Origin of the sequence: Thiocystis violacea, assembly GCF_016583565.1 — a bacterium.
Lineage (GTDB): Bacteria > Pseudomonadota > Gammaproteobacteria > Chromatiales > Chromatiaceae > Thiorhodococcus > Thiorhodococcus violaceus_A.
This window is the reverse complement of the sequence record NZ_NRRF01000008.1, coordinates 56,810-114,480: the sequence shown is the minus strand read 5'-3', so window position 1 is coordinate 114,480 and position 57,671 is coordinate 56,810. Positions and strand designations below refer to the sequence as shown.

Sequence of the window (57,671 nt, the reverse complement as noted above, 5' to 3'; positions counted from 1 at the left end):
TCGGGCGTCCCATGATTCGCCGTTTACGCGCCTACAAGATCGGCCAGACGGTGCGCGACGATGGTCCGCAGAGCCATCTGTCCAAATCCGGGACGCCCACCATGGGGGGCGCCCTCATCCTGGTTGCCGTTGGTATCGCGACCCTGCTCTGGTCCGATCTCACCAATCACTATGTCTGGATCGTGCTCCTGACGACGCTCGCCTTTGGCGTGATCGGTCTCGTCGACGATTACAAGAAGCTCGTCCTGCGCGACCCGCGCGGCCTCATCGCCCGTTGGAAGTATTTCTGGCAGACCATCGCCGGCGCCGCCGCCGCCATAGCGCTCTATATGACCGCTGCCTCGCCGGCGGAGACGGCCTTGCTGATCCCCTACAGCAAGAACATCGCAATCCAGCTCGGCCCCTGGTTCATCCTGCTGACCTACTTCGTCATCGTCGGCGCGAGCAATGCCGTCAATCTCACGGACGGACTGGACGGCCTGGCGATCATGCCGACCGTTCTGGTCGCTGGCGCCCTGGCGATCTTCATCTATGCCGCGGGACATGCGCAGATCGCGAACTATCTGCTCATACCCCATATTCCGGCAGTCGGCGAGCTGGTCATCTTCTGTGGTGCGCTCGTGGGTGCCGGACTCGGCTTTCTCTGGTTCAACGCCTATCCGGCCCAAGTCTTCATGGGCGATGTGGGCGCCTTGGCGCTGGGCGCGGCCTTGGGCGTGGTCGCCGTCGCCGCCCGCCAGGAGTTGGTGCTCTTCATCATGGGCGGCGTCTTCGTGATGGAGACCGTCTCCGTGATGCTGCAGGTGCTGTCGTTCAAGCTCACGGGCAAGCGCATCTTTCGCATGGCGCCGCTGCATCATCATTTCGAACTCAAGGGTTGGCCCGAGCCGCGGGTCATCGTCCGCTTCTGGATCGTGACCGTGGTGCTGGTGCTCATCGGTCTGGCGAGTCTGAAGATCAGGTGATCGGCATGATGTCCCAAGCCAGCCCAAGCGCGCCGCTGCCGCCGACCATGCCCCAAGCCAAGACCTTGGTGGTGGGGCTCGGCAAGACGGGGCTGTCGTGCGTGCGCTATCTGAGGTCGCGCGGCGTGCTTGCCGCGGTGACGGATAGCCGCGAGCGTCCGCCTGGTCTGGACGCCTTGCAGGCCGACCTGCCTGAAGTCGCCGTCTTCGTCGGCGGGTTCGAGCCCGAGGTCTTCGAGGCGGCATCAGAGCTGGTGGTGAGCCCAGGCGTGCCCATCGCCGAGCCGCTCATCCAGGCGGCCATGGCGCGCGGCGTTTCCGTCATCGGCGACGTCGAGCTCTTCGTTCGCGCGGCACGCGCCCCGCTATGTGTGATCACCGGCTCGAACGGCAAGAGCACGGTCACGACGCTGGTGGGGATCATGGCGCGGCTGGCGGGCCTAAGGGCGGGCGTCGGGGGCAATCTCGGCGAGCCGGTGCTCGATCTGCTGGATGAGGCGGCAGACCTCTATGTGGTCGAGCTGTCGAGCTTCCAGCTCGAGACCACGCCCGGTCTCTGTGCCGATGTGGCGGTGGTCCTGAACGTCTCGGCGGATCACCTCGACCGTTATCCCGACCTGGCGGCCTATGCGGAGACCAAGGCGCGGATCTATCGCCGGGCGCGCGTGGCCGTCGTCAATCGCGACGACCCGCTGGTGGCGTCCATGCCGCGACTGGCCGAGCGCGAGATCGGCTTCACCCTGGGCGAACCCGCTGAGGGCGACTTCGGGCTGAGATCCATCCAGGAGCAACTCTGGCTCTGTCAGGGCGCCGAGTCCCTGATGCCAGCGGCCGAGGTGCTCATCCCTGGCCGACACAACCTGGCGAACGCCCTCGCCGCGCTGGCGCTTGCCACTGCCAGTGGGATCCCGATGCAAGCGGCGTGCGAGGCACTGCGGCGGTTCTCCGGGTTACCCCATCGTAGTCAGCTGGTCATCGAGCGCGCGGCCGTGCGTTGGTACGACGACTCCAAGGGCACCAATCCGGGGGCCACGGTTGCGGCCCTGGATGGATTGGTCCCCGCGGGCTCCTCGGGCCGAGTGGTCTTGATCGCCGGTGGTGATGGCAAGGGGGCGGATTTCACGCCACTGCGTCCGGTCTTGGCACGCGCGGCGCGGGCCGTCGTGCTCATTGGCAGGGATGCCCCCGTGATCGAGGCGGCGATTGGCGGTCTCGTCCCCGTCTGCCACGCCACGGACATGACCGACGCGGTGATCCAGGCGGCTGCGCTGGCGCAGCCTGGCGACGCGGTCCTCTTGTCACCCGCCTGCGCGAGTTTCGATATGTTCGACAACTATGAGCATCGTGGTCGGGTCTTCGCCGACGCGGTGAGGAGGCTAGGGCCATGACCGCCGCCGTCCGTTCGCGAAATCCTGGTCAGCGTCGGCGCGAGCGCGTCGCCAACCTGGATTATCCGTTGCTCGTTGGCGCGCTCGGGCTGCTGGCGTTCGGGCTGATCATGGTGTCGTCGGCCTCGATGTCGATCGCGGAACGGTGCTGCAACGATCCCTTCTTTTACACCATGCGCCACGGCCTGGCGCTCAGTCTCGCACTCGGCGCGGGCTTCATGGCCTACCAGGTGCCGACCCAGTGGTGGGAGCGTTACGGAACCTGGCTCTTTCTCGTGAGCATCGGCGTGCTGGTGCTGGTCCTGATCCCCGGCATCGGTCGGGAGGTGAATGGTGCGATCCGCTGGATCCCGCTCGGGCCGCTCAACGTGCAGCCGTCGGAATTCCTCAAGCTGTTCGCCGTCATCTACGTGTCTGGCTATCTGGTGCGCCACGCCGACAAGGTCACCGACCAGATCGCGGGTTTCATCCGGCCCATGCTGCTCGTGGGGGTCGCCGCCGCGCTCATCCTCATGCAGCCGGACTTCGGCACCACGGCCGTGATGCTGGCCACGGTGATGGGCCTGCTCTATCTGGGCGGCGTGAGCCTCATGCCCTTTGTCCTCTTGCTCGGGGTCGTCGCCTCGGGTGCGATTGCCCTGGTCGTCTTCTCGCCCTATCGCTGGGAGCGCGTGACGGCCTTTCTCGACCCTTGGAAGGATCCCTACAACTCCGGCTATCAGCTCAGCCAGGCGCTGATCGCCTTCGGCCGTGGGGAGTGGCTCGGCGTGGGGCTCGGCAACGGCATCCAGAAGCAGTTCTTTCTGCCCGAGGCGCACACGGATTTCCTCGCCTCCGTGGTCGGCGAGGAGTTCGGGTTCGTGGGCATGCTGCTCCTGATCGCGGCCTTCGCCTTCATCACCTGGCGCGCCATTTCCATCGGCGTGCGCGCGGAGGCGGTCAAGCGGCCCTTCGAGTCCTACGTGGCGCAGGGTATCGGGATCTGGCTCGGCCTCCAGTCCTTCGTCAATATCGGTGTCAACGTCGGTATCCTGCCGACCAAGGGCCTGACCCTGCCTTTCATGAGCTACGGGAGCAATAGTCTCATCGTCGGATGCATGGCGATCGCCATTCTTTTGCGCATCGATCTCCTCGTGCGTCAGCTAGAGCGCGAGGCGGGGCCTCGGCGGGGGGTACGATGGGTCCGTGCATAGGTGTGATGGCTGGCGGGACTGGCGGGCACGTGTTTCCGGCCCTCGCGGTCGCCGAGGCTCTACGCGAGCAGGGTGCGCAGGTGTTTTGGATCGGCACGCGCCGAGGGATGGAGTCGCGCCTGGTGCCTGAGCACGGCTTCGCGATGGAGTGGGTCTCCATCGAAGGGTTGCGCGGCAAGGGTGTCGGCCAGCTGCTCAAGGCGCCGTTCAAGCTTCTGGGTGCCCTTTGGCAGGCGCGCGGGATCCTGCGTCGGCGTCGCGCCGATCTGGTGCTTGGCATGGGTGGGTTCGTCTCCGGGCCAGGTGGCTTGGCCGCGCGCGCGCTTGGCCTGCCCTTGGTGATCCAGGAGCAGAATTTCGTGCCAGGCATGACCAATCAATGGCTGGCGAGGATCGCGAGCGCGGTCTTCGAGGCCTTTCCAGGAAGCTTTCCTCAGGGCCGTCGCGCGATCGCGAGCGGCAATCCGGTTCGGCAGGCGATCCTGGATCTCCCCGAGCCGTACGCGCGCTTCGCGGGTCGGACTGGTGCGCCTCGCCTCCTTGTCCTGGGGGGCTCCCTGGGTGCGCAGGTGTTGAACGAGACCGTGCCGCGGGCGCTGGCGGCCTTGCCCGCGGGGCTTCGTCCCGAGGTCAGGCACCAAGCCGGAGAGCGGACGCTCGACCTGGCCAAGGATGCCTACCGTGCGGCGGGCGTGGAGGCCGAGGTGCAGCCCTTCATCGGTGACATGGCAGAGGCTTATGCCTGGGCAGATCTGGTCGTGTGTCGCTCCGGGGCCTTGACGGTCTCCGAGCTGGCGGCGGCCGGAGTGGCCTCCATCCTGGTGCCTTACCCCTTCGCGGTGGACGACCATCAGGTTGGAAATGCCCGCTATCTTGCGGACGCTGGCGCCGCGCGTCTGGTGATCCAGCGCGATCTGACCGTCGCGGGTCTGACGACCCTGCTGATCGAGCTGCTTGGCGACCGAGCGGTTCTGCTCGCGATGGCGCAAGCGGCGCGCTCGCGCGCCCAGCCGGACGCCGCCGCGCGGATTGCTGCGGCCTGCCTGGCGCTGACGCGCGGCGGCGACGCGGCACCCGGATCGCTCGATCGCGCGGGTACCGAGGGGAGGCCCAGCGCATGAATGCCCATCGTCAGCACACCGCCGCCAGGATGGGTCGCGTCCGCCGGTTGCACTTCATCGGGATCGGTGGCGCCGGGATGAGCGGCATTGCCGAGTTGATGGCCAATCTGGACTATGAGGTGGCCGGCTCCGACCAGCGCGAGAGCCATGTGACGCGGCGGCTGCAGCGTCTGGGCGTCGAGGTGTTCATCGGGCATCGCGCCGAGCAGGTCAGCGGGGCCGATGCGGTGGTGGTCTCCACGGCCATCGATGAATCGAATCCAGAGATCCAGGCCGCGCGTGCCGCGCGCATCCCCATCGTGCGCCGTGCCGAGATGCTCGCCGAGCTGATGCGCTTCTACTATGGCGTGGCGGTGGCCGGCACCCATGGGAAGACGACCACGACGAGCCTGGTCGCCAGCATCCTCGCGGAGGGCGGGTTGGACCCAACCTTCGTGATCGGTGGTCAGCTCAACAGCGCCGGTGCGAACGCCAAGCTGGGAACGACCAAATATCTGGTGGCGGAAGCGGACGAGAGTGACGCTTCCTTCCTTTATCTGCAGCCGATGATCTCGATCGTCACCAACATCGATGCAGATCACATGCAGACCTACGAGAACGACTTCAATCGGCTGCGCAATTCCTTCATGGAGTTCCTCCATCATCTGCCTTTCTATGGTCTGGCGGTGCTCTGCGTGGATGACGAGGAGATACGGTCGCTTGTCCCCATGGTCCCGCGTCCGGTCCGGACCTATGGGACGCATCCCGAGGCCGATGTCCGTGCCACGGATATTCACCAAGCGGGGATGCGGACCTCCTTCGTGGTCCGGAGCAACGACCTGGATCAGCCGCTGGCCGTGACGGTCAACCTGCCAGGGACGCACAACGTGCTGAACGCCTTGGCGGCGATCTGCGTCGCCTTGGAACTCGGCGTGGAGGAAGAGGCCATCGGCCGAGCCTTGTCCGGCTTTCAGGGTGTCGGGCGGCGCTTCGTCGCCACGGAGATCCAGGACCACCTCGATCGTCGGCTGCTGGTCGTCGATGACTATGGTCATCATCCCCGCGAGCTGGCGGCGACCCTGGCCGCCGCCCGTGCCGGCTGGCCGGGCCGCCGCCTGGTCCTGGTCTTTCAGCCCCATCGCTACACGCGCACGCAGGAGCAGTTCGAGGACTTCGTCGAGGTGCTCTCTACACCGGATGCGCTGGTGCTCTGCGATGTCTATCCGGCGGGAGAGGCGCCCATTGCGGGGGCCGATGGACGCGCATTGAGCCGTGCCATTCGCACCCGTGGCGCGCTCGATCCGGTCTTCGCGCAAGGGCCTGATGCGGTGCCGGGCCTGCTCGCCAATTTGCTGCAGGACGGCGATATCCTGTTGGTTTCGGGTGCTGGCGACATCGGCGGTCTTGCCGCGAGACTGCCGGCCTTGTTGCAGGAGGGCATCGAATGAACCGCCTCCGCGGTCGTCCTGGGGCGAGTCCGTCATTGCCGATCAGCCGTCTTCTGATGGGTTGCGGGGAGCCGCTCGGTGCACTCGTTGGCGCCATGAGCCCGGCTGTGCGCGGCGCATCCGCGGGATCGGCGGTCAGCATGGGTTCGCGTGGCCCCCGCCCCTCGTTCGAGCCTTGTATCCGCGTCCCGAGGCGAGGCTGAAATGCCCGTGCTGAGAGGCGAGCTGCGAATGAACGAGCCGCTTGCCCGCTATACCAGCTGGCGGGTCGGCGGTCCCGCGCGCCGCCTTTATCGGCCGGCGGATGCGGACGACTTGGTGGACTTCCTGCGTCAGTTGGATCCGCGGGAGTCGCTACTCTGGATCGGGCTCGGCAGCAACCTGCTGGTCGGTGACGAGGGCTTCGCGGGGACCGTGATCCTGACCCAGGGCTGCCTCACCGGCATGGAGCTTCGCCCGGAGCATCGCGTTTGGGCCGAGGCGGGGGCAAGCTGTGCTAAATTCGCGCGCTTTGCGTCCCGTCACGACCTGGTTGGCGTCGAGTTCCTCGCCGGTATCCCTGGGACCATGGGGGGGGCGCTGGCGATGAACGCAGGCGCCTGGGGCAGTGAGACGTGGCCGCATGTGCGGCGGGTCTGGACCATCGACCGGTGCGGGTCCGTTCGCGAGCGCGAGGCCGGCGACTACGTGCCTGGATACCGCGAGGTGGCCGGGCCAGAGGGTGAGTGGTTCCTGGCCGTCGAGTTGCAGCTCGTCCCGGGCGACGGCGCGGCGGGGATGGAGCGGATGCGGACCTTGCTCGACCGGCGCGCGCAGACGCAACCGATCGGTTTGCCGAGCTGCGGCTCGGTGTTTCGCAACCCGCCCGGCGATCATGCGGCGCGCCTCATCGAGTCGCAGGGACTGAAGGGACACCGCATTGGTGGTGCGCAGGTGTCTGAGAAGCACGCGAATTTCATTCTCAACACGGGCGACGCGACGGCCTCGGACATCGCGCGCCTGATCAGCCATGTTCAAGATGCAGTGGAGCGCCAGACGGGGATCCGGTTGATCCCGGAAGTCAGGCGCATCGCTGGAGAGTTCTCATGACGATAGAGACGACACAGATGTCCGCCGCCCTCGCCGAGCGCAGTCAGCGGCTCGGTAAGGTTGCGGTGCTGCTCGGTGGTCGCGCCGCCGAACGCGAGGTCTCCCTCAAGAGCGGCGGCGCCGTGCTGGATGCGCTGCGGCGCTGCGGCGTGGATGCCCACCCCTTGGATCCGGACGAGCGCGTTCTGGAAGAGCTGCGCGCCGGGGGATTCGATCGCGCCTTCATCATCCTGCACGGGCGGGGTGGCGAGGATGGCCAGATCCAGGGTGCGCTCGAGACCATTGGGATGCCCTATACGGGGTCGGGCGTCATGGGATCCGCCCTGGGGATGGATAAGTACCGGACCAAGCTGATCTGGACGGCCGCGGGACTGCCCACGGCGGACTCCGTCCTGCTGCGGGATGACGCGGACCTGCCTGCGGCCGAGGCGCTGGGCTTTCCGCTCATGATCAAGCCGGTCCACGAGGGGTCGAGCATCGGGATGGCCCGGGTCGAGAGCGCTGATGCGCTCGAGCGTGCCTGGCGCTCGGCCGCGGAGTTCGATGCCCTGGTGCTCGCCGAGCGGTGGATCCAGGGTGCCGAGCTGACGTGCGCCGTGCTCGGTCAGGAAGCCTTGCCCATGATTCGGCTCGAGACCCCGAACGCCTTCTACGATTACGAGGCCAAGTATCAGGCGACGACGACGCGCTATCACTGTCCGAGCGGTCTCGATCCCGCCGTCGAGGAGCGGCTGCGCCGTTTGGCGCTGGACGCCTTCGAGGTCGTTGGCGCGAGCGGTTGGGGTCGGGTGGACATGATGCTCGATGCCGCCGGACACCCCTATCTGCTGGAGATCAACACGGTCCCTGGAATGACGGACCACAGTCTGGTCCCCATGGCGGCACGGGTCGCGGGAATCGACTTCGATGCCCTGGTCCTGCGCATCCTTGAAACGAGTCTCGATCGTGGCTGAAAAGCAGCGCAAGACCTCGGTCCCGAACAAGGCCTCGGCTCCGAAAGAGCGGGTCTCCATCGCCGTGCGGCTGCGTGCCGTGCTTGGTGTGCTCGCCTTCGTCGCCATGGGCTCCGCGGTCTGGCTGTTCGGCCAGTGGGAGCCCCGTGCCTTGCCGGTCAAAGTGATCGAGGTCGAGGGGGAGCTGCACCACCACTCCTCTCAGCTGCTGCAGGAGCGGTTGAGCGAGCGTCTGAACGGCGGCATCCTGACCGCGGATCTCGCAGACCTCAAGGCCGCGGCGGAAGACCTGCCCTGGGTTGGTCACGCGAGTCTGCGCCGGGTCTGGCCGGACACCCTGCAGGTGCGTGTCGAGGAGCATCGTCCCATTGCGCGCTGGAACGCCGATGGTCTGGTGACGGCCGAGGGTGTCGTCTTCCGGCCGACGGGCGGAACGATCCCGGCGGGTCTTCCCCTGCTCGAGGGCGACGACAAACGGGCGCCGGAAGTGACCGAGCGCTACCTCAAGTGGCGCGATGATCTCATGCTGGTCGGGCACCTCATCCAATCCATGTCGGTGGATCCGCGGGGCGATTGGCGTATCGATCTAGTGATGGGGACCGAGCTGCGGCTTGGGACCGGCGCGGTCGAGGAGCGCTTGGCTCGCTTCATCGCCAGCGCGCCTCAGCTCGAGGCGGCTGGGCAGCCGACGTTGGTCGACTTGCGCTATAGCAATGGTTTCTCTGTGAAATGGGCATCGGGCACGGATACCAAGAACCGTGCCCACAGCGATCGCATCACGCGATCTGGTAATCGAGGATAACTCTGGAATGTCGCGACGTAACGACAAGAACCTGTTGGTCGGTCTGGATATCGGCACATCGAAGATCGCCGCGCTGGTCGGCGAGCTCAAGGATGATGACCAGATCGAGATCATCGGCTTTGGCACTCATCCATCACGGGGGCTGAAGAAGGGGGTCGTCGTCGATATCGAGTCCACCGTGCAGTCCATCCAGCGCGCCGTGGAAGAGGCGGAGCTGATGGCTGGCTGCGAGATCCATTCCGTCCATGCCGGCATCGCGGGCAGCCATGTGCGCAGCCTCAACTCACACGGCATCACGGCCATCAAGGAGGTCGAGGTTTCGCAGGCCGACGTGGACCGCGTCATCGATGCGGCGCGTGCGGTGGCCATCCCCGCCGACCAGAAGATCCTGCACATCCTGCCGCAGGAGTTCATCATCGATGAGCAGGAGGGCATCCGCGAGCCCATCGGCATGTGCGGTGTGCGGCTGGAGGCCCGCGTCCACATGGTGACTGGTGCCGTGAGCGCGGCGCAGAACATCATCAAGTGCATCCGCCGCTGTGGACTCGAGGTGGATGACCTGGTGCTCGCCCAGCTGAGCTCCAGCTACTCGGTCCTCGGCGAGGACGAGAAGGAGCTTGGCGTGTGCGTGGTCGACATCGGTGGCGGGACCACGGATCTGGCGGTCTTCACCGATGGCGCCATTCGTCACACGGCGGTGATTCCGATCGCTGGCGACCAGGTCACCAACGACATCGCCGTTGCCTTGCGCACGCCGACCCAGCACGCCGAACAGATCAAGGTGAAGCATGCCTGCGCCCTGACGCAGCTCGCGGCCAATGGCGAGACCATCGAGGTGCCCAGCATCGGCGACCGTCCGCCGCGGCGCCTGTCGCGCCAGACGCTGGCTGAGGTCGTCGAGCCGAGGTACGAGGAGCTGCTGACGCTGCTGCACAACGAGTTGCGTCGCAGCGGTTTCGAGGATCTCGTTGCGGGCGGCGTCGTCCTGACCGGTGGCAGCGCCAAGATGCAGGGCCTGATCGAGCTCGCCGAGGAGGTCTTCCACATGCCGGTGCGTTTGGGCGTGCCCAACTATGTCATCGGGATGGAGGAGATTGTCAACAATCCGATACACTCGACGGGAGTGGGGTTGTTGATGTATGCGCGCCAACATCGTTTCGCGCGGCGTCCGGAGTTGGCTGAGAACCTGGGCTTGAAGGCGACCCTGGCGCGCTTGAGGGGTTGGTTTCAAGGGAATTTCTAGTCCGTCGAGCGGGCGTGTCTCTCCGCTGGGCGAGGCGGGCGAGCATGGCGTGCGTCGTGGTGACATGGCTGTCGCGAGAGCTTGCGGTTGCCACGCAGCCGATACGGAGACGGTTTGACGGATCTTGTCGGAAACAGAGGCCGCGTCATGTGGTTTCGGGCTGGGGCGCCTACGGCGTTCCGGTCAAGTCGGGGGCGGTCGCATGCCTTGGGGTAAGCGGCTGAGTTAAAGTTTTATGGTGGCGCACCCAATGCGCTTGAGGAGAAGAATCAATGTTCGAACTGATGGATACCCATAGCCAGAACGCAGTCATCAAGGTCATCGGTGTCGGTGGCGGCGGCAGCAATGCCGTCAATCACATGGTCGCCTCGACCATCGAAGGTGTCGATTTCATCTGCGCCAACACGGACGCTCAAGCGCTGAAGAGCTCGAACGTCAAGACCATTCTTCAGTTGGGTGCGGGAATCACCAAGGGTCTGGGTGCCGGCGCGGACCCCGAGGTCGGCCGCCATGCCGCCATTGAGGACAAGGACCGCATCCAGGAGGCACTCGAAGGTGCCGACATGGTGTTCATCACGGCTGGCATGGGTGGTGGTACGGGTACGGGTGCCGCGCCCGTCGTCGCTCAGGTTGCCAAGGAGCTGGGCGTGCTGACGGTCGCCGTGGTGACCAAGCCCTTCCCCTTCGAAGGCGCCAAGCGTCGCCGGATCGCCGAGGAAGGCATCGCGGAGCTGGCCAACCACGTCGACTCCCTGATCACCATCCCGAACGAGAAGCTCCTGGCCGTGCTCGGCAAGGATATGAGTCTGCTCGACGCCTTCAAGGCGGCGAACGACGTGCTGCTGAACGCGACCCAGGGCATCGCCGAACTCATTACCTGTCGCGGCCTGATCAACGTCGACTTCGCCGACGTCAAGACCGTCATGTCGAACATGGGTGTCGCCATGATGGGAACTGGCTCGGCCAGCGGTGAGAACCGCGCCCGCGAGGCCGCCGAGGCCGCGATCAAGAGCCCCCTGCTGGAGGATATCGATCTGGCTGGCGCCAAGGGCATCCTGGTCAACATCACGGCAGGTATGAGTCTGACCATCGGTGAGTTCGACGAGGTCGGCAACACGGTGCGCGACTTCGCCGACGACGACGCCACAGTGGTGGTGGGTACCGTGGTGGATCCCGAACTCGAGGACGAGCTGCGCGTCACCGTGGTCGCGACGGGTCTTGGTGAGCGCCGCGTGACGTTGAAGCGTTCCAGTGGCGAGCCCTCGATGCGGCTGGTCGGCGGTGGCGACGACGACATGCCCGACTACCGCGAGATGGACCGCCGCCCGGCAATCTACCGCAAGAGCGGCAGCGCCATGCCCGCGGAATCCTCGGAGGAGAACGACCTCGACTACCTGGATATTCCGGCGTTCCTGCGTCGTCAGGCGGATTGATCAGGGGTTTCCCTGTATGAAGGATTCTTTTAAAAACAAGGATGTTTCCGCTTATTTGAAGTAAAGCTTGAAAAGGTTTCGGGAAAACCCTAAGCTATGATCAGCGCGCTTCCTATAGGAGGCGCGTGGTAGCGCAAAAGGATAGCGACCGCGGATTCAGGCCAGGTGCCGGGGTGATTGCGGGTGTTGATCAGCAGGCTGACGGAGACGGCAGCCGACGGGGATTGCGAAGGGGGTCCCAACCGATGCTCAAGCAGCGTACATTGAAGAACGTGATCCGCGCGACCGGCGTCGGCCTGCATACGGGCGACAAGATCGAGCTGACGTTGCGTCCGGCTGGCCCCGATACCGGTATTCGCTTTCGCCGGGTTGACCTGAACGAGGCGGTGGAGATCAAGGCAACGCCCTTCAATGTGGGCGATACCCGGCTTTCCACCACGCTGGGCGAGGGTCAGGTGAAGGTCTCGACCGTCGAGCATCTGCTCGCCGCGTTCGCTGGGCTAGGGATCGACAATGCCTACGTGGATCTCAACGGCTCCGAGGTCCCGATCATGGACGGGAGCGCAGCGCCTTTCGTCTTCCTGCTGCAATCCGCGGGTATCGAAGAGCAGCAGCGCGCCAAGCGTTTCATCCGCATCAAGCGCCCAATCGAAGTCCGTGATGGCGATAAGATCGCGCGGTTTACGCCGTATAACGGATTCAAGGTGGAATTCGCGATCGATTTCGATCATCCTGCGTTCGACGCGCGCACCAATCAAGCGGTTATCGACTTTTCGACGGCCTCGTTCGTCCGTGAGTTGAGTCGTGCTCGGACCTTCGGCTTTTTGCGTGAGATCGAGGCGCTGAGGCAGCAGAACCTCGCGCTCGGTGGCAGCCTAGACAATGCTGTCGTCGTCGACGAGTACCGGGTCTTGAACGAGGAAGGGCTAAGGTACGAAGACGAGTTCGTCAAGCATAAGATCCTGGACGCCATCGGCGACCTCTATCTGCTTGGGCATACCCTGATTGGGGCGTTCTACGGCTACAAATCCGGTCACGCCCTCAACAACCGGCTGTTGCGGCAGCTTGCCGCGGACGAGTCGGCATGGGAAGAAGTCGAGTACGAAGATCCAGCGGCAGCGCCAATTTGCTACGCTCAGCCGATGCCTGCCCTCTAGGTTTGCGTGTTGCGCTCGGCGTGGCGTTGCGCGAGGCGTCGGAAGGCCTCGCTCAAGCCGTCATCCGTCTGATGGCCGGCCGCCTCGTACAGGTGCGCCACGACGGCATCGGACAGGCGTCGTGTCACTCGCGCGTCGGCACTCTCCGGCGTGCTGCCGATCATCGGCGGACGGATCCGATAGCGTATCTCGTCGATCCCGTGCTCCCTCAGCGCGGCCAGGATCCGATCCGATAGGAATCGTGCGCGGGTTAGCCATGCCGAAGAGTCCAGAAACACTGTCGCCGTTGAGCCGGATCGCGTGGCTTCGAGGCAGTGAGGCCTCAGTGTTTGCGGCAAGGCGGCCCGCACGCGGCCCGCGATGTCTTCCTCAGTGGGATCCTGCTCGAGCAGACCACGCGCAAGCCGGTGGCCTTGTAGCAGATCCCGAATATGTGAAAATCGAGCGCGCACCTCAGCTCAGTCCTCGTTCAGCACGATCTGGCAATCACCCGGTCAAGGTCAAGGCCCTGATGCCATTGCTTCGACAGCGTCCAGCGTTGGGCGTTCGTCTTCCATCGTGCGCGCATTTCTGACGATTGACCAGTAGCAGAGAGACACGATGTTCCAGACCGATAGAATTCTAGCTAGTCGCGGACATGCTGTTGTGATGCTCTTGGCCGTTCTTGCCTTCTCCTTGGCGGGTGCTGGGCTGGGATTTTGGGTAGGTCATTACGCTGCCAGCCCAAGCGTTGCGAGCATCACCATCGACCGCTCCTCCGCAAGCCGTTTACTCGCCTCGTCGTTGGGCCATGCCCAGACACCGAGCGAGGTGGAGGCGATCATCGTTCGCCTTGGCGAGATGCAGGCGCAGCTCCTGCGGATCAACGCCCTCGGCGAGCGTTTGGTCGAGATGTCGGGGCTCAATCCCGATGAGTTCGATTTCGAGCATGCGCCTCCGCAGGGTGGTCCGGAGCAGGGTGAGGTCCGGGACTACACCATCAAGGAGCTGGCCGGCGAATTGGCGAGTGTCGTGAGCCTGATCCAGGACCGCGAGCGCAAGCTCGACATCATCCAGGATCTCATCATGGAGAAGGATCTGACCGCCCAGGCGCTTCCGGCTGGTTGGCCGGTCCGGGCGGGCTATGTCTCTTCGAAATACGGCTTTCGCATCCACCCGGTGAAGAAGGTGCGGCTCTTCCATGAAGGCATTGATTTCGCCAGTCCGCGCGGTTCGCCCATCTTCGCCGTCGCGGATGGCGTCGTCGCCTTCAGTGGCCGCAAAGGAGGGTATGGTAACGCCGTGGACATCCGTCATATCGATGGCTTGGTGACGCGCTACGCACACAACTCCGCGAATCTCGTCAAGGAGGGGCAGATGGTGCATCAAGGACAGAAGATCGCGACTGTTGGCTCGACTGGGACCGCCACGGGTCCGCACGTGCATTTCGAGGTGCGTAAGGGCGATCGGGCGATCGATCCCATGCCTTACCTGCGCTCCAAGCCGAGACAGACGCTCGCCGCGCGGTCTTCCGACCTGGAAGGCTGATCCCCTCCGGCGTTTCGCCTCGGCGAAACGCCTTCCTACCTTCGTCATCGAAATCCGGTATCATCCGCCGATTTCTGCGACAGCGCCTACGTTCATTCGATGGTTACTCACATCTTCAAGAAGATCTTTGGCAGCCGAAACGAACGGCTCGTCAAAAGCCTGATGAAATCCGTTGCGCGCATCAACGCGCTCGAGCCGGAGCTGGCACAGCTCTCCGATCAGGCCCTTGCGGCCAAGACGATCGACTTCCGCCAGAGGCTGGCCGCTGGCGCAGACCTCGAGGCCCTGCTGCCGGAGGCCTTCGCCGTCGTGCGCGAGGCTGGCAAGCGCGTGCTCGGCATGCGCCATTTCGACGTGCAGATGGTCGGCGGCATGGTCCTGAACGCCGGCAAGATCGCCGAGATGCGCACGGGTGAGGGTAAGACGCTGGTCGCTACCTTGGCCGCCTATCTCAACGCCCTTCCGGGGAAGGGCGTGCATGTGATCACCGTGAACGACTATCTGGCGCGGCGTGATGCGGCCTGGATGGGCCGGCTCTACCACTTCCTCGGCCTTTCCGTCGGTGTCATCAACTCCTCCGGCGGGCTTGGCCCGGACATGGCCTCCTACCTCTTCGATCCCGAATTCGAGGCTGATGGTGGCGCGGGCTATCGACACCTGCGGCCCGTGACACGCCGCGAGACCTATGCCGCGGATATCACCTACGGCACCAACAACGAATACGGCTTCGACTATCTGCGCGACAACATGGCGTTCACGCCTGAGCAGCGGGTTCAGCGCGATCCTTTCTATGCCATCGTCGACGAGGTCGACTCCATCCTGATCGACGAGGCGCGCACGCCGCTGATCATCTCGGGACCCTCCGAGGGCAGCACAGACCTCTACAAGCAGATCAATGGCCTCATCCCGCGCCTCAAGCGCCAGTCCCCAATCACCAACGACGAGGGGCAACCGGACTTCGGCCCGGGCGACTACTCGGTCGATGAGAAGCAGCGCCAGGTCTATCTGAGCGAAGAGGGGCACGAGCACGTCGAGCAGATGCTGGTCGAGATCGGCCTGCTCGGCGAGGGCGCCGGTCTCTACGACCCGAGCAACATCGTGCTCATGCACCACGTCTATGCCGCGCTGCGGGCTCACGCGCTCTTCCAGAAGAACGTCGAGTACATCGTGCGCGATGGCCAGATCATCATCGTCGACGAGTTCACCGGGCGGACCATGCCGGGTCGGCGCTGGTCCGAGGGGCTGCATCAGGCGGTCGAGGCGAAGGAAGGCGTGTCCATCCAGCCCGAAAACCAGACGATGGCCTCCATCACCTTCCAGAACCTCTTCCGCCTCTACCCCAAGCTCTCCGGCATGACGGGCACCGCGGACACGGAGGCCTACGAGTTCCAGCAGATCTACGGCCTGGAGGTCGTCGTCATTCCGACCAACCAACCCATGGTCCGTGACGATCGCGGGGATCTGGTCTATTTGACGCCAGAGGAGAAGTACCAGGCGATCATCGCCGACATCCAGGACTGCGTGAAGCGCGGTCAGCCGGCGCTGGTGGGTACAGCATCGATCGAGACCTCGGAGTTGGTGTCCGGCCTGCTCAAGCAGGCGGCCATCCCTCACGAGGTGCTGAACGCCAAACAGCACGAGCGCGAGGCAGGCATCATCGCCCAGGCGGGCCGTCCTGGCGCCATCACGATCGCGACCAATATGGCCGGTCGCGGCACCGACATCGTGCTTGGCGGCAATCTGGAGGCCGAGCTCGAGGACGCCGGCCCCGACGCCGATCGCGACGCCATTCGCGCCGACTGGAAGGCGCGCCACCAGCAAGTCGTCTCCGCCGGTGGTTTGCATGTGGTGGGTACCGAGCGCCATGAGTCGCGGCGTATCGACAATCAGCTGCGCGGGCGCTCGGGCCGGCAAGGGGATCCCGGCTCGTCGCGCTTCTACCTCTCGCTCGAAGACAATCTGATGCGCATCTTCGCCTCCGAACGGGTCGGCAAGATGATGCAGCGGCTCGGCATGCAAGCGGGCGAGGCGATCGAGCACCCCTGGGTCACCAAGGCGATCGAGAACGCGCAGCGCAAGGTCGAGGGACGCAACTTCGATATTCGCAAGCAACTGCTCGAATACGACGATGTCGCGAACGATCAGCGTAAGGTCATCTATCGCCAGCGGCGCGACCTCATGGATGCCACTGACGTGTCCGATACCGTTGTGGCGATGCGCGAGGATACGCTCAAGACGCTCATCGATACCCACATTCCGCCCGAGAGTCTGGAAGAGCAATGGGATGTCGCGGGTCTCAGCGAGGCCCTGGTGCAACAGCTCGGTGGCGACTGGCCGCTGCAGCAGTGGTTGGATCAAGACCACGACCTGCATGAAGAGACGCTGCGTGCCCGCATTCACGACACCCTGGTGGCGCGCCAACGTGAGAAGGAAGATCTCGTCGGCCCGGTGAACATGCGCCAGATCGAGAAGGCGATCATGCTGCAGACCCTGGATACCCAGTGGAAAGACCACCTGGCCGCGATGGACTATCTGCGCCAGGGGATTCATCTGCGCGGCTACGCCCAGAAGAATCCGAAGCAGGAGTACAAGCGCGAGGCCTTCCAGATGTTCTCGGGGATGCTCGACAGCATCAAGCAGGATGTTGTCACGACCTTGTCCCGACTGGAGATCCAGGCGTCCCCGGGTCAGGCTGGCGATGAGCTTGCCTCATTGAGTGGCCCCGCCGGGAGCTCGGCCTTCGAGTTCAAGCACGAGGTCTTCGAGGGGTTCGATGCCGCGGAGCAGGACAGTCCAGACGGTGAGCCGCTGGCTCAGGGCGGCGAAGATCCTCAGCATCAGCCATTCGTTCGGGACGGACGCAAAGTCGGTCGCAATGAGCCCTGTCCCTGCGGATCCGGCAAGAAATACAAGCAGTGTCATGGCAAAGTCAGCTAGCAAGCTGCTCGGCGACGCATAGCGGCCGCTGAGCGCTCGGCTGCCCTCTTCGAGAAAGAGACAAGCGTTCCCCTGCCTTCGGCCGAGCCTGGCGCCTAGGCTTGGCGCAAGGTCTGGGGGCCTGCGCCGCCCAGGCCTACAGGGTCACATCGGCGTCTTCTTCCAAGGTCCATCGCGACATGAGTGTTTCAGAGTTGCCCTTCGCTCCAGTCCCCGGTGTTCGTCTGGCGACGGCCGCTGCCGGCATTCGCTACCAGGGTCGTGACGACCTCTTGGTGCTGGAGCTGTCGGACGGCGGCAGCTGTGCCGGCGTCTTCACCCGCAATGCCTTTTGCGCCGCCCCCGTGACGTTGGCTCGCCAGCATCTCGGCCAGGGCGCGCCGCGGTACCTGCTCATCAACGCCGGAAATGCCAATGCCGGAACGGGCAAGCGGGGTCTCGAGGCGGCCCGTGCATCCTGCGATGCGCTGGCGAGCCTGGTTGGCTGCGCGTCCGAGCGGATCCTGCCCTTCTCCACCGGTGTCATCGGCGAGCATCTGCCGGTCGAGCGCCTCGCGCGTGCGCTGCCGGGCCTGCTCGATCGGCTCGACGCCGCGGCCTGGCCGGACGCGGCCCGCGCCATCATGACGACGGATCGGGTTCCGAAGCTGCGCACGCGCCACTTCATGGTCGCGGGTCGACAGGCGACCATCACCGGGATTGCCAAGGGGGCCGGGATGATCTGTCCCAACATGGCCACCATGCTCGCCTTCATCGCGACCGACGTGGCGATCGCGCCAGCGCTGCTGCAGCGCTCCCTTCAGGCGGCGGCCGATCTCTCCTTCAACAGCATCACGGTCGACGGAGACACCTCGACCAATGATGCCTGTGTGCTCGCGGCGACCGGGGCGCTGGGCAACACGCCCTTGGCGGATGCCGACAACCCCGACGCCGTGGCCTTCCGCGCGGCGCTCGAAGCCCTCTGCTCCGAGCTTGCGACGGCGATCGTGCGCGATGCCGAGGGGGCGACCAAGCTCGTCACCGTTGAGGTTCGGGGCGCGCGCGACCATGCCGAGGCGCGCGGTGTCGCCTATACGGTCGCCCATTCGCCGCTGGTCAAGACGGCGCTCTTCGCCTCGGACCCGAACTGGGGCCGCATCCTCGCCGCCGTGGGTCGGGCGGGTCTCGTCGATCTCGACATCGAGCGCGTCGGGATCCACCTCGGCGATGTGCTGATCGTCGAAGGCGGTGGCCGTGCCGCGAGCTATGAGGAGGGCCTGGGGGCCGCCGTCATGGCGAAGCCGGAGATCCAGATCCGTATCGAGCTTGGTCGTGGTGCTGCCAAGGCTCAGGTGCTGACCTGCGACTTCTCCTACGACTATGTCCGCATCAACGCCGAATACCGCTCCTAGCCGGGTGCTCATCCATGTGATGGTCGGCGCCATTGCGGATGCCGAAGGCCGCATCCTCGTCACCAAGCGTCCCGACCACGTTCATCAGGGCGGGCTGTGGGAATTTCCGGGAGGCAAGCTCGAGTCAGGCGAGCGCCCGGAGCAGGGTCTGCGACGTGAGCTTGCCGAGGAGCTTGGTATCCAGGTCCGCGCCAGCCGGCCCTTGATTCGGGTCCAGCATGACTATGGCGACCGCCAGGTGCTGCTCGACGTGCATCGCGTGGAAGACTATTGCGGAGTGCCGGCCGGCTGTGAGGGGCAACCCCTCGACTGGCTGCACCCGGATGCCATGGAACCGAGCTGCTTCCCCGCGGCTGACAGGCCCATCATCAACGCCTTACGGCTCCCTGCCGTGCTCCTGATTACCGGCGATGGCGCCGATCGGCCGAACGCCTTCATCGAGCGGCTTGGTTGTGCGCTTGCCGATGGTGTCCGGCTCGTGCAGCTGCGCGCGCACGGTCTGTCGGATGCCAAGTATTCAGCGCTGGCCGCTCGCGCCCATGCCCTCTGTGAGTCTCATCAGGCCCGCCTGCTGCTGAACCGCGATCCGGATTCGCTGGGTGACGTGTCTCGGCACGGGCTGCATCTGACGACTGGGCGATTGATGGGGCTTGAGGCGCGGCCGGGCCGGGCCGGGGAGCTGGTGGGCGCGTCCTGCCACAGCGCTCGTCAGCTCGCGCGGGCCTGCGAGCTGGGGCTGGACTATGCCGTGCTGTCGCCGGTGAAGCCGACGGCCAGCCACCCCGAGGCGGCGCCGCTCGGTTGGGAGGGATTTGCGAGCCTGGTGGAGCCGGCCGGCTTGCCGGTCTACGCCCTCGGCGGGCTGAGTCCGGCCGATCTGGCGGCTGCGTTCACGCATGGTGCTCAGGGGGTCGCCGCGATCCGCGGACTCTGGCCTGCGTAGAGCGGTCAGCCCGTGGCTTGCCGGCATCCGCTCAGTGCTGAGCGGGTTCGTCCTCGGAGGGTGGTGGATCCTCGCTCGGCGCGTCCGTCGGGTCGGCGATCCGGTGATTCTCCTCGATCCAGTCGCCGAGATCGATCAGCCGGCAGCGCTCGCTGCAGAATGGCCGCCAGGTGGCGGCCTCGGTCCATTCGACCGCGCGGCCGCAGTTGGGGCAGGCAACGACCAGCGCCATGCTCTCAGAAGACGCAACAGGTGAGTTTGAAGGCGACGTCCGCGAAATGCTGAGTCGCACGTCCGCGCGCTTCCGCATTCATGAAGCGGATGCTGAAGCGGTTCTTGTGGCCACTGATCTCGGGGAAGATGTTTTGGTCGGCCGCGACGGCGACCCGCAGCATCTGCGCCGGACTCAGGGCGTCGAGCGCCTCTTGATAGAAGCCGCCCTCGGCGGTGAGCTGTCTCGACGGTGAACTGGATCTGACCAGTGAAAGCGCGAGCTGGATGGCGTCGATCGCGGGCTTGAGATCCTTGAGCCACTCCACGAACCTGGCCTCGCGCAGTTCCGGCTCCAAGATCAGCCAATAGTGGAAGTGCGGCAGATCGAAGCTGCAGGTCCCGCCCGGGATGCTGCTGCGCTGCGCGATGGCTTTGAGGAACTCGTCCTCGCGCGCGCTGTGTCCGATGGGTCCGTTCAGCTGGTGGATGGCGTCGCTGGCGCGCCTGAGATCGTCCATCACCTCCGCGAGCGCCCCCTGATCGACGCCCCGCTGGGAGGCGAGCCGGTTCAGGTTGCTGGTGTGACGATCGAGCTCCTTCAGGAGTTCGTTCTTCACATCTGCTCGCGCCGTGACAGCGATGATATCCAGCAGGATTCCAATGGCGCAACGCGAGGCCCGCGGGTCTGCCTGATAGATGAACTGGTCGAGCTGTCGAAACAGGTGTTCCAACCGCAGGAAGGTGCGGATGCGTTCGTTGAGCGGATGTTCGAAGTTGATCAATGTTGACACGGCCTTGTCTCGAGGCTGGGCAGTCGCGGTCCCTATCGACGCGGCTCGCCAGGCGACCAAGTAACGGTTATCGCAGCGCCGATCCGGTCAGCCCTGCTTCAGGTAAACGAGTACGCCGTCGTGAACCAGGGTATCTCGGGTGAGTCGCGGATGAAACCGGAGCGCGTCGTGGGCGCGCTTCCGGGTTGGTTCCGCCCTAAGTCCGGATGGGCGGCCAATGTTCAACCGGGCGCACGTCACCCGTGGTGCTGAAAGGATACCAGGCACGGATTGTCCTGGTTTCGGCAGTCCGTGTCACGGGGGTGTGAGCCCGGAAAGGCCCATCTCGAGCACGATTGCCCCGTTGCGCGATCGCCCGGCGCGCGCCGCCCTGGTCTCAGCCGAGTCGCAAGGCCTGTTTGTAGAAGCGCGGGATGGCATCCGGGTCCGTCGTCATGAGGATCTGGTCGATCAGCCAGGTCGGGACGCGTTGCTGTCTGGCCATCTCGTCGAGTTGAGTCCGCAGCCCTTCCCAGTAGAAGCTTCCGCCCGAGCTGTCGAAGAAGACGATGGGGCCGGTCTCGATGACGCCGAGCTTCATGTCGGTCAGGGTGAGACCGATCTCCTCCAGTGTGCCGACGCCGCCGACCAGAAAGATGTGGAAACTGGCGATCTCGAACCAGCGCTGGCGCGCCTGGCGGCTGCGTGCCTGGAAGGTCTGGTAGAACTCGGCGGTCTGATTGGTCGTCTGGTCGACGGTCTCGATGAAGCTGGAGCCGACCATGAGCCCCAGCGCGTGGGCGACATCCGTCACCTGTTGCATGGCGCCGGGTCCGCCACCCGTGAGGATGCCGATGTCGTTGCCGAAGAGCGCGCGCAGATTCGTCAGGAGGCGTTCGATCTGCTGGGCACTCTCATCGCTCAGCGGCTTGATCGAGCCGTAGATCGCGAAGATGAGGCAGGAGCTGAAGCGGTCGACCTTGTCCGGCGTCGTGAAGTAGCCGCGCAGGCCGCGGAAGACGTGGCGGACGAGATGCCCGCGCTGCTCGTTGCACCAAAAGACCTCGAGCCCGAGACCCTCGTAGTCGGCGAGCCGGCCATGGTCGCGCGAGGACAGGAAGGGGCCATGCTCGAAGGATGCGCGGCGAAAGACGATGCGGGCGATGCGCTGGTGCAGCGCCGCCGCGCAGATCTGGGTGTGCTCGATCAGATTGGGGAAGTAGCCGAGCAGCAGCGTCGCCTTGGCGCCGTCCGGGAGCTCGGCGAGGATCTGGGTGCCGCACTCGACACTGGTACTGAGCTCAAGACCCTCGGCGACCAGGCCGGCGGCCAGCTCGGTACCGCCGCGCGGGTCTCTCGGTGTCTGCGGCTGGCTCCAGAGTGCCTCGGGCGCGGCCCCTTCGAGCAACGTCTGGGGGTCGCGGGTGACGGCGACCATGCGATGCGAATAGCGATCGCGCACGGGGCCGGCCTCGAGACGGTCGAAGACCTCGGACAGCGCCTTGCAGCCGGTCTCGCCGGTCTCCTCGGGCGGCGTCGGCTGGTCGCCCGTGGGGCCATGCCAGTAGCGCGCTCTGGGCTTCACCTGAACGGCCTCATGCACCGAGGCGGCGATGCTGGGGTTGATGATGAGCTGCTCGGTGCGGTTGATGAACTCCAGATAGACGTTGGTTCCGCGCGTCGAGACGGGATCGAGCACGGTGGCTTGCAGGTGGAAGCCGAGCGATTCGTCCAGGTTGCGCAGCACCACATAGTGGCGGTGCAGGAACATGGAGCACGCGGTCACCAGACCGTCCTTCGGCGGTAGCTCGATATGATCGACCGTCTCGCGGATCTGCAGCCGGTTCAGCAGGTCCTTGCCGTCCGCGTGCGTCGCGATGGCGGTGACCTCCTCGGGCGTGAGCGGTTTCTGAAAACGGAAGATCTGCTGCTGGGGGCGGATGATGAGGTAGCCGTTGCCGTCGAGCGAGAATCCGGCCGGCACCTGAAGGGTGTTGTTGCGGATGAGTCCGTGAATGCGCGCGGAATCGAGCCGGTTCTCCTCCGGGCAGAAGACCAGGCGCCCCACCCGCAGACCAGGCACGACGATGCGCTCCAGATGCGCCGCGATTCCATAGGAATGGATGGCTGCGAGGATGCGCAGCTCCATGTCGCAATGATCCCTGTTGAAGTCGGGCTCCCCCAGCGGGAGGATGTTGATGCCGAGGCGTGCCAGCCGGCTCCGCGCGGCGAAGACGAGGTCGGCCTCGCGCCCTCCCGCCAGTTTGCGGAAGGCGGGGGAGATGGCAAAGCGCGCCGCAACGACGAAGCTCGTCTCCTCGGCGGAGATCAGGCGCGTGATCCAGCCGTCGCCGGTCTCGGGGGTTGCGTACATGGTGGGTCTCTCTACAAGAAGGCTCGTCGGCGAGGCAATCGCGGAGCAATGGAGCGCAGCGATTCGCAGGCGCCCGGGTCGGCCTATTCTAGACGCTTCCCTGACACCTTGGCGCCGATGCTAAACTAGCGGGCTTATCCATTCGCGGCTCGGGCGCTTGTCGATACTGGGCCGTCGGCGCCGCACCCCGCGGGGCGCTGAGGCAGCGGCGCTGCCGCCAAGACGTCCGCGGCGTCATGCGTCGAGTCTGCCTGGTGAATCCTTCCAGGCCGTATTTCAAGCAGGAGAATCTACCCATGGCCGGTCATAGCAAATGGGCCAATATCAAGCATCGAAAGGCCGCGCAGGACAAGCAGCGCGGCAAGGCCTGGACCAAGCTGATTCGCGAGGTGACGGTCGCCGCGCGCGAGGGCGGCGGTGATCCGGCGGCCAATCCACGCCTGCGACTGGCCATGGACAAGGCCTTTGGCGCCAACATGCCGCGGGATACGGTGGAGCGCGCCATCAAGCGCGGCGCCGGTGGTCTCGAGGGTGAGAACTACGAGGAGATCCGCTACGAGGGCTACGGCCCGGGCGGCGTCGCCGTCATGGTCGATTGCATGAGCGACAATCGCAACCGCACGGCCTCGGACGTCCGGCACGCCTTCACCAAGCGCGGCGGGAACCTGGGGACGGACGGGTCCGTGAGCTATCTCTTCACCAAGCAGGGCATCATCAGCTTCCAGCCCGGGACGGACGAGGACGTCGTCATGGAGGCGGCCCTGGAGGCGGGCGCCGAGGATGTGGTCGTCAACGACGATGCCTCGCTCGATGTCGTCACCACGCCCGAGACCTTCGCCAGCGTGAAGGAGGCCCTGGGCCAGGCGGGCCTGGACACGGAGGCGGCCGAGATCACCTATAACGCCGCGACCCAGGTCGAGCTCGACCAGGAGACCGCCGAGAAGCTCCTCAAGCTCGTCGAGCAGCTCGAGGAGCTGGACGATGTGCAGGAGGTCTATCACAACGCCGACATCGCCGACGCGATCCTCGAGGCGCTGGATGCCTGAGCTCGTGCCTGGCGTGGATCAGGCGCTGGCGCTGCGACGTCGGCGTCTCGGATGACAGCATCCATCGCATGACAGCATCCATGGGATTGCGCCACCGCATCATGGGGATCGACCCAGGCTCGCGAATCACGGGTTTCGCGGTCATCGATACCGATGGCCATCGGAGTCAGCGCATCGCGAGCGGCTGTATCCGCGTCGGCGAGCAACCCTGGCCGGATCGTCTCGGACTCATCTTCGACCGTGTCACGGAGATCGTCAGTGACTACCGCCCGCATGAGATGGCGGTCGAGCAGCTCATCTTCGCGCGTGACCCGACGGCGGCGCTCAAGATCGGCCAGGCGCGCGGCGCCGTGCTCTGCGCCGGTCTCAAGGGCGGGGTGACGGTGCACGAGTACAGCCCCAAGTCGGTCAAGCTCGCCGTGGTCGGGACGGGTGGAGCGGAGAAGGCCCAGGTTCAGCACATGGTGCGGGTGCTGCTGGCCTTGCCCGAGACCCCGGGGGAGGACGAGGCGGATGCCTTGGCCATTGCCCTCTGTCACGCCCACTCCATGGGAATCCCGGCGCGCAAACGGGCCGCTGCTTCCTGGCGGGATTGGAGACCTTGATACCATGATTGGTCGACTGCGCGGGCAGATCCTCGCCAAACATCCACCCCAGCTGCTGCTGGACGTGGGCGGTGTGGGTTATGAGCTGGAGGCGCCCATGTCCACCTTCTATGAGCTGCCCGCGGTCGGCGAGACGGTGACCCTGATCACCCATTTCGTCGTGCGCGAGGATGCTCATGTGCTCTACGCCTTTGCCCGCGAGCAGGATCGCGCGCTCTTCCGCGCCCTGCTCAAGGTCTCCGGCGTGGGTGCGCGCATGGCGCTGGCCATTCTCTCCGGCATGGACGCGGCGCGCTTCACCCAATGCGTGGAGCTCGATGATTGCGATGCGCTCACGCGCATCCCGGGCATCGGCAAGAAGACCGCTCAACGGCTGGTCATCGAGATGCGCGACCGCATCGAGGGTCTGGCGCCGGGCGCCTCGGCCGTCCCGGGTGTCTCCAGCCCGGCGGTCGACGCGCGCGATCAGGCCCTGGCGGACGCCGTGAGTGCGCTGGTGGCGCTTGGATACCGCCCGCCCGACGCCAATCGCATGGCGCGCGCCGCGGACGATGGCGCCAAGACCTCCGAGGAGATCATCCGCGCGGCGCTGCGAGCGGTCAGCTCCGCCTGAGGTCGCGCAGGGAGATCGGCAGCCCGGTGTGTTGGGTTGTGCGCCGATGCCCCGACCTTTCCACTTCGGGTCGCGTGTCTCGCGCGGCCGCATTCGGACCGAGGTTGAGCGTGAGTCAGGACCTGACACCCCATCTGCAAGCGAGGATCCAGGCCGCGGCGGCGGACGCGACGCCCCTGGCGCTGGTCGGCAACGGCACCAAGGCGTTTCTCGGGCGCGTCACTGCGGGGGAACCCCTGCGTCTCGCCGAGCACAGCGGCATTCTCACGTACCAGCCGACGGAATTGGTGCTCACCGCGCGCTGTGGCACGCCCCTGGCGGAGATCGAGGCGGCACTGGCAGAGGCTGGGCAGATGTTGCCCTTCGAGCCCCCGCACTGGGCGCCGGCCGGCGGTGTCGGCGCCACCTTGGGGGGAACGATCGCTGCCGGCCTCTCGGGTCCGGCGCGGCCCTACCTGGGTGCGGCCAGGGATCTGGTGCTTGGCGTCCGCGTCCTCACCGGGCGCGGCGAGGTGCTGAGGTTCGGCGGAGAGGTCATGAAGAACGTCGCGGGCTACGATGTGTCGCGACTCATGGTCGGCGCGCTGGGGACCCTGGGCGTGCTGCTCGATGTCAGCATCAAGGTGCTCCCCCGGCCTGCCGCGACCCAGACGCGGGTTCTCGAGTGCGGGACTCAGGGCGCCCTGGCAACCATGAACGCATGGGCGCGCAAGCCGCTGCCCGTAACCGCGACCTGCTTCGACGGTGAGCGGCTCTGGGTCCGCGTGTCCGGTGCGGTCCAAGGGGTGAGCGAGGCCGTTGGGCGGATCGGCGGCGAATCTGTCCCGGCTGCCGAGGCGGACCAGTTCTGGCGCGAGCAGGTGCGAGAGCAGCGGCACGCCTTCTTTGCCGGTGAGCAGCCACTGTGGCGCTTGTCGGTTCCTCAGGCCGCGGCGCCGATCGCGTTGCCGGGGCCGCAGTGGATCGAATGGGGTGGCGGGCTGCGTTGGCTGAGGAGTGAGGCCCCACCCGAACAGGTGCGCGCGGAGGTTGCGGCTCTGGGCGGGCATGCGACCCTGTTCCGCGGTGGCGATCGCTCGGGCGAGGTCTTTCACCCGCTGCCCGCGCCCCTGATGCGTCTGCACAGGCAGGTCAAGTCCGCCTTCGACCCGCGGGGCATCCTCAACCCCGGTCGGCTCTACGCGGACCTCTAGGAGTCCAGTGTGAAGACCGACATCCTGCCCGATCTCCTCCGCACGGCCGAGGGCCAGGAGGCCGATGCCATCCTGCGGGCCTGCGTGCACTGCGGCTTCTGTACGGCGACCTGTCCGACCTATCAACTGCTCGGCGACGAACTCGATGGTCCGCGTGGGCGCATCTACCAGATCAAGGCGGTCCTGGAAGGTCAGGCGCCAACGCGGATCACGCAGCTGCATCTGGATCGCTGCCTCACCTGTCGCGCCTGCGAGACGACCTGTCCCTCGGGGGTCCGCTATGCGCGCCTGGCGGATATTGGACGTCACTATGTCGAGGAACGGGTGGCGCGACCCTGGTACGAACGGGTGCTGAGACAGGTGCTCGTCCATGTGCTGCCCTTTCCCGCGCGCACCCGCCCCCTGATCCGACTGGCGCAAGGGTTCCGGCCCTTGTTGCCGAGGGGGCTCAGGGCGAAGCTGCCGCAGCGGCGTCCGTCGCACCCCTGGCCGGCCCTCGCGGGTCGGCGCCGTATGCTGGCGCTCGCCGGTTGCGTCCAGTCCGTTGCCACGCCGCAGACCAATGTCGCGGCCGCGCGCGTCCTGTCGCGCCTGGGTATCGATTTGGTCGAGGTGCCCGAGGCCGGCTGCTGCGGCGCCTTGGCCTATCACCTCAACGAGCGCGATGCCGGGCTGGATGCCATGCGGCGCAACATCGATGCCTGGTGGCCGGAGATCGAGGCCGGTTGCGAGGCCATCGTCGTTACCGCGAGCGGCTGCGGCACCATGGTCAAAGAGTACGCAGAGGTCTTGGCCCATGATCCCCGCTATGCGGAGAAGGCGGCGCGGGTCGCATCGCTCGCCCGCGACCCCGCGGAGATCCTGGCTCAAGAGGATCTCAGTGGGCTCGGCTCGCTCGGGCGGGGGCGTCGGGTCGCCTTCCACTCGCCCTGCAGCCTGCAGCATGGGCAGCAGCTCAAGCTGGTCGTCGAGCCGATCCTTGCTCGGCTCGGCTTCGTCCCGACGCCGGTGCCCGATGGTCATCTGTGCTGCGGATCGGCTGGGACCTATTCGATCACCCAGCCGCGGCTGTCGGCGCAGCTGAAAACGAGAAAGCTCGAAGCCCTCGCGTCCGGCACCCCGGATGTGATCGCCACGGCCAACATCGGCTGCCAGCTCCAACTGGGCTCGGACGCCGAGGTTTCCGTCGTGCACTGGCTGGAACTCCTGGACGCGAACGAGGCGCAAACCAATGACTGAGACCCTGGGTTTCATCGGTCTGGGCATCATGGGCCGGCCCATGGCGCTGAATCTGCGACGCGCCGGCCATCCGCTCGTCGTTCATGCGCGCAGGCCAGAATCCATGCGCCCGCTCGCGGATGCCGGAGCCACCACCTGCGCCAGCCCCGCGGAGGTGGCGCGCCAGGCGGATATCGTCTTTACGATGGTGTCGGATACGCCGGACGTCGAGGCCGTGATCCTGGGTGAGCGCGGCGTGATCGAGGGCGTGCGCCCCGGCTCGGTGGTGGTCGACATGAGCACCATCTCGGCGGCCGCCACGCGCCACCTCGCCGAGTGCCTCCGTGCCCAGGACGTGGAGATGCTGGACGCGCCGGTCTCCGGCGGCGAGGTTGGGGCGGTCGAGGGGACGCTGTCGATCATGGTTGGCGGCGCGCTGGAGGCCTTTCGGCGCGTACTGCCGCTGTTCGAGTGCATGGGCAAGAACATCGTCCACATCGGCGCGAACGGGGCCGGGCAGGTCTGCAAGTCCTGCAATCAGGTCGTGGTCGGAACGACCATCGCGGGTGTCGCCGAGGCCATGCTGCTGGCCGAGGCATCGGGGGTGGATGCGGCCCGGGTGCGTGACGCCTTGCTCGGCGGTTTTGCCAACAGCCGTGTCTTGGATGTGCATGGACACCGCATGCTTCAGGGCGATTTTCAGCCCGGATTCAAGGCGCGGCTGCACCAGAAGGACATGCGTATCGTCGCCGAGGCGGCGCGGGAACTCGGCCTCTGTCTGCCGTCGTCAGCCATGATCTCGCAGTACCTCGACGCCCTCGTCAGCCAGGGTGACGGCGAGCTGGATTCGGCGGCGATCTATCAGGTGCTCAAGGGCCTGAGCGCGCATGGCGATGGCCAGGCGTCATCCTAGAAGTGGTCGGTGATGTGACGTCGAGGATTGGTCCGCCTCCTCTGGAGTCAACCGCGCGCTCACCCGCGAACGGGCGCTTGGCGCAAGACCGGAAGGGCACTCTACGCCAAGGTTTTGCGCTGAGCCTTGGCGGCTTTGCCCGAGCTCATAGATCCTGCAAGGGCAGCGGTTTGCTGAAGAGATATCCCTGAGCGCAATCGACGCCGATCTCTTCCAGGATACCGAGCACCTGCGTGTTATCCACGAATTCGGCGATCACCCGCTTGCCCATGCCGTGCGCCATGTCGGTCACCGCCTTGACGAAGATCCTGTCCTCCCGGTTGTTGGGTAGCTCACGGATGAAGGCCCCGTCGATCTTGATGTCGTCGACCGGCAGCTGACGCAGATAGGCGTAGGACGCATAGCCGCTGCCGAAGTCGTCCAGGGCAAACCTGCAGCCCAGCTCCTTGATGCTGAGCATGAGGCGCGTGGCGCTGCTCAAGCTGTTGATGGCGACCGTCTCCGTGATCTCGAACGACAGCCGCGATGGTTCGATCTCATAGCGCTCCAACAGCGTGCGCAGGGTGGTGAGGAGCGCAGGGTCGTCCATGGCGTTCGCGGAGAGATTGATCGCGAGCCGCAGCTCGCGCCGATCCGACAGCACCTCCAGCGCATGGGTGAGGATCCATTGGTCGATCGCCTGGATCTGGCCGGTCTTCTCCGCGATCGGGATGAAGCGGTCCGGCATGACCAACGCCTGATGGGCGTCTCTCATGCGCAGAAGGGCCTCGGCGTGACAGCGCTGGCCGGTGCGGATGTCGATGATGGGTTGGAACCACATCTCGAAACGCCCTTCGCGCAACGCCTCGGCGATCTGCTCCTTCCAGAGGATGCGGGCGTCCAACTGCTCGCGCACGGGGTCTTGTTCAGAAAAGACGTGCCAGCGCCCGCGGCCGAGATCCTTGGCTTTGTACATGGCCAGGTCTGCATTGGCCAGAAGCCCGGCGATCTCGCGCCCCTGCGACGGGAAGGCGACGATGCCGATGCTGGCCGAGATCTGGTGCTGACGGCCCTGCTCTCTCAGGGTGATGGCACAGATCGCGCGCTGTGCGCATTCGGCGCAGGCGAGGGCGTCCTCGAGACTGGCCTCTGGGAGAACGAGGGCGAATTCGTCGCCGCCGAGCCGCGCAATCAGATCGCTGAGCTGAGTGATGCCGCGCAAGGCTTCGGCGACACGTTGCAGGAGCTGGTCGCCGATTGGGTGTCCGCTCAGGTCGTTCACGTCCTTGAACGCGTCCAGGTCCAGGTAAAGGAGCGCGCCTTGGTGCTCAAAGCGTGCGGCCTGCTCGACGATGCGCGCGAAGTCCTCGTTGAACCGGCGGCGGTTGGAGAGGCCGGTGAGCGGGTCGTGATCCGCCAGCCAGAGGAAGCGCTCCTCGGCCTGCTCGCGGTCGCGCTGCAGCAGTTCCATGCGGTCCGTCAGTCGGCCAACGGTTGCGACCATGAGGTCGATCTCATCGTGCGGCAGCCGCATCACCCCGAACTGAATGAGCGCCGCGCGTAGATCGGCGTAGCGCCTCTCGGCGAGGAGTGGGAGTGCCTGAGCCAGCTTCTTCAGCCGACGCAACGGGGCCTGCATGATGACGAGCAGCAAGATTTCCGAGAGCAGGACGCCTGCCACGCCGATCAGCAGGCTCTTGCGCGTGGCGGCCTCGATTCCCAGTCGCTGCTGAGTGACGTCATTGATGACGAAGGCGTCCACACCCTTCGCCAGGGCAGGGATGCGGAAGATCTCGAACCAGCCGTCGTCGAGATGCACCAGCACAGGATCGGCCGAGTGCATCGTGTTCAAGAGCGCGCGTCCGGCCGCGCGCAGTACCGGCAACGACCGCTCCGGATAGCTGAGCACCGGGAAGGTCAGGTAGCCCGGTTGATCGGGGTCCAAGCGCGTGTGGTGCTTGGTCTCGTCGCGTACATCCACGGCGATGTCTGCGCCGGTGAGTGCGTTGAACGCCAGGAGTACGTCGGCCAATGAACGCTCCAGCACCAGGGTTCCCGCGAAGGCGCCCTGCCAGAGCAGCGGGATGGCGACGAATTGACCACAGGCCGGGCGGCAGGAGAGGACGTTGGCCGTCCGTTTGGGCGCCGCCGCGATGGCGGCGAGAAGCTCGTTCGGGATGTCTGCGGGGGTATTGGGCCAGGCGACGTTGGTTGTGCCGTTGGCTGCGAGCCAGTGGACCGACTGGATATCCCATTCCAGGTCGAGCAAGGCGCCGTTCGTATCGAGGGCTGTCCTCAGTTGCTCGCTCAGGCTGTCTGCCACCACAGGGCCGAGCAGGGGGACCAGGCTTGCCAGCTTTGACATCTCCTGTCCACGCTCTTTGAGCATGGTCCGCACCTGGCGGGCTTGCTGGTCGCGCAAGCGCGACTGCTGAAGCTCGAATTGCTGCACGGATTGGACGTTGGCGATGACGACCAGGGTGACGTTGACGGCCACCAGGAGCAGGCTCAGGGCGATGAGCGCCTTCCAGCGCAGGCTCAGGTAGGTTTGCGGCCAGCCTGTCTTGAGCCCAAAGAACACCTGATCGCCTCAGAAACGCGCGAGGTTCGAGGCGGCGAGGGCGTGCCGTTCCTTGACGGACCCAGTCGGGTTCTCACCCTTGGGCCGTGCAAAGGTCGCTGGGGCGTCTTGGTCTTCGAATCGCGGCATGAGGTTTCGCTCGCTGTCCTGGCGCAGTGCTGTCGTTCCGAATCCTAGGCGAAATCTGGCGGCTTCCTAGTGCACCTCGATGATGCGAACCTCTGGACTCGAGGAGGCAGACTCGATGTAGCCCAAGGCGCCCGGCGTCGAGGCGACGCGACGAACCATTTCGTCGACGGATGAGACGTTGATCGGCGCCTGTCCGGTGCCGGTGAAGATCTGCCGATCCCAGACGCGTCGCAGCTGGTAGGGGTAGAGTCCGAGCACGGCGTTGACAAAACGCTGATGGAGGTCATCGTCGTCTGGAAGCACGAAGAGTTTGACCTCGGTTCCATCCGGCCATTGCCTGATGCGCATGGTCAGATAGAGGCGGGCTTCGTTGCGCGTGAGACGCTCGATTCCCGTACCCTTGTTCGCGATGAGCTCTTGTGCGCCGGCGGGAAAAATGAGAAACGCAAGTGCCAAGCAAGCCAAGCCCTTCATTCTGTTGCGTCCAGCGTCAGCGATGTATGGATGGGCTCACTTGGTCAGGATGGCGGACCGACTGCCCCGTCGGACGAAAGACCAGTTGCAGTCTAATCCCTCCCCGCCAAAAGACCAAGGTATCGGCCTTCCGCGCCGATCGTCCTCGGGTCGTCGCGATTGAGTCCGACTCGCTATGGGTTCGGATCGCTCGATGGTCTGAGTTGAGTGTCTGCCAGCTCTACGTGGCTGTCAGCGGAAGACTTCTTTGGCCGTGCCGTTGACCACGACGACACGCGCCATGCCCGCGGTGCTCAGGGGGCAGAAGTAGGTGACGATTGTGATGCTCTGCGTGGCTTGGTTGTCGTCGTCCGCGTCGCCAGTGATGGCGTAGCGCGCCTGCTTGTCTGTCGAGAAGCAGCCGCAGGTGGCAAGCTGAGCGGTGGTCATGCCGGCGGCGGGCTCGCAGCTGCCGGTCTTCTTGCCGGATGTGGTCGACTGGCAGCCGCAGAGCAGAGCCGCGAGCATCAGTGCGCTCGCGCAAGCCGACCTGCGCCACGGGGAATCCCCATTGAGAGGCCCTAAAGAATTGAGAGGCCCTGAAGACCTCGGCCGACTCTGGCGCCTGGTTGCGTCCCGTTGGCTCATCGACGAAGACCTCCGTTCACTGCGCCGGGCCACGCGGGCCGCGGCGGCGAGTGTGGTCGGTTGGCTACTGGAAGCTGACCTCGCCACTGATGACGCGCATGTAGCTGGCCTCGACGCCATCTCCAGGTGCGAGTGTCTTGAGCAGTGCCGGATCCTCGACCTTCAGCGTCACGACGTTTTCGGGGCCGCGGATGGTAACCGTCGATTTGGCCGTGTCGATCGACTCGACGCGGCCGTTCAATGTGACGGTGTCGATGATCGAGCCGGAGGGCTTGATGCCGGGATCCCGCTCGGTCTGGGAGTCTGCGGAGACGCCGATCTCACCGGCGCCATGGCCCTTTTTCAGATCGACCAGGAGGGCCTCGGTTTCGGTGATCTTCAGCAGGTTGCCGATCTTCACCTGATCGAGCCGCTGCACCTTCTCTGGAACGTGCAGGACCTCGAATCGCCCATCCGGGGTCTTGATGGTGAGCATTCGCTTCTCTTGATTCACGACCGTCACGGTCCCCGTCAGCTCGGAGGTCGCAGCGGCCCCCATGATGGGGACCGTCTCCGTCCCGGCCGCTGCGGATACCCCGCTCATGGCGAGTGATGCGGCCAGGAGGCCAGTCGAGAGCGTCGCGCGTGTGATCTGTTGCTGCATGCAATTCTCCAGTTTCTTTGGTGTACGTATCGGGTGCGCTCTGAACGGTACTTGGGAAGCCGTAGCGGCGCAAGCCGTGTCAAGAGGTCGGAATGGCCGGGAACGCGCGGTCTCTGGCCGATGCCTCGGGTCTGGATCTGAGCGGACATCACGACGGCCGCAATACCTGCCATGCGTCGGCCCTGTGTTTCACGTTCTTGGCAGCGGGCCATGTCGGTCGCGGGCTTTCGCGTGATGCGGGCTTCCTAACCAAAAGTTAAGCATTCGTTAAGTCCTCCGCAATGCAGCGACCCCGATACTGCCCTGAGTTGAGACGCCGCGCATGGCTCGTCTCCCATGATTCGTTCCCCCGCAGGGGATGCTCCTATCGAGGTACTTCAGCATGAACCAAGAGTTTCACAAGACTTCAGTGGAGGAGCGGACTGGTGTCGTATCCAGGTCGCGGCCGGCCAAGACCGCGCTCGCCGTAGCGGTTGCCATCTCGCTGGCCGGAGGCGGCGCGATCTGGGCGTCTGCGAAAGAGGTCCAGCCGCTCACTCCCACCGCGCCGGTCGCACCCGCGCTGATCGGTCTGCCCGGCTTCGCGGACGTCGTCGAGCGGGTCACGCCAGCGGTGGTCAATGTCAAGGTCACCTCGGACACGACACGCCGCATGGGGCGCTCCGGACACATGGACATGCCTCGGGACCTGCCGATTCCCGAGCCCTTCAGGCACTTCTTCGATGAGCAGGGTCAGATGGCGCCCCATCTGGTCGAGGGCCAGGGATCCGGCTTCCTCGTGGATCCGCAAGGCTTCGTCGTGACCAACAACCACGTCATCGACGGGGCAAGTCAGGTGACGGTGGTGCTGAACGATGGGGCCGAGCACCAGGCGCGGGTCGTCGGGCGCGACGACAAGTCGGATCTCGCCCTGTTGAAGATCGAGACGAGCCAGCCGCTGCCCTATGTCGAGCTGGGCGATTCCTCCAAGGCCCGCGTTGGCGACTGGGTGCTCGCCGTGGGCAATCCCTTCGGGCTCGGCGGCTCGGTCAATGCCGGGATCATCTCGGCGCGGGGGCGGGATATCCATGCCGGCCCCTATGACGACTATCTGCAGATCGATGCCGCCATCAATCGCGGCAACTCGGGCGGGCCGCTGTTCGATACCACCGGGCACGTGATCGGCGTCAACACGGCCATCTATTCGCCGACCGGCGGAAACGTCGGTATCGGCTTCGCGATCCCGGCCGAGACGGTGCGCCAGGTCGTCGCCGATCTGCGCGACGACGGCCGTGTCGAGCGCGGCTGGCTGGGGCTGCAAATCCAGGAGGTCACGCCCGAGCTTGCGGCCGGTCTGGGGCTTGAGCGCCCGGAGGGCGTGCTGGTCGCCGATGTGGTTGCGGGCGGGCCGGCGAGTGGGACAGACTTGCAGGCGGGCGATGTGATCGTGCGGGCCAATGGCCACCAGTTGGAGAGCTACAGGGAGCTGCCCAAGCTCGTGGCCGCGACCAAGGCCGGCACCCGGATGCAGCTGGAGGTGTTGCGCCGTGGAAAGCCGCTCGAAGTGGCTGTGACCGTCGGCCAGATGCCGGGCGATGAGGGTGCGGTGGCCGCGCAGGATACCCCGGAGCAGAGCGGCGGGGCGCCACGGCTCGGCCTTTATCTGGCACTCTTGACGCCTGACGTGCGTGCTCAGAATGGACTGAGTGCGGATCAGAAGGGCGTGCTCGTCGCTCAGGTCGAACGCGATAGCCCGGCCGCGAAGGCGGGCATCGAGCCGGGTAGCCTCATCTCCATGGTCGGGGCCGAGCCGGTCGATTCGCCCGACCAGATCGTTGCGGCGGCGCGCAAGGCGGCGGACGAAGGGAAGCAGGCGCTGATCATGCGGGTCGAGCGAGGTGGGCGCACGCTCTTCGTGGCCGTGCCGCTGGCGGCTTAACGAAACGCGGGGGGTGAGGGGCGATGCGAATCCTCTTGGTCGAAGACGACCGCCAGATGGCGGACTATCTGCGCAAGGCCCTCGCGGAGGCGGGGGCCGTGGTGGATCAGGCCGCCGAGGGCAGAGAGGGTCTGCTGCTCGCAGCGAGCGGCGACTACGACGTCCTCATCCTCGATCGCATGCTGCCCGGCCTCGATGGGCTTGGCATCGTGCGCACCTTGCGCGCGTCCGGCAATCAGACACCCGTGCTCTTCTTGAGCGCCCTGGGCGAGGTCGATGATCGCGTCGAGGGTCTGCGAGCGGGCGGCGACGACTATCTCATCAAGCCCTTCGCCTTCTCCGAGCTGCAGGCGCGCGTGGAGGCCCTGTTGCGGCGAGGGACGGCGGATGCGCCCGAGACCCGGCTGCGGGTCGCCGACCTCGAGATGGACCTCCTCAAGCGCGATGTCAGTCGGGCCGGCACGGAGATCCTGCTGCAGCCGAGGGAATTTCGGCTGCTCGAATGTCTGATGCGGCACGCCGGCCAGGTCGTCACCCGCACCATGCTGCTGGAGCAGGTGTGGGACTACCACTTCGACCCCCAGACCAATGTGATCGACGTTCATATCAGCCGGCTGCGCGGCAAGATCGACAAGGACTTCGAGCGACCGCTGCTCCACACGGTGCGCGGCGCCGGCTACATGCTGCGCGCCGAATGACGCCGCCCGCGCTGGCCTTGGGCGCCTGGGCTCAGCTGCGCTCCGGGGCGGCCCGGATCCTGCGCAGCTCGACCTTCCGGCTCGCCCTGCTCTATGTCGTCTTGCTTGGCGCCTCCGTCGCGATTCTGCTGGGCTTCATCTATTGGTCGACGGCGGGCTACATGGACCGTCAGACCACCGCCACCATTCAGGCCGAAATCCGCGGCCTGGCCGAGCAGTATCGTCGCGTCGGCCTGGGTGGTCTCACCTCGCTGATCAGCGAGCGGGTCGCGCGCGATCCGGTCGGCTCGAGTGTCTACCTGCTGGTGGACGACAGGCTGGAGCGTGTCGTGGGGAACCTCGACCGATGGCCCCCCGAGATCCCGGATGCCCAGGGATGGATTCGTTTCCGATTGCGCGAATGGGGGCCGGCCCGGGCCGAGGAGCATGAGGCGCGGGGCCAGGTCTTCTCGCTGCGCGGGGGGTTGCGATTGCTGGTCGGGCGTGATGTCAGGGATCTGGAGGCGACCCGCGCCCTCATCCTGGATGCCCTCACCTGGGGGCTGGCGATTACCGCGGCACTGGCCCTGCTCGGCAGCTGGCTGATGAGCGCGGGCCTGGTGCGCCGCCTGGAGGCGATCAATCAAACCAGCCGCGAGATCATGGAGGGCGACCTCTCGCGACGCATCCCCTTGAGCGGCAGTGGCGACGATTTCGATGCGCTCGCGGCGAGCCTGAATCGGATGCTGGAGCGCATCGAGGCGCTCATGGCGAGCGTGCGCCAGGTCTCGGACAATATCGCGCACGACCTGCGAACTCCGCTGACCCGCTTGCGCAATAAGCTCGAACTCCTGAAGGCCGAGCTGCCGGAAACGCTGGGCGCGCGGACCTTGGCGGAGGAGACGATCGCGGATGCCGAGGAGATGCTCGCCACCTTCAACGCCCTTCTGCGCATCGCCCGCATCGAGTCCGGCAGCCGGCGCTCGGCATTTCAAGACCTCGATCTGGGGCCGCTCGTCGAGGATCTCGTCGAGCTCTACGAGCCGGTCGCGGCGGATCGCGAGCAGGACCTCAGCTATGGCGGATGCGGGGAGGCCTGGATCTTTGGGGATCGCGACCTCGTGTTTCAGGCGCTCACCAATCTGGTCGACAATGCCATCAAATACACCCCGCCTGGGGGGCGCATCCGCGCCCAGGTGGGTGTCGAAGGCGATTGCATCCTGGTGGAGGTCGCGGACGACGGGCCTGGCATTCCGGCAGCGCTGCACACCCAGGTCTTTCGCCGGTTCTTCCGTGTCGACGACAGCCGCTCGACGCCCGGAAGCGGTCTGGGGCTGAGCCTGGTCCAGGCCGTCGCACAGCTCCATCGCGCCTCCATCGCGCTGCTCGACAATCAGCCGGGGCTGCGCGTGAGGATCGCCTTCGCCCGCGCGCAGCCGCGCACTGCCGTGGAGTCGGCGACAGCGGCTGAGACCGCCTAGACCTCCCTGTCGGTGCTTGGGGTCATGCGCTCCGGTGTCCGCTGCGTCTGCCAGTGATTCGGGGGAAGCGCCTGGTAGCGCGTCCCTATCCTCGCGCATCCTGTCCACTGTTTGGCCGCGGGCTCGGATTCCGCGGCGCTGGCTGCTCACGCCCCGCTAGGCATAGAGGCAGAGCGGTGCGACCGACTCGGCCCAACCTGCCTCGTCGACCCGGAGTCGTTGCTCCAGGTCGCCGGGTTGCGCTTCTGGGTCGTCCACCCACTCACGTAGCAAGGGGCCTCCGGAGAGCAGGTCGATCGCGAGCCGCTCGGTCTCGTACTCGTAGTGGAAGTCCCGCCATAGCGAATAGTCCGGGTACTCCAGGCGCAGGCTCTTGAAGAGAAGCGCCATCAGGCGGTAGGGCCGGAAGCGCTCGTGGTCATAGTGCGCATTGTCCGTGTGGATCTGCAGTCCGGAGCAGAGCCGTCCAGCATGCTTGTGGAAGGTCGGCTCGAACCAACAGGGGCGGATCGTCGCGCCCTGGGTCCACTCCGGCTCCAGGCTCCGCATGCGCTGGAGGATGCGCTCGAAGTCCAGGTCGGGGGCGCCGACCATCTCCAGGGGTGTGGTCGTGCCCCGTCCCTCGGACAGCGTGGTGCCCTCCAGCAGCACGGTGCCGGCAAAGCAGCGGGCCATGTTGAGGCTTGAGGCATTGGGGCTCGGGTTGACCCAGGAGAGATCCAGGATGGGCCAGCCGTAACCTGGAGCTTGCCGCGGGTGATAGTCCTCCATGGCGACCAGGTGCAGGTCCAGATCGGTCGTGCGCTGTGCGAGCATCCACTTGGCCAGCTCGCCGAAGGTCAAGCCGTGTCTCATCAGAAGCGCTCCAGCCCCGACGAAACTCTCCCAACCTGGCTCCAGGATGGTCCCTTCCATCGGCCGTCCAGCCGGGTTGGGTCGGTCAAGTACCCAGAGTGCCTTGCCGGTGCGCGAGCAGGCATCGATGAGGTAGGCGAGTGTGGTGACGTAGGTGTAAATGCGCGTGCCGATGTCCTGCAAATCCACCAGCAGGACGTCGAAGCTGTCGAGCATCTCCGCCGTTGGATCGCGGACCTCGCCATAGAGGCTGTAGACCGGAATGCCGTAGCGTGCGTCGGTCTCGTTGGGCGTTTCGACCATGTTGTCCTGTTTATCGCCGCGCATCCCGTGCTGCGGACCGAATGCGGCGACGATGCTCAGCTCGTTCAGTGCCATGAGTGCGTCCAGGCTATGCCGCCCCGTGGAGGTCATGGATGCCGGATGGCCGAGCAGCGCGACGCGCCGACCCCTGAGCGGCTTGCGTAGCTCGGGAGTCTCCAGCAGACGGTCGATGCCGAGTTTGATCATGATTCGGTCCTGCTCCTGTCTTTTCGGTTGCTTGATGGCGACGCATCTCTCAATGGTCAGCCCCGTCTTTCTGGCCGGCTCGCTCGATGCTCATTTGCGCCGCTCCCCACCATTGCCCGGGATTGTCCTCTGGAAACGGAGTCGGACTCAATTGGGCGATAAGTTTCCGAAGTTGCCATGTCACGCGTGTTACACTTGCGGGGATGCATCGCTCCGATTTCTATTATGATCTCCCGCCTGAATTGATCGCTCAGTACCCGCTCGAAGCGCGCGCGGGCTCCAGGTTGATGGTCCTGGAGGGGGCGGATGGACATCCCCGCGACCTTCTCTTCGTCGATCTGCCAGGTTTGCTGCGGCCGAATGACCTCCTTGTGTTCAATAACACGCGGGTGATGCGGGCGCGGCTCTACGGTCGAAAGATGACTGGGGGCAAGGTCGAGATACTCATCGAACGGCTCCTGGGAGTGACTGAGGCCCTCGCTCAGGTGCGCGCCAGCAAGCCGCCTCGGCCGGGTAGCTCGATTGAGTTGAGTGGTGGTGCGCGACTGGATGTCCTCTCCCGCGAGGGCGATCTCTTTCGCCTTGGTGTGTGCGAGACGACCTTTCCCGAGCAGATGGCGCGCCATGGGCATGTTCCATTGCCCCCCTATATCCGCCGTTCGGACGATGCGAGCGATGAGGCCCGCTATCAAACCCTGTTTGCTCGCTATGATGGGGCGGTTGCCGCGCCGACTGCGGGATTGCATTTCGATGAGGCGATGCTGAATAGGCTGGATGATCTGGGTGTGCGTCGGGCTGAGATCACGCTGCATGTGGGGGCGGGCACCTTTCAGCCGGTACGGGTCGATGATCTGGATCGACACGAAATGCATGCGGAGTGGTTGGAGGTCGATGAGGCCGTCTGTGAACAGGTGCGCCAGACGCGGCGTCGCGGTGGGCGCGTGATTGCGATTGGGACCACGGCGGTGAGGAGCTTGGAGACCGCCGCGGCTGGCGGTGAGCTCCAGCCCTTTCGTGGTGACAGCCGGCTTTTCATTCGCCCTGGCTTTCGTTTTCGTGTCGTCGACGCTCTGGTGACGAACTTCCATTTGCCCGAGTCGACGCTATTGATGCTGGTCGCGGCCTTCGCTGGCTATGAGCGGATCCTGGCGGCCTATCGCCATGCCGTCGCCGAGCGCTATCGCTTCTTCAGTTATGGTGACGCCATGTTTCTCGGGTCGCCTGGAGGCATCTCGGGCAGCGAGCGCCCTGGCTGAAGCGCTGTCGGTGTCGATTCGAATCCCGGTCGCGCGCACCCGCCCGAGCCTCCTTGCGGTTGATGGGCGTTCTGATGCTCGACGAGGCGATCCGGGATCGTCTTGGCGTGATACGACATCCTTTTCATCGGGTCGAGTTGCGGTCGCTGACGATGAGACATTCACCGACCACCCGCGGCTGACGGCGTTCTTCGGAAATCCTCCTATCGAAAATAGCAAACGGGTCACGACGAGGCGCGGTTCGTGCGCTTGATTTCGCGCCTGTCCGCGCGCTTCGAGCGGGCTTGAACTCATCGTCATTCGCTTGAATGGGTGCCTGGGTCGACGCGCTATATATGGGTCTGCTCGGATATCCTGATCTCGGGTGAAGCCGTCGCCTTTCGCCTGCAGCTCGAAAACGCTCTCTACGCGAACCCTCGGCCGTCTCGACAGCCCGCTGGTCGCTCATGTGTCGGATGAGCGACAAGGAATTGAGTCGGCTATGTCGGGGTAATGCATTGCTGGGGCGTCTGTTGACGGGTCGCTTTTTTCTGATCGACCACCTTTAGGCTCCAAGTCATTTCTTGACGCCCATCTGTGCGTGCTAAATGTGTCTAGCGATTTGACTTGCGTGCAGATGGCTGAGCTTCTCAGGATCGGCTGAATGTCGAGACTCAGTGTTGGAGCTCGTGCTAAGTGAGGAATAAAACGTCATGCTTCTTGACAACGAATGTGGATCGTTTAGATTATTGACCTAGGCTCTCATTTGATGGGCTGATCAATTTTTTTGAATCTGATTAGAGAGGTGTTGCCAGTGGAGTACGCTAACCTTAGCGTCGATGAGATCCGGCGTCAGCTGGACGAAGCGGAAAGCAAGAAGACCGAGCTGAAGAAATTGCTTGAAGTCCGGCGCCAGGAAGGCAAAGACGACATCATCCAGCAGGTCAAAGACCTGATTCAGAGCAACGGCTATGAGTTGGATGAGATCATTCCTCTCATCTCGACGAAACGTCGACGTGGTACCGCCGCTCCGCGAAAGCTGGTGAGTAGCCGGCAATATAAGCGTTACGTCGATCCTGATGATTCTGAAAACGTCTATGTGCGCGGCGTGCTTCCCGGTTGGATGAAGCAGAAGATGAAAGATCAGGGCTATGATCCTTCGTCGAAGGATGACCGCGAGGCGTTCAAGGCGAAGTCTTTGCGTGTTGTTGAGGGCTGATCCGGTCGGATCGACGCTCTGAGATTTGCTGATGTCGTGGTCTCAGGCGTGATTGGGATGGAGCAAGGATGCGGGCAGGGCTTGAGAGTCCTTTCGGGTCGCTCCTGTCGGGTGCCATCCGTCCCTATCGTTCCAAAGTTTCGTCTTTTTGTGTGCCCCATCTCGACGGCTGTCCGTGCGGCTTCCTGCTCCTGCCTCGACTGCTTGCCGAGGCTCACAAGCGCTCTGCATTGAGTTCCGTGGACCTGTAGAGACGCTCATCCTTCGCTGACGCTTGGCGTCATCTCTTGGTGGGTATGCCCATCATCTCCTCCTGCTCCCCTGCGAAATGGCTGCGTTCGCCGTCCTTGTGTCCAAGGTCGACGGCAGCGACGCGCGGCGACGACCTGTGTTGCCAACATCCGGTTTGATTGCGTACTGCCTGATCCGATCAGGGTCATGTGATGCCCTGAGCCCGTCGCCCTCCCGCTCGTCCATGCGTGGTCGAACGTCCGGGAATGGGTGCTGAGGGCGCTTTCCCGATCGCTCGTTCATCTTGCCCACTGGCGTGCTGCTTCCTTGCTTGCCGTGACCTGTCTTTCTGGTTCGCGTGGGCGCGTTAGGGTCGTGCAGCGGGCGCTGCTCGGCGCCGGACGTTTGCGCGATGAGGAAGTCAGGCGTTTCAAGGCAATCGGGTGGCGGGCTGGCCGTAGATATACGGATACCCGGTGAGGTGCATTTGAACTATTGTCCCGTTCGAAGATGTGTATAGGGTTCATCTTCTTTGCGTCTCCTGCGGTAGGAGGCGAAGACCGTCGAATCAGTTGTGCATTGATTTTTCGACCGTTCTCACATTCTCTTCAATGCGCTCTCCATGGAACTTGAACGATGAATATCTATGTTGGCAATCTGGCCTACGGTGTGACCCAAGACGAGCTTCGTGAAGCCTTCAGTGCTTACGGTGAGATCTCCAGCGTGAATCTGATCACCGACAAATTCACGGGAAGCTCCAAGGGCTTCGGCTTCGTCGAGATGCCGAACAACTCCGAGGCAGACGCTGCGATCAAAGGTTTGAATGAGACTCCGCTGAAGGGTCGCAACCTCCGGGTCAACCAGGCCAAGCCACGTGGAGAGCGTCCGGCCAGAGGGCCGCGCTGGTAGCCAGCTCCAATCCCGAGCCCGGCCGGGCTCGGGAGTCTCTTCGTCTCGATCCTTCCCTTTCGCCCCACCCCTTTGTTGCCTCGGTAGATCACTCGGCCATGATCGGCTAGAGTGCGGACAGGCTCTATCCGAGCCAACCGCGACCGCGGTCGTGCGCCGAATCCCAGCGAGCAAGGGCCAATCCGAACACCTCGGCCGAGTGTCCGACTATCGGCCTGTGCGGCGCTCGGTGTGCGCAGCGTTGCGTGCCATTCCGCCTCCGTGGCGGGTTTCGCTTGCCTGGATGCCCTCGTATGTCTGATGCAACCCCTGGCGACCCTGGTCTTGTCTACCGCGTTCGCCCGCTCTTTCCGCGTCGCCACCTCTTCGCTGTCGAGCTTTCGCTCGATCACCGTCTGATTCTCGATCACTCCACCGAGGGTCGCGTCGCGCTCAGCATGCCTGCCTGGATTCCGGGTAGCTACATGATTCGAGATTTCGCCAGGAATCTGGTCGCGATCGCCGCGGAAGACCTCGATGGCCGACCGCTCGAACTCGCGAAGGAGGACAAGCAGACCTGGGTCTGCCGAACCGCGGCGGGGCTTCGCGTCTCTTATGAAGTCTTTGCCTGGGAGCTATCGGTCCGGTCGGCCCACCTGGACCTGACGCACGCCTACTTCAATGGGGCGAGTCTCTTGCTGAAGGTCGATGGCTGCGAGGATCGCCCCTGTCGGCTGGAACTGCTACCGCCGGAGGACGAGAGCTGTCAGGGGTGGCGGGTTGCCAGCAGTCTGCGTCCAACCGAGGTGACGTCCGCGGGCTTCGGCCGCTACCAGGCGGACTCCTACCAGGACCTCATCGATCATCCGGTCGAGATGGGCGTCTTCACGGCCCTATCCTTCGAGGTTGGAGGGATCGCGCACCGGATCGCGGTCACTGGCGCGCGCTGGTTCGACGAAGACCGCCTGACACGCGATCTTTCCAAGATCTGCGCTGAGCATGCCGCGCTCTTTGGCGAGCTTCCGGTCGATCGCTATCTCTTCTTGGTGACAGCCCTCGGCGAGGGCTACGGGGGGCTTGAGCATGCCTTCTCAACCAGCCTGATCTGCTGCCGCGACGATATGCCCGTCCCGGGCGAGGCGCTTCCGTCGAAGGAATACAACCGCTTTCTCGGCCTCTGCAGTCACGAGTATTTCCACCTCTGGATGGTCAAGCGGATCCGTCCGCTGGCCTTCATCGCGGGGGGGCTGGAGCACGAGGTTCACACGCGCCTACTGTGGGCCTTCGAGGGCATTACCTCCTACTACGACGAGCTTGCCCTGGCCCGCAGCGGCTGCATCGATCACAAGACCTATCTCGGCCTCTTGGCCGAGACCATCACGCGTGTCATACGCACTCCGGGGCGCCGCCTGCAGACGGTGGCGGAGTCCAGCTTCGACGCCTGGACCAAGTTCTACAAGCAGGACGAGAACGCCCCCAATGCCATCGTCAGCTACTACGCCAAGGGCGCCCTGGTGGCGCTGGCGCTCGATCTGCTGATTCGCCGGGAGACCTCGGGCGCCCAATCGCTCGACGATGTGATGCGCGGTTTGTGGCAGCGCCATGGACGTTTGGGGGTCGGTGTCCCCGAGCGCGGTGTCGAAGCGGTTGCCATGGAGGCCACGGGTCTGGACCTGCGGGACTTTTTCGCCAGGGCGCTGGATTCGACCGAGGACCTGGATCTGCCGGCGCTCCTGGCGACGGTCGGCGTGGAGATGCGGCTGCGCTCGCGTCAGGGTGCGAAGGACATGGGCGGTTGCGTGGACGCCTTCGAGGTCGTGCCGAGCCAGGCCACCCTGGATCTGCGTCTACGGCCCGGAACGGCCGAGGCCGTGGTCCAGAGCGTCATCACGGCGGGTGCCGGCGAGCAGGCGGGGATTGCGCCGGGCGATGTCATCATCGCGGTCGACGGCCTGCGCGCAACGCCGGACACGCTCGATCGGCTGATCGCCCGCAGCGCCGCGCGATCCGGTGAGGTGGAGGTCCATCTCTTCCGGCGCGATGAGCTGCTGCGGCTGATCGCCCGACCGCAAGCGGCCCCGGACGACACCTGCGAGCTGCGCCTGGCGAGCGCGCCGCCCGAGTGCGTCGCGCGGGCGCGCGCGGCCTGGCTCGCGAGTGTCGGGTGACCAGGGCGTGGAACGGGATCTCGCGCTGATCGAGCTGCTGGCTGACGGCCACATCCATTCCGGCGAGGCGATCGCCGGGCATCTCGGGATCACACGCGCCGCCGTATGGAAGGCATTGAGAAAGACGACGGACGCCTTCGATCTTCCCTTGCAGTCCGTGCGCGGTCGCGGCTATCGGTTGGAGGCGCCCCTGGAGCTCCTGCGCGCCGAGCGTCTGCTCGCGGGCCTGAGCGACGCTGGTCGACAGCGGCTCGCCGCCCTCGAGCTGCATCCGCGCATCGACTCGACGAACGCCTTTCTGATGCGTGCGGCGCTGGCTGGTGCGCCATCCGGCACCGCCTGTCTGGCCGAGCGCCAGACAGCGGGCCGCGGTCGACGCGGCCGTGCCTGGATCTCGCCCTTCGGCGCGAATCTCTACCTCTCGCTGCTGTGGCGCTATCCACTCGCCCCGGCGGCACTCGGCGGCCTGAGCTTGGCGGCAGGGGCTGTGGTGGCGGAGGTGCTGAGCGCCAGCGGGGCCGAAGGCTTGTCGCTCAAGTGGCCGAACGACATCCTGTGGCGTGGCCGCAAGCTCGCCGGGCTCCTGCTGGAGGTCGCGGGAGAATCCCAGGGCCCCAGCTATCTGGTGGTGGGTCTCGGCATCAACTTCAGCATGGTTGCCAGCCAGGGCAGGGCTATCGATCAGCCCTGGGTCGCGCTCGATGAGATCCTGTCAGGGCCGCCGGTTGGCCGCAATGCGTTGGCCGCCACGTTGCTGGATGCCCTCCTTGATGCCCTGGAGCGTTTCGGTCGTGAGGGGCTGACCCCGTTCTTGGGCGGATGGCGGTCGTTCGACGCCTTCCTGGGTGAGCCCGTGAGACTCCTGCTCGGCGACCGGGCCATCGAAGGCCGGCATGCCGGGGTTGCCGACGACGGGTCTCTCCTGTTGGATACCGCGGACGGCAGGCGTGTCTTCCAGGCCGGAGAAGTCAGCCTGAGGCCCATCGCGGCAGCCTGATGGATGGCGTTCGCGTACCTTTGAGAAGCGAGGCAAGCATGAATCTGCTGATCGATATCGGTAACTCCAACCTGCGCTGGACCTGTTCCGGGGACGACGTTCCCTGGGAGGTCGAGGTTCTGCGTCATAGCGGTGGTGTGCCGCTCGATCTCCTGGCTCGCTGGGAGCAGATGGCGGCTCCGGAGCGGGTCGTCGTCAGCAATGTCGGTGGCGGCGAAGTGGCGGAGGCGCTCGCGCGCGTCACCCGGGCCTTGTGGGGGTGCGAGCCGGGCTATCTGCGCACCCGCGCCCGCTTCGGTGACCTGAGAATCGCCTATGCGCAGCCGTCGCGGCTTGGCGTCGATCGCTGGTTGGCGCTGGTGGCCACCCACAGGGCGTATCAGGGGCCTTGTGTGATCTTGGACGCCGGCACGGCAGCGACCTTCGATCTTCTGCTTGCCGGGGGGCGGCATCTCGGTGGGCTCATCCTGCCTGGCATCGAGATGATGCGGAAGAGCCTCTTGGTTGGCACCCATATCCCGCGCGTCGAATCAGAACCTACCGATGATCTCTGGGCGACGGATACGGCGTCTGCCGTTGCGGCGGGCAGTCTCCAGGCACTCGTCACCCTGGCCGGTCGGCTTTATGATCGGCTGGCGCAAGAGGCTGATGCTCAACCCAGGCTGATTTTGACAGGCGGTGATGCGGAGCGTCTCGCCCCTTGTTTGGATCTCCCGTTCGAGCTGGTTCCAGACTTGGTGCTGCGCGGGATGCTCGCCGCGATGCAGCCGCGAGATGGCGAGGTCAACTGACTGTTTCAGGTGCGGGAATGGTGCCCTCGACAGGATTTGAACCTGTGACCTATCGCTTAGGAGGCGATCGCTCTATCCAACTGAGCTACGAGGGCAATGCTGGTGTGCTTCTTCAGCGCTGGCGTTTGGTGGGCGCGACCGAATCCGCCCGCCTCGGCTTGTTGAATTCTATCGCAGGCTGGACTTGGGGGCCATGACTGAGGGGGTGTAACGTATCCGATCATGAGATCGAGGCGGCAGAACCGCGACGGACCACGCCTAGCAGCGCGGCCATCAGCCCGAGGATCGAGATGCCATGATGATCGAGCGCGACCTGCATCCGGATGTGACCCTCTTCCTCGACCAGCAGGGGGTGATTCAACGCACGGCTGTGTCGTCCCTCGTTTCCTACGAGGCCCTGCAGGACTGGGTCGGACGGCCCTGGTCGGAGACCGTCGAGCCGTCCGGCAGCGACGCACTGCGCAGGATGGTCGAAGATGCACGGGTGAGCGGTGTGTCGGCCTTCCTTCAGGTCAATCAGCTGTTTCCCAGCGGCCGCTCGTTGCCGATCGAATACACGACCGTGCGTTTGGGTGGCGATCACGGCCTGCTCGCGGTCGGGCGCAGTCTGCAGGCGGTGACGGAACTGCAGTCGCGCCTGGTCGAGGCGCAGCAGACGATGGAGCGCGATTACTGGAAGCTGCGCGAGGTCGAGACGCGTTACCGTCTCCTGTTCCGTGCATCGACGGATGCGGTGCTGCTGCTGAAGGCCGATTCGCTCAGGGTCGTCGAGCTGAATCCTGCCGCGCTTGCGCTCTTGAATCGTCCGTCTCAGCGTGCCACCGCCCTCATTGGCAGGGAGCTGCTACCGCTCTTGGAGAGCGCCGACCGAGACGCGCTGCGGTTCATGTTGAGTCGGGTCGCCGAGCAGGGTCAGGCGCCAGGGATCGAGATCCATTTCGGTCAGGGCGGTCCGATCTGTCTGGTGCAGGCATCGCTCCTGTCGTCTGAGTCCGGCGCCATCTTTCTCCTGCGGCTGATTCCGGGTGATCAGGGTCTGCCCCAAGTCCGCTCGAACTTGCCTCAGCTGCAGACGTTCATCGAACGGATGCCGGACGGCTTCGTCTTGACGGATCGGGCTGGGTTGATCGTGCGTGCCAATCAGGGCGGCCTCGATCTCATGCAGATGCCGACCGAGAGCTCCGTCCTGCATCAGACGCTTGGTCGATGGCTCGGGCGGCCGGGGGCGGATCTTGCCGTTTTGCTCGCCAACGTTCAGCGGCTGGGCGCGGTGCGACTCTTCTCGACGACCTTTCATGGTGAGTTGGGCATGGAGACCGATGTCGAGATCTCGGCGGTCGGGGATGTGGCGTCCGAGCCGGAGTACATCAGTCTCGTCATCCGCGACGTTGGGCGCCGACTGCTGCCCGAGGAGCATTCGGCGGATCTGTGGGATCGCCTGGGCGGCCTGACTGGGCTGGTCGGGACGCATAGCTTGAGGGCGCTCGTCGAGGAAACGGTCGCCGTTGTCGAGCGTCACTACATCGAAGAGGCGCTCGAGTTGACCGGAGGTAATCGAACGGCGACGGCGGAGTTGCTCGGTGTGAGCCGCCAGAGTCTCTATGTGAAGCTGAATCGCTATGGTCTGGAGACGGACTGCGCGAGACACAACAACGTCGGCGACTGAGTATTGGAGGCCCATTCATTGTGAGCTTCGGTGTTTTTCCATCCCACATGGGCAAGCGGCGTGATGGTGGACGCGAGGGTCAGAGTCGCCTAGGGGAGCCAGGTATCCAGTCCTGCGCGGCCCTGCTCGTCGTTCGCGAATCGGATTTGGTGATCGTTCAGGCGAGCGAGAACGCGCCGCTCTTCCTGGGGACTGCGGATGCGGTGATTGGATGGACCTTGGATGCGTTGGGTGGCGACGTTGCCGCCTGTATCCGTGCCAACCTGGGGCAGGCGCTTCAGGGACTGCCGCTCGCGTTGCGCTGTCGTCTCGGGAGCGCGCAGCGCGAATGCGACCTCCTCTTGCATCGACCGACTTCCGGCGGACTGGCGATCGAGCTTGAGCCCGCGGGTTCTGCCGTCGACCTCTCCGCGCGCCTCCAGGCGGCGTTGCAGCCCATCCTGTCCGCGGGCGAGTTAGGCCGGCTGTGCGATGCCTCGGCGCGCGTTTTCCAGGAACTGACCGGCTATGATCGGGTGCTGATCTTTCGCTTCGACCCTGATGGACAAGGCGAGGTGATTGCGGAGCAACGCAAGCCCGGTATCGCCTCCTGTCTCGGTCAACGCTTTGGCGACTCCGAGTTACCGCCAAAGGCGCATCTGATGATCGAGCGTCACTGGATTCGTCACCTGGTCGATGCCGACGAGCGACCAGTGGCGGTGCGTCCGCGCCGCTCGCCGATCACGGATCGCGAGATCGACTTGTCCGGCAGCACCTGGCGCGGCATGTCCAGGCTCCATCTCCAGTTCCTGAAGCGCATGGGCGTGCGCGGAACCCTGGTGGCGTCCCTTCTGGTCGGTGGGCGTCCCTGGGGGCTTGTGGTTTGCCACCATCGCACGCCGCGCTTCCTTCACTATCCGGTCCGCGCCGCATGTGAGCTCCTGGCCGAGGCCGTGGCAACTCGGATCGTTGCGCTCGAGGCCGCCATGCAAGTCGAAGCGGAGCACAGGGTTCGCGGTCTGGAGGCGCGCTTGATCGAGGCGATCGCTCGGCACGGCGACTGGGTGCCGGCTGTCCTGGAAGACCCCTCGGTGCTTCTGCGCCCCATCGCCGCCACTGGGGCTGTGCTGGTCTACGAGGGTCGGCTCATGAAGGTCGGCGCAACCCCGGGCGAGGCATGCCTCGGCGAGATTCTCGCCTGGCTGGACGCCGAGCCGCGTTGCGGAGTCATCGCGACGGCTGCCCTCGGCGAGCGCGCGGCGAACGGGGAGCGGGTACTCGCCGCTCCGCTCTCGACGGGCGGGGGCGAGTATCTGATTTGGTTTCGTGCCGAGACGGCGGACAAGGATGCCGTGACCGCCGAGGCGTCTGGGCAGAATGCGCTTCCCGCGCAGCCGTCGGTCTCCATGGGGCAAGGCGCCTGGGGCCGGTGGAGTCCGCCGTGCAGCCGGTCGCTTCCGTGGTCGGTGGCTGACCGTTTGGCGGCGGGCCTGATCAGCACGTCCGTTTCCGATGTGATCCATCAGTTCCGCTCGGTGCGCGTCTTGATCGCCCAGGCGCAGCTCGCGCAGGCGCGCGCGAAGGCGCATCTCTCGGACCAGCCCATCCTGATTGCGGACGCAAGCGGGACTGTGCTCCTGACGACGCCTGCCTGGGACCGTCTTCCCAGTCTGAAGGATCGGTGCCTGGAGCGGCTCCATGACCTGATTCCGCTGTGCGCGGAGCCTCTGCTTGTCGAGCGCCACCTCGGCGAGCTGATCGGACGGCTGTACGCTTGGCGGGGGCACATCGGTTTCTGCGCAAACGGCGACGTGCCCGAGCGGTATTTGGTCCGCGCCGATCCCGTGCTGTCCAGTCCGGGGCATGCCCTGGGGTTCGTCGTCATCTTGATCGATTGCAGGTCGCAGATGACTGTGCGCGAGGCCGCGCAGCGGATTCAGGACAGCGTCTTGGGGCCAGCATCCAGCGATCGGCTCATGGAGACTCGCGCCGAGGCCGTTGATTACGCGGGAGTCATGTCCGCGGTGGCGGGCAACGTCCATCGCACGGCGCAGCAGCTGACCGACGCCGCGGATGCCGACCTCGGCGTCGCCTTGGCGACAGGTGTCGAGACCTCCTGCGCGAGGACTTTCGAGCTACTGGAGCGTCTGATCGCTTACAGCGGGAAGGCGGCTGGTGGAGGGGCTGATCCGCTGTCCTGATGACTGTTCCGATGCCGGCTTGGTGGCGCGGGTCCTGTCTGGCGGAGTGCGCCCTGGTCTTTCATGGCAACCCCGGTCAACGGCGCGCAGGTTCCGACGGAGCCGCTTGCGTGGTCACTGCCGCGACGGCGTCTTCCAGCGGCTCAAAAGATCTGCTGCGTACGTGACGAGGGCGGCGCTCAGGCAGCAGCCCGGCAAGCGAGCGCTGGCCATCTCACCGGTGCGCGTCCGTTGCAGGTTCGGCGGTGACAGAGCGCCAGCAAGGCGCCCTTGATGACCGGCATCAGCCGGATGAGATCGACGACTCGGCCACTGGAGAAACGCATTCAGCCATGTCGCAGCGAGTCGTCGCTTGAGGGTCAGCGGCTTGGGACGACGCCGAGCAGATGCGCGAGATCCTTGAAGAAGATGCGGAAGTGGGCGCCGGGACGGGCTTTGACGAGGCGCTTGTTCATGTAGGCTTCCCAGGTCAGGTACTGGATGTCTGGGTCGGAGCACAGGCTGACGAAGCGCTCGCGGCGCTTGTCGCTGGAGTACCAGAACTTCTGCATGATGCCGAGCACCCAGAACACCTTGCCGTGGGCCTTCATGAAGCGCTGGCGGGCCTTCTTGAGCGCCTTGGGGTTGCCCGAGGTGCAGAACTCGTTGATCGCCTCGCCCGCCAGGCGTCCGCAGGCCAAGGCATAGTAGATGCCCTCTCCCGATGCTGGCGCGACGCAGCCGGCCGCATCCCCGGCGAGCAGGATGTCGCGGCCGTTGTCCCAGACTTTGAGTGGCTCGAGCGGAATGGGCGCGCCCTCGCGGCGCAGCGTCTCGGCATCCTCCAGCCCGGCGCGGCGGCGCAGCTCGGTGCAGGCCGAACGCAGCGAGAAGCCGGGGATGGCCGTCCCGACCCCCACGCTGGTGGTCTCGCCGTGCGGAAAGACCCAGCCGTAGAAGTCCGGCGAGATGTCGCCCTGGTAGTAGACGTCGCAGCGGGTGCCATCGAAATCGCCGTTGCTCGGCGTGCGCACGATCTCATGGTAGGCCGAGACGTACTTGACGGTCTCGTAGCCCGGGATGTAGTGCTTTCCGACGAAGGAGTTCGCGCCGTCGGCGCCGATGATGGAGCGTGCGCGGACCGTTTCGGTCTCGCTGCTGCTGCGGCCTTGGCCTGGGCGGTAGTGCACGACCGCCGTCCCATCGCTGTCGCGCTCGATCTTCTCGAAGGTGCCCGTTCGCCGGGTGGCGCCGCTTTGGGCGGCGCGCTCTCTGAGCCACTCATCGAAGTGTTCCCGGTCCACCATGCCGACATAACCGCCGTCGATCGGCATGTCGACCTGGCGGTCCGAGGGCGCGATCATCCGCGCGGAGTTGACCTTGGCCGCCAGGATGGACTCGGGGATGTCGAAGTCGCGCATCGCCTGCGGCGGGATGGCCCCGCCACAGGGCTTGATGCGGCCGGCACGGTCCAGCAGCAGAACGGAGCGACCCAGCTTGGCCAGATCATTCGCGGCTGTGGCCCCAGCGGGCCCGCCGCCGATCACGACGACGTCGAAGGTATCGGGGTTTGACATGGGAAATCTCGTCGATAGCAAAAGGGCTCGCGCGAGGATGCGCGGGGGTTAATGGAGCAATCCGCGCACGGCGAAGGCGCTGATCATCATGCCAGTGACATAGACGCTCACGCCCAGACCGCTGAACCAGGTCGCGCGCTCGCGTGGGCTGCCGAGGAAACGGATCATGAGGCCGACCTGGATCAGCAGCACCACACCCACGGCGATCGCGTGCGCGGGCTTGTCCCAGGCGAAGAGCAGGGCGATGACGACGGCTTGCGGCAGTCCCATCACCAGACACAGGAGACGCGCCGCGCCGTCCACGCCGAGCTGAACCGGCAGCGAGCGGACATTCATCTGGATGTCGCCCTCGATCGCCTTGAAGTCGTTCAGGGTCATGATGCCGTGGGCGCCGAGGCTGTAGAGCAGGGCCAGAACGAGAATCTGCCACTCGGGCAGGGCGCCACCGATCATGACGGCCGCGCCCGTGATCCAGGCCAGACCCTCGTAAGAGATGCCGGCGGCCAGATTGCCCCACCAGCCGTTGCCCTTGAAGCGGAAGGGCGGTGCGCTATAACCCCAGGCGATCGCCATGCCGATCAGGGCGATGCCGAATACCCAGGGGCCGAGCGCATAGGCCAGCAGCAGTGAAACGGCGGACCAGATCAGCGAGAGATAGAAGCCCCAACGGCCGGGAATGCGCCCCGAGGGAATCGGGCGATTTGGCTCGTTGATGGCGTCGACATGGCGGTCGTACCAATCGTTGACGACCTGGCTAGTTCCGCACATGAGTGGCCCGGCGAGGATGATGCCGGCGATGACGATGAGCCATTGCTCGAGGACGGGCGCGCCGGAAGAGACCACGCCGCAGCTGAAGGCCCACATGGGTGGGAACCAGGTGATGGGGTGGAGGACTTCGAAGATCGCGGATGGCGCGGGTAAGGTCGGGGTCTGAGACACCGTGGTTTGATTCATGCCGGGAACCTGCGTCTGGCCGGAATGGCCACTCTATGCTGTCTGCGATTGAAAAGGAGGTGTCGAGTGACGCGCGCGGCGTCGATCCTGGTTCCGGCCACGCGTCTGTAAGGTGGGCAAGCGCCGTGCAGTCCACCAACAACGGCTCGGGATTCGTTGGACTTGGCTCGCGCTCGTCCACCTATCAGGTCCAACTGATGACCAAGGCCACGCGCACCCAGCTTGCCGCTGCCTGTGCGTACACAATATGGGATGCCCGGACGCACATCTTCCAGGTGCTCTTCGTGTGTCGGGATTGGGCCTTCCATCCAGGCATCGGGCTCGGGGCATCGGCGGCGAGCCTATTTCTTGCTTGGCCCCGATGACTCGGAGGTTTGATCAGCCACGATGCCGTAACGATCGATTTTGACGTAGAGGCTCTGCCGACTCAACCCCAGCAGTTCGGCCGCGGAGGCGCGATTGTCCCCGGTCAATTTCAGGGCGGCCTCGATGCAGAGCCGCTCGATGGTGTCGGTGGACTCCCTCACCAGCTCCTTCAGCGGTACCCGCCCGACGCGGTCCGTCAACTGGTCTAGCCAGCGCGCCTGCTCTGGGCTCGTCGGCTGCTCCGCGCTGAGCCGACGTCCGACGTCGCGGATGAAGAAGCCGAAATAGGGGCGTTCTCCGTTGCGGACGGCCGCGGCCGAGATCTCGACATCGGTCGTCGATCCATACTCGCCGCGCAACGTCGTCGCGAACAGCCTGACCGTCGTGTGCTGGCGCAGATTCGCCATGAGGACGTTGAGATCGACTCCGGGTCTGCCCAGCCAGCGGTCCAGGCTCTCGCCACGCGCCTGCTGTTCGGTCGCCACTTCGGCGAGGCTCAGGAAGGTGCTGTTGGCGGTGAGAATTCGGCCGTCCGCGTCCGTGATCACGACGCAATCCGGCGCGTTCTCAAGCACCCGCAGATAGCGTGCCTTGGCGTCCGGCATGGGTGCCGCCGCGGAGGTGTCCGGTATCACGGGCGAGAGGCGGACCAGCAGGAAGGACGCATTCTCTTGCCGCAGCAGCGAGGCCGAGACCAGGAACTCCTGCAGGCTGTCGGTCAGTCTCGCCCTGACGTCGTCGGCGCGCCCAGCGGCCCGCACGCCGGCCAGCAGGCCGTTGATGGCCTGGGTGCTTTCGTTGTCGAATCCCTCGGGGAAGGGTCTGCCGATGACGCGCGTTGGCGTCTCGCCGAGCATCTGTCCGGCGGCCGGGTTGGCCTCGACGACGCGCTGTGTCGGCGCATCGATGATGAGGATCGCCTCGGAGACCATGCGGAACAGCAGGCGGTAGCGCGTCTCGACCTGCCGGAAGCGCCAGTAGTCGCGCTCCAATGCCTGCTGCGCATCGACGAGCTGCTGCTGAAGTGCCGCCATGCCCTGCAGATTGCGTCCCACGGCGACCAGGCTGCCGGTCTTGCTCACTCTGAGCGCGCGGTATTGAACGGGAATTTCGCCGCCGCGCAAGGTCGGGTGGGTGACCTGCCGCCAGCGGGTGAGGGCGTTCTGCGCCGCGTCTTCCAGGAGTGCCTCAAGGCTTGGGCGGGTCTCGGGCGAGACGGTCGACAGCCAGGGCTGGCCGACCCAGTCGGGACTGAAGTCCGCGGCGAGGTCGTCGCTTCCATAGGCGATGTCGCTGATGATGCCTTTGGCATCCACGACGATCGCAATATCAGCCATGCCCTCGACCAAGGCCGCCGTCGTGTCGGCGTCGAGGACGCCGAGGCTCTCCCTCGGGGCTCTGAACGAACTCACGGCGACCAGACCCTCCAATGCCACGTAGGCGCACCCTCACAGACCAGACTCGCCCCGGGCTCGGTCCTCGGCGGTTACCTCGCCGGACCTGGGACGCATACTCATTAACACAAGCGTTTCGCGACGATCTTCCAGCGCGCAACCTGAAGCCTTTCGCTTCCGTTGCGCCCTATCGGTCGATGAAATCGGTCGACGAAGGCCGACTGGGTGATCTTCACATCACAGGTGCTCGCCTGCCCCGTGCCCGATGCCAAGTCTGCGTCGTTCCAGCGAGACCGCTTTTCAGTGCTGTTCGCGAACCCTTCGCCGCCACTCAGCTTCGGCTGGCTCGACGCGCACAGACCTTCAGCCCGTCGTGAGCGAAACGACAGCGGTTCCGGGTATTTCCCTCATGGGAATCACGAGATTGGTAGTCGAAATGCATGCCGATCCCCCAACAGGGACATGATCCCTATTGTGGTGGCTCGCGCGAGGTTGTCAAGTCAGGTTTACGTAAAGTTTGGTTGACGCATGCCGGAAAGCGGACTAGATTTCTGCCTACGATTTGAGTGAAGATCTATAGGATCTAAAGCGGATTCGGCCCGAGTAATGACCCATCACCCTACCGAAAAGACCCCGCATCGGCCTCTTTATACCCCAGAGGAGCGTCGGCGGCGGGACGAGACGCCGTGGACCCTCGTCCAAGGCATCCTTGCGCCCCTTCAGTTCGTGGTCTTCCTGTTCAGTCTTTACTTCGTCCTGCGCTACCTCGCGACGGGCGAGGGCGCCGTGATTGCGACGGGCTCCATCGTGGTCAAGACGCTGGTGCTCTATACCATCATGATCACCGGCTCGATCTGGGAGAAGGTCGTCTTTGGCCGCTATCTGTTTGCGCACGCCTTCTTCTGGGAGGACGTCTTCAGCATGCTGGTGCTGGCCTTGCACACGGCCTACCTTGCCGCGCTCTTCACCGGTTTCGTCGATACGCGCGGCCAGATGCTGATCGCGCTCGCTGCCTATGCGACCTATATCATCAACGCGGCGCAGTTCCTCATCAAGCTGCGCGCGGCTCGCCTGCAGGGCAGTCGGGGTGGCGTCGAAGCTGGCACGCTTGCCGAGGTTGCGGAATGACGGCGGCCGAAGCCTTGGCGCAGGCAGGCGACTGCGCGATTCCGGACATCAAGCGCGAGCGGGGGCAGAGGCAAGTCTTCTGCGGGCTCGCTGGCATCGTTTGGCTCCACCGCAAGATCCAGGACGCCTTCTTCCTCATCGTTGGCTCGCGGACCTGTGCCCATCTGATGCAGTCCGCGGCCGGGGTCATGATCTTTGCCGAGCCGCGTTTCGCGACCGCGATCCTGCAGGAGCGCGATCTGGCCGGCCTCGCGGACTGCAATCAAGAGCTGGATCGCGTCGCGGCCGACGTGCTCGAGCGGCGCCCCGACATCAAGACGCTCTTCCTCGTCGGCTCCTGTCCGTCCGAGGTCATCAAGCTCGATCTGGCGAAGGCCGCCGAGCGTTTGTCCGAGGTGTACCGCGGTCGCGTTCGGGTTCTCGACTATTCGGCCAGCGGTCTGGAGACGACCTTCACTCAGGGTGAAGATGCGTGCCTCAAGTCGCTGGTGCCGCAGATGCCGCAGCTCGCGGCGGGCGAACGCTCCCTGCTGGTCGTGGGAACCCTGCCGGATGTCGTGGAGGACCAGTTCGCGCGGATCTTCAAGGATCTCGGCATCGGTCCGGTCCATTTCCTGCCGCCCCGTCACGCGAGCGAGTTCCCTCCGGTTGGAAGTGGGACCTCGGTCCTGCTTGCCCAGCCCTTCGTCGGTGATACGCTGCGTGCCCTCGTGGAGCGTGGCGCAACGCTTTTGAAGGCCCCTTATCCGTTCGGGATCGAAGGGACGCTTGCGTGGCTGCGCGCCGCGGCGGATGCCTGGGGCATCTCAAGCGCGACCCTCGAGGCCGTCACCGCGCCAGCCATCGCGCGTGCGCAACTGGGGCTCGCCCGTCAGCGCGAGCTTCTGGTCGGGAAGCGCGTGAGTTTTCTCCCGGATTCGCAGCTGGAGATCCCCATCGCACGCTTCCTCCAGCGGGAATGCGGGATGGAGCTGGTCGAGGTCGCGACGCCCTTTCTGGATCGCCAGCTGATGGAGTCGGAGCTGTCATTGCTGCCGCGGGGGTTGCGGCTGACCGAGGGTCAGGATGTCGAGCGTCAGCTCGATCGCGTGCGCGAGGATCGGCCCGACATCACCGTCTGTGGGTTGGGCCTGGCAAATCCGCTGGAGGCCGAAGGGTTGCGGACCAAGTGGTCGATCGAGTTGGTCTTCACCCCGGTCCACGGCTTCGATCAAGCGGCCGATTTGGCTGAGCTCTTTGCGCGTCCCCTTGTGCGCGGCGCCTTGTTGAAGGTTTAGCGTCATGCAGCTGACTCTCTGGTCCTACGAAGGCCCTCCACACATTGGCGCGATGCGCATTGCGGTCTCCATGGAGGGTGTCCATCTGGTGCTGCATGCGCCTCAGGGCGATACCTATGCCGATCTGCTCTTCACGATGATCGAGCGCCGCGGCCAGCGTCCGCCCGTGAGCTACACCACCTTCCAGGCGCGCGAGCTGGGAAGCGACACCGCCGATCTGGTGAAGACCACGATTCAGGAAACCTACGATCGGTTCAAGCCGCGCGTGATCATGATCGGCGAGTCGTGCACCGCCGAGTTGATCCAGGACCAGCCCGGAGCGCTCGCTCAAGGCATGGGGCTCCCGGCGCCCGTACTGTCTCTGGAGCTGCCGGCCTATACGCGCAAGGAGAACTGGGGGGCGAACGAGACCTTCTATCAACTGGTTCGGGGTCTCCTCAAGGGCAAGGTGCCTGCGCCGGGTTCGGAGCGCGACCTGCGCGCGTCGAGTGGTCGCCCTTCGGCCAATCTACTGGGTCCGTCGGCGCTCGGATTCCGCTGCCGAGACGACGTCGTCGAGGTCACGCGGCTCTTGGATTCCATCGGCGTGGATGTCAACGTGGTTGCTCCCCTTGGCGCGAGCCCCGAGGACGTGCTGCGGATCCCCGAGGCCGACATCAACGTCTGCCTGTATCCGGAAGTCGCGGATCAAGCCTGCAATTGGCTGGAGCGCATGTTCGGGCAGCCCTGCATCAAGACCGTGCCCATCGGGATTGGCGCGACCCATGATTTCATTCAAGAGGTGGCGAGCACCCTGCAGTTGGATGTCGCCGCCACTACGGATCCGATCTCGTCTAGAATGCCGTGGTATTCGCGATCAGTGGATTCGACCTATCTGACGGGGAAGCGCGTCTTCATCTTCGCCGACGCAACCCATGCCGTCGCGGCGGCGCGGATTGCGGCCGAAGAGCTTGGCTTCACCGTCGTGGGCATCGGCACCTATGCGCGCGAGTTCGCGCGGGACGTGCGCGAGGCGGCCAAGCGCTATGGTGTGGAGCCGCTGATCACGGACGATTATCTGGAGGTGGAGGCCAAGGTGGCCGAGCTGCATCCAGAGCTGGTGCTGGGGACTCAGATGGAGCGCCACATCGCCAAGCGCCTGGGAGTTCCGTGCGCCGTCATCTCGGCGCCGGTGCATATTCAGGATTTCCCCTCGCGATATGCCCCGCAGATGGGCTTCGAAGGGGCGAACGT

At 65.2% G+C, this 57,671-nt stretch carries 47 protein-coding genes and 1 tRNA gene (2 of these 48 running past the window's edge); 35 read left to right on the top strand and 13 right to left on the bottom strand.

Annotation, left to right across the window (positions count from 1 at the left end; translation table 11 throughout):
• From mraY to lpxC, 11 genes are all read left to right on the top strand, one after another.
• Positions 1 to 965, top strand: partial view of a phospho-N-acetylmuramoyl-pentapeptide-transferase gene (gene mraY, locus CKO23_RS05530; RefSeq protein ID WP_200328885.1) — the 3' portion only. It extends 118 nt beyond the left edge of the window; the window shows 965 of its 1,083 coding nt (coding positions 119-1,083); its start codon lies off the left edge, out of view; it ends in the stop codon at positions 963 to 965.
• 8 nt (positions 966 to 973) lie between these two features.
• Positions 974 to 2,353 carry a UDP-N-acetylmuramoyl-L-alanine--D-glutamate ligase gene (gene murD, locus CKO23_RS05525; RefSeq protein ID WP_200328934.1) on the top strand — a complete coding sequence of 460 codons (1,380 nt, stop codon included), beginning with the start codon at positions 974 to 976 and terminating at the stop codon, positions 2,351 to 2,353.
• Positions 2,350 to 3,546: a putative lipid II flippase FtsW gene (ftsW, locus tag CKO23_RS05520; protein ID WP_200328883.1), complete on the top strand. Its 1,197-nt coding sequence runs from the start codon at positions 2,350 to 2,352 to the stop codon at positions 3,544 to 3,546. The genes murD and ftsW overlap by 4 nt, the downstream gene beginning before the upstream one ends.
• Entirely contained in the window at positions 3,531 to 4,667 is a 1,137-nt protein-coding gene (murG, locus tag CKO23_RS05515; RefSeq protein ID WP_200328881.1) for an undecaprenyldiphospho-muramoylpentapeptide beta-N-acetylglucosaminyltransferase, read from the top strand. The genes ftsW and murG overlap by 16 nt, the downstream gene beginning before the upstream one ends.
• Positions 4,664 to 6,094, top strand: a complete 1,431-nt coding sequence (gene murC / locus CKO23_RS05510; RefSeq protein ID WP_200328879.1) for a UDP-N-acetylmuramate--L-alanine ligase — start codon at positions 4,664 to 4,666, stop codon at positions 6,092 to 6,094. Before murG ends, murC begins: the two co-directional genes overlap by 4 nt.
• A gap of 204 nt (positions 6,095 to 6,298) precedes the next feature.
• On the top strand, positions 6,299 to 7,183 hold the full coding sequence (gene murB / locus CKO23_RS05505; RefSeq protein ID WP_200328877.1) for a UDP-N-acetylmuramate dehydrogenase: 885 nt from the start codon (positions 6,299 to 6,301) through the stop codon (positions 7,181 to 7,183).
• Positions 7,180 to 8,136: a D-alanine--D-alanine ligase gene (locus tag CKO23_RS05500; protein WP_200328875.1), complete on the top strand. Its 957-nt coding sequence runs from the start codon at positions 7,180 to 7,182 to the stop codon at positions 8,134 to 8,136. The genes murB and CKO23_RS05500 overlap by 4 nt, the downstream gene beginning before the upstream one ends.
• Positions 8,129 to 8,938, top strand: coding sequence for a cell division protein FtsQ/DivIB (locus CKO23_RS05495; protein ID WP_346014570.1), 810 nt, complete (start codon positions 8,129 to 8,131; stop codon positions 8,936 to 8,938). Before CKO23_RS05500 ends, CKO23_RS05495 begins: the two co-directional genes overlap by 8 nt.
• 7 nt (positions 8,939 to 8,945) lie before the next feature.
• Positions 8,946 to 10,181 carry a cell division protein FtsA gene (ftsA, locus tag CKO23_RS05490; protein WP_200328871.1) on the top strand — a complete coding sequence of 412 codons (1,236 nt, stop codon included), beginning with the start codon at positions 8,946 to 8,948 and terminating at the stop codon, positions 10,179 to 10,181.
• 272 nt (positions 10,182 to 10,453) lie between these two features.
• On the top strand, positions 10,454 to 11,614 hold the full coding sequence (gene ftsZ, locus CKO23_RS05485) for a cell division protein FtsZ (RefSeq protein WP_200328869.1): 1,161 nt from the start codon (positions 10,454 to 10,456) through the stop codon (positions 11,612 to 11,614).
• Between the two features lie 245 nt (positions 11,615 to 11,859).
• Positions 11,860 to 12,771: a UDP-3-O-acyl-N-acetylglucosamine deacetylase gene (gene lpxC, locus CKO23_RS05480; protein ID WP_200328867.1), complete on the top strand. Its 912-nt coding sequence runs from the start codon at positions 11,860 to 11,862 to the stop codon at positions 12,769 to 12,771.
• On the opposite strand, the gene CKO23_RS05475 is transcribed toward lpxC, so the two are convergent.
• A complete protein-coding gene (locus CKO23_RS05475; RefSeq protein ID WP_200328865.1) occupies positions 12,768 to 13,223 on the bottom strand; it encodes a DciA family protein in 456 nt (151 codons plus the stop codon). The genes lpxC and CKO23_RS05475 overlap by 4 nt on opposite strands.
• A 196-nt stretch (positions 13,224 to 13,419) precedes the next feature.
• Between CKO23_RS05475 and CKO23_RS05470 the strand changes: the two genes are divergently transcribed.
• From CKO23_RS05470 to CKO23_RS05455, 4 genes are all read left to right on the top strand, one after another.
• The gene (locus CKO23_RS05470) at positions 13,420 to 14,298 is read left to right on the top strand and encodes a M23 family metallopeptidase (RefSeq protein WP_242482239.1); all 879 of its coding nucleotides are present in this window, start codon (positions 13,420 to 13,422) and stop codon (positions 14,296 to 14,298) included.
• Positions 14,299 to 14,397: 99 nt separating this feature from the next.
• Positions 14,398 to 17,235 carry a preprotein translocase subunit SecA gene (secA, locus tag CKO23_RS05465; RefSeq protein WP_200328861.1) on the top strand — a complete coding sequence of 946 codons (2,838 nt, stop codon included), beginning with the start codon at positions 14,398 to 14,400 and terminating at the stop codon, positions 17,233 to 17,235.
• 179 nt (positions 17,236 to 17,414) lie between these two features.
• Positions 17,415 to 18,626 carry a bifunctional glutamate N-acetyltransferase/amino-acid acetyltransferase ArgJ gene (argJ, locus tag CKO23_RS05460; protein ID WP_200328859.1) on the top strand — a complete coding sequence of 404 codons (1,212 nt, stop codon included), beginning with the start codon at positions 17,415 to 17,417 and terminating at the stop codon, positions 18,624 to 18,626.
• A complete protein-coding gene (locus CKO23_RS05455; RefSeq protein WP_242482238.1) occupies positions 18,595 to 19,569 on the top strand; it encodes a Nudix family hydrolase in 975 nt (324 codons plus the stop codon). Before argJ ends, CKO23_RS05455 begins: the two co-directional genes overlap by 32 nt.
• Before the next feature lie 31 nt (positions 19,570 to 19,600).
• Here CKO23_RS05455 and CKO23_RS05450 read toward each other — a convergent pair whose 3' ends face one another.
• The 3 genes from CKO23_RS05450 to CKO23_RS05440 all read right to left on the bottom strand — a co-directional run bounded on the left by CKO23_RS05450 (position 19,601) and on the right by CKO23_RS05440 (position 22,926).
• Positions 19,601 to 19,801, bottom strand: coding sequence for a DNA gyrase inhibitor YacG (locus CKO23_RS05450; RefSeq protein WP_200328857.1), 201 nt, complete (start codon positions 19,799 to 19,801; stop codon positions 19,601 to 19,603).
• Between the two features lie 4 nt (positions 19,802 to 19,805).
• Positions 19,806 to 20,573 (bottom strand): cell division protein ZapD, encoded by a 768-nt coding sequence (zapD, locus tag CKO23_RS05445; protein ID WP_200328855.1) that lies wholly within the window; start codon positions 20,571 to 20,573, stop codon positions 19,806 to 19,808.
• 376 nt (positions 20,574 to 20,949) lie between these two features.
• On the bottom strand, positions 20,950 to 22,926 hold the full coding sequence (locus tag CKO23_RS05440) for an LOG family protein (protein WP_200328853.1): 1,977 nt from the start codon (positions 22,924 to 22,926) through the stop codon (positions 20,950 to 20,952).
• Positions 22,927 to 23,222: 296 nt separating this feature from the next.
• Between CKO23_RS05440 and CKO23_RS05435 the strand changes: the two genes are divergently transcribed.
• From CKO23_RS05435 to CKO23_RS05410, 6 genes are all read left to right on the top strand, one after another.
• Positions 23,223 to 23,972 carry a YebC/PmpR family DNA-binding transcriptional regulator gene (locus tag CKO23_RS05435; protein ID WP_200328851.1) on the top strand — a complete coding sequence of 250 codons (750 nt, stop codon included), beginning with the start codon at positions 23,223 to 23,225 and terminating at the stop codon, positions 23,970 to 23,972.
• A gap of 68 nt (positions 23,973 to 24,040) precedes the next feature.
• Complete coding sequence (ruvC, locus tag CKO23_RS05430) at positions 24,041 to 24,577, top strand: crossover junction endodeoxyribonuclease RuvC (RefSeq protein WP_200328849.1); 537 nt, start codon at positions 24,041 to 24,043, stop codon at positions 24,575 to 24,577.
• A gap of 4 nt (positions 24,578 to 24,581) precedes the next feature.
• On the top strand, positions 24,582 to 25,190 hold the full coding sequence (ruvA, locus tag CKO23_RS05425) for a Holliday junction branch migration protein RuvA (protein WP_200328847.1): 609 nt from the start codon (positions 24,582 to 24,584) through the stop codon (positions 25,188 to 25,190).
• 110 nt (positions 25,191 to 25,300) lie between these two features.
• Positions 25,301 to 26,383 (top strand): glycolate oxidase subunit GlcE, encoded by a 1,083-nt coding sequence (glcE, locus tag CKO23_RS05420; protein WP_200328845.1) that lies wholly within the window; start codon positions 25,301 to 25,303, stop codon positions 26,381 to 26,383.
• 9 nt (positions 26,384 to 26,392) lie between these two features.
• Positions 26,393 to 27,622, top strand: a complete 1,230-nt coding sequence (glcF, locus tag CKO23_RS05415; RefSeq protein WP_200328843.1) for a glycolate oxidase subunit GlcF — start codon at positions 26,393 to 26,395, stop codon at positions 27,620 to 27,622.
• Complete coding sequence (locus tag CKO23_RS05410; RefSeq protein ID WP_200328841.1) at positions 27,615 to 28,514, top strand: 2-hydroxy-3-oxopropionate reductase; 900 nt, start codon at positions 27,615 to 27,617, stop codon at positions 28,512 to 28,514. Before glcF ends, CKO23_RS05410 begins: the two co-directional genes overlap by 8 nt.
• Positions 28,515 to 28,659: 145 nt before the next feature.
• Here CKO23_RS05410 and CKO23_RS05405 read toward each other — a convergent pair whose 3' ends face one another.
• The 4 genes from CKO23_RS05405 to CKO23_RS05390 all read right to left on the bottom strand — a co-directional run bounded on the left by CKO23_RS05405 (position 28,660) and on the right by CKO23_RS05390 (position 32,947).
• A complete protein-coding gene (locus CKO23_RS05405; RefSeq protein ID WP_200328839.1) occupies positions 28,660 to 31,074 on the bottom strand; it encodes an EAL domain-containing protein in 2,415 nt (804 codons plus the stop codon).
• A gap of 195 nt (positions 31,075 to 31,269) precedes the next feature.
• The gene (locus tag CKO23_RS05400; protein ID WP_200328837.1) at positions 31,270 to 31,677 is read right to left on the bottom strand and encodes a hypothetical protein; all 408 of its coding nucleotides are present in this window, start codon (positions 31,675 to 31,677) and stop codon (positions 31,270 to 31,272) included.
• Between the two features lie 231 nt (positions 31,678 to 31,908).
• On the bottom strand, positions 31,909 to 32,184 hold the full coding sequence (locus CKO23_RS05395; RefSeq protein WP_200328835.1) for a hypothetical protein: 276 nt from the start codon (positions 32,182 to 32,184) through the stop codon (positions 31,909 to 31,911).
• 184 nt (positions 32,185 to 32,368) lie between these two features.
• Positions 32,369 to 32,947: a hypothetical protein gene (locus CKO23_RS05390; protein ID WP_200328833.1), complete on the bottom strand. Its 579-nt coding sequence runs from the start codon at positions 32,945 to 32,947 to the stop codon at positions 32,369 to 32,371.
• A 382-nt stretch (positions 32,948 to 33,329) separates the two neighbouring features.
• Here CKO23_RS05390 and CKO23_RS05385 point away from each other — a divergent pair, with 382 nt between their 5' ends.
• The 3 genes from CKO23_RS05385 to CKO23_RS05375 are packed head-to-tail and all read left to right on the top strand — an operon-like array spanning position 33,330 to position 37,023.
• Positions 33,330 to 34,865, top strand: a complete 1,536-nt coding sequence (locus CKO23_RS05385; protein WP_200328831.1) for a DegQ family serine endoprotease — start codon at positions 33,330 to 33,332, stop codon at positions 34,863 to 34,865.
• Between the two features lie 23 nt (positions 34,866 to 34,888).
• Positions 34,889 to 35,563 carry a winged helix-turn-helix domain-containing protein gene (locus CKO23_RS05380; RefSeq protein ID WP_200328829.1) on the top strand — a complete coding sequence of 225 codons (675 nt, stop codon included), beginning with the start codon at positions 34,889 to 34,891 and terminating at the stop codon, positions 35,561 to 35,563.
• Positions 35,560 to 37,023 (top strand): sensor histidine kinase, encoded by a 1,464-nt coding sequence (locus CKO23_RS05375; RefSeq protein ID WP_200328827.1) that lies wholly within the window; start codon positions 35,560 to 35,562, stop codon positions 37,021 to 37,023. The genes CKO23_RS05380 and CKO23_RS05375 overlap by 4 nt, the downstream gene beginning before the upstream one ends.
• A gap of 156 nt (positions 37,024 to 37,179) precedes the next feature.
• On the opposite strand, the gene CKO23_RS05370 is transcribed toward CKO23_RS05375, so the two are convergent.
• Positions 37,180 to 38,388, bottom strand: a complete 1,209-nt coding sequence (locus CKO23_RS05370; RefSeq protein ID WP_200328825.1) for an exo-beta-N-acetylmuramidase NamZ family protein — start codon at positions 38,386 to 38,388, stop codon at positions 37,180 to 37,182.
• A 203-nt stretch (positions 38,389 to 38,591) separates the two neighbouring features.
• Between CKO23_RS05370 and queA the strand changes: the two genes are divergently transcribed.
• The 6 genes from queA to CKO23_RS05340 all read left to right on the top strand — a co-directional run bounded on the left by queA (position 38,592) and on the right by CKO23_RS05340 (position 45,917).
• On the top strand, positions 38,592 to 39,644 hold the full coding sequence (gene queA, locus CKO23_RS05365) for a tRNA preQ1(34) S-adenosylmethionine ribosyltransferase-isomerase QueA (RefSeq protein ID WP_200328823.1): 1,053 nt from the start codon (positions 38,592 to 38,594) through the stop codon (positions 39,642 to 39,644).
• A gap of 766 nt (positions 39,645 to 40,410) precedes the next feature.
• The gene (locus CKO23_RS05360) at positions 40,411 to 40,842 is read left to right on the top strand and encodes an H-NS histone family protein (protein ID WP_242482237.1); all 432 of its coding nucleotides are present in this window, start codon (positions 40,411 to 40,413) and stop codon (positions 40,840 to 40,842) included.
• A gap of 867 nt (positions 40,843 to 41,709) precedes the next feature.
• Positions 41,710 to 41,982, top strand: coding sequence for an RNA recognition motif domain-containing protein (locus CKO23_RS05355; protein WP_200328822.1), 273 nt, complete (start codon positions 41,710 to 41,712; stop codon positions 41,980 to 41,982).
• A gap of 293 nt (positions 41,983 to 42,275) precedes the next feature.
• Positions 42,276 to 44,129: a M61 family metallopeptidase gene (locus CKO23_RS05350; RefSeq protein WP_200328820.1), complete on the top strand. Its 1,854-nt coding sequence runs from the start codon at positions 42,276 to 42,278 to the stop codon at positions 44,127 to 44,129.
• A gap of 7 nt (positions 44,130 to 44,136) precedes the next feature.
• Positions 44,137 to 45,126, top strand: coding sequence for a bifunctional biotin--[acetyl-CoA-carboxylase] ligase/biotin operon repressor BirA (gene birA, locus CKO23_RS05345; RefSeq protein WP_200328818.1), 990 nt, complete (start codon positions 44,137 to 44,139; stop codon positions 45,124 to 45,126).
• A 38-nt stretch (positions 45,127 to 45,164) separates the two neighbouring features.
• On the top strand, positions 45,165 to 45,917 hold the full coding sequence (locus CKO23_RS05340; RefSeq protein ID WP_200328816.1) for a type III pantothenate kinase: 753 nt from the start codon (positions 45,165 to 45,167) through the stop codon (positions 45,915 to 45,917).
• 18 nt (positions 45,918 to 45,935) lie between these two features.
• Here the strand turns inward: CKO23_RS05340 and CKO23_RS05335 are convergent.
• Positions 45,936 to 46,012 (bottom strand) — tRNA-Arg (locus CKO23_RS05335).
• Positions 46,013 to 46,212: 200 nt separating this feature from the next.
• Here CKO23_RS05335 and ppsR (CKO23_RS05330) point away from each other — a divergent pair.
• Together ppsR (CKO23_RS05330) and CKO23_RS05325 are read left to right on the top strand one after the other, a co-directional pair.
• Positions 46,213 to 47,583, top strand: coding sequence for a transcriptional regulator PpsR (gene ppsR, locus CKO23_RS05330; RefSeq protein WP_242482236.1), 1,371 nt, complete (start codon positions 46,213 to 46,215; stop codon positions 47,581 to 47,583).
• 20 nt (positions 47,584 to 47,603) lie between these two features.
• Positions 47,604 to 49,763: a GAF domain-containing protein gene (locus CKO23_RS05325; protein ID WP_200328814.1), complete on the top strand. Its 2,160-nt coding sequence runs from the start codon at positions 47,604 to 47,606 to the stop codon at positions 49,761 to 49,763.
• Positions 49,764 to 50,122: 359 nt separating this feature from the next.
• Here CKO23_RS05325 and CKO23_RS05320 read toward each other — a convergent pair whose 3' ends face one another.
• The 3 genes from CKO23_RS05320 to ppsR (CKO23_RS05310) form a co-directional block, all read right to left on the bottom strand.
• Complete coding sequence (locus CKO23_RS05320; RefSeq protein WP_200328812.1) at positions 50,123 to 51,319, bottom strand: geranylgeranyl diphosphate reductase; 1,197 nt, start codon at positions 51,317 to 51,319, stop codon at positions 50,123 to 50,125.
• A 48-nt stretch (positions 51,320 to 51,367) separates the two neighbouring features.
• Positions 51,368 to 52,273, bottom strand: a complete 906-nt coding sequence (chlG, locus tag CKO23_RS05315; RefSeq protein WP_200328810.1) for a chlorophyll synthase ChlG — start codon at positions 52,271 to 52,273, stop codon at positions 51,368 to 51,370.
• Between the two features lie 341 nt (positions 52,274 to 52,614).
• Positions 52,615 to 54,051, bottom strand: coding sequence for a transcriptional regulator PpsR (gene ppsR, locus CKO23_RS05310; protein WP_200328808.1), 1,437 nt, complete (start codon positions 54,049 to 54,051; stop codon positions 52,615 to 52,617).
• Positions 54,052 to 54,639: 588 nt separating this feature from the next.
• Between ppsR (CKO23_RS05310) and bchF the strand changes: the two genes are divergently transcribed.
• The 3 genes in view from bchF to bchB are tightly spaced (at most 4 nt apart) and all read left to right on the top strand, a layout consistent with a single transcriptional unit that may run on beyond the window.
• On the top strand, positions 54,640 to 55,161 hold the full coding sequence (bchF, locus tag CKO23_RS05305) for a 2-vinyl bacteriochlorophyllide hydratase (RefSeq protein ID WP_200328806.1): 522 nt from the start codon (positions 54,640 to 54,642) through the stop codon (positions 55,159 to 55,161).
• A complete protein-coding gene (locus CKO23_RS05300; protein ID WP_200328804.1) occupies positions 55,158 to 56,438 on the top strand; it encodes a ferredoxin:protochlorophyllide reductase (ATP-dependent) subunit N in 1,281 nt (426 codons plus the stop codon). The genes bchF and CKO23_RS05300 overlap by 4 nt, the downstream gene beginning before the upstream one ends.
• Before the next feature lie 4 nt (positions 56,439 to 56,442).
• A protein-coding gene (gene bchB / locus CKO23_RS05295) for a ferredoxin:protochlorophyllide reductase (ATP-dependent) subunit B (protein ID WP_200328802.1) crosses the window boundary here: on the top strand, positions 56,443 to 57,671 show its 5' portion. The gene runs 349 nt beyond the window's last position; only the first 1,229 of its 1,578 coding nucleotides appear in the window; the start codon lies at positions 56,443 to 56,445; its stop codon lies off the right edge, out of view.

Coding starts and splice junctions, on each gene's coding strand:
- murD (WP_200328934.1), top strand. CDS start 974: ATGTCCCAAGCCAGCCCAAGCGCGCCGCTGCCGCCGACCATGCCCCAA.
- ftsW (WP_200328883.1), top strand. CDS start 2,350: ATGACCGCCGCCGTCCGTTCGCGAAATCCTGGTCAGCGTCGGCGCGAG.
- murG (WP_200328881.1), top strand. CDS start 3,531: ATGGGTCCGTGCATAGGTGTGATGGCTGGCGGGACTGGCGGGCACGTG.
- murC (WP_200328879.1), top strand. CDS start 4,664: ATGAATGCCCATCGTCAGCACACCGCCGCCAGGATGGGTCGCGTCCGC.
- murB (WP_200328877.1), top strand. CDS start 6,299: ATGCCCGTGCTGAGAGGCGAGCTGCGAATGAACGAGCCGCTTGCCCGC.
- CKO23_RS05500 (WP_200328875.1), top strand. CDS start 7,180: ATGACGATAGAGACGACACAGATGTCCGCCGCCCTCGCCGAGCGCAGT.
- ftsA (WP_200328871.1), top strand. CDS start 8,946: ATGTCGCGACGTAACGACAAGAACCTGTTGGTCGGTCTGGATATCGGC.
- ftsZ (WP_200328869.1), top strand. CDS start 10,454: ATGTTCGAACTGATGGATACCCATAGCCAGAACGCAGTCATCAAGGTC.
- lpxC (WP_200328867.1), top strand. CDS start 11,860: ATGCTCAAGCAGCGTACATTGAAGAACGTGATCCGCGCGACCGGCGTC.
- CKO23_RS05470 (WP_242482239.1), top strand. CDS start 13,420: ATGCTCTTGGCCGTTCTTGCCTTCTCCTTGGCGGGTGCTGGGCTGGGA.
- secA (WP_200328861.1), top strand. CDS start 14,398: ATGGTTACTCACATCTTCAAGAAGATCTTTGGCAGCCGAAACGAACGG.
- argJ (WP_200328859.1), top strand. CDS start 17,415: ATGAGTGTTTCAGAGTTGCCCTTCGCTCCAGTCCCCGGTGTTCGTCTG.
- CKO23_RS05455 (WP_242482238.1), top strand. CDS start 18,595: ATGTCCGCATCAACGCCGAATACCGCTCCTAGCCGGGTGCTCATCCAT.
- CKO23_RS05450 (WP_200328857.1), bottom strand. CDS start 19,801: ATGGCGCTGGTCGTTGCCTGCCCCAACTGCGGCCGCGCGGTCGAATGG.
- CKO23_RS05440 (WP_200328853.1), bottom strand. CDS start 22,926: ATGTACGCAACCCCCGAGACCGGCGACGGCTGGATCACGCGCCTGATC.
- CKO23_RS05435 (WP_200328851.1), top strand. CDS start 23,223: ATGGCCGGTCATAGCAAATGGGCCAATATCAAGCATCGAAAGGCCGCG.
- ruvC (WP_200328849.1), top strand. CDS start 24,041: ATGACAGCATCCATGGGATTGCGCCACCGCATCATGGGGATCGACCCA.
- ruvA (WP_200328847.1), top strand. CDS start 24,582: ATGATTGGTCGACTGCGCGGGCAGATCCTCGCCAAACATCCACCCCAG.
- CKO23_RS05410 (WP_200328841.1), top strand. CDS start 27,615: ATGACTGAGACCCTGGGTTTCATCGGTCTGGGCATCATGGGCCGGCCC.
- CKO23_RS05400 (WP_200328837.1), bottom strand. CDS start 31,677: ATGAAGGGCTTGGCTTGCTTGGCACTTGCGTTTCTCATTTTTCCCGCC.
- CKO23_RS05395 (WP_200328835.1), bottom strand. CDS start 32,184: ATGCTCGCGGCTCTGCTCTGCGGCTGCCAGTCGACCACATCCGGCAAG.
- CKO23_RS05390 (WP_200328833.1), bottom strand. CDS start 32,947: ATGCAGCAACAGATCACACGCGCGACGCTCTCGACTGGCCTCCTGGCC.
- CKO23_RS05385 (WP_200328831.1), top strand. CDS start 33,330: ATGAACCAAGAGTTTCACAAGACTTCAGTGGAGGAGCGGACTGGTGTC.
- CKO23_RS05380 (WP_200328829.1), top strand. CDS start 34,889: ATGCGAATCCTCTTGGTCGAAGACGACCGCCAGATGGCGGACTATCTG.
- CKO23_RS05375 (WP_200328827.1), top strand. CDS start 35,560: ATGACGCCGCCCGCGCTGGCCTTGGGCGCCTGGGCTCAGCTGCGCTCC.
- CKO23_RS05370 (WP_200328825.1), bottom strand. CDS start 38,388: ATGATCAAACTCGGCATCGACCGTCTGCTGGAGACTCCCGAGCTACGC.
- queA (WP_200328823.1), top strand. CDS start 38,592: ATGCATCGCTCCGATTTCTATTATGATCTCCCGCCTGAATTGATCGCT.
- CKO23_RS05355 (WP_200328822.1), top strand. CDS start 41,710: ATGAATATCTATGTTGGCAATCTGGCCTACGGTGTGACCCAAGACGAG.
- CKO23_RS05350 (WP_200328820.1), top strand. CDS start 42,276: ATGTCTGATGCAACCCCTGGCGACCCTGGTCTTGTCTACCGCGTTCGC.
- CKO23_RS05340 (WP_200328816.1), top strand. CDS start 45,165: ATGAATCTGCTGATCGATATCGGTAACTCCAACCTGCGCTGGACCTGT.
- ppsR (WP_242482236.1), top strand. CDS start 46,213: ATGATGATCGAGCGCGACCTGCATCCGGATGTGACCCTCTTCCTCGAC.
- CKO23_RS05320 (WP_200328812.1), bottom strand. CDS start 51,319: ATGTCAAACCCCGATACCTTCGACGTCGTCGTGATCGGCGGCGGGCCC.
- chlG (WP_200328810.1), bottom strand. CDS start 52,273: ATGAATCAAACCACGGTGTCTCAGACCCCGACCTTACCCGCGCCATCC.
- bchF (WP_200328806.1), top strand. CDS start 54,640: ATGACCCATCACCCTACCGAAAAGACCCCGCATCGGCCTCTTTATACC.
- CKO23_RS05300 (WP_200328804.1), top strand. CDS start 55,158: ATGACGGCGGCCGAAGCCTTGGCGCAGGCAGGCGACTGCGCGATTCCG.